A 57023-nucleotide genomic window follows, 5' to 3' on the forward strand; every position below is an offset into this window, starting at 1 on the left:
CATCTACTGGCACTTCGCCAATCGCGCGGATCTCGTGCTGGAACTCTACAATTCGCTTCCCATGCCGCAGGAAGAGCTGATTGCCCGCGAACTGGAAGCCGAGAATGCCGATGTCTTCGGCGTTCTTGAACGTGTCGGCCGGGAGTGGCTCGAACTGCTCGCGACCGATGAGCACCGCCAGCGCATCCTCTCGATCCTGCTGCGCTGCGACAATACCGGCGAATTCGCCGTCATCTCCGAACGCCAGAACGATCTTGACGACGAGCACATGCAGGCGCTGGAAGCGGCTTTCTTGAAGGCGCAAGTGCAGGGCAAGCTTGGCAGCGCCTGGACGCCGCGCTCGGCGGCATCCATGCTGCGCTGGGTCATTAAAGGGCTTTGCTCGGAATGGCTGCTGTTCGGCCGGCGGTTCGACGTCGCCAGCGAGGGCAAGGATGCCCTTCACCGCCTGTTCGCCACCTATGGCGCGCCCGCGACGTCAGCCTGATCCCTTGCGGAAAGCCTCCAGCCGCGCGATCCACGCCTCGCCGAGCTTCCATCGCCTCAGCACCGAAACCGGATCTTCCGCATCGAGCCGCGAACAGATGCGGTAGATCTCCAGCACCTCCGGCGCCATGTCGCCGCGCTGGCAGAAATACATCGCCGCTGCATAGCGCGCGCGCCCGGACCATTCGGCACCGGGTGGCGTGGTGATGATCTCCCAGTTGCGGCGCGTTTCCTCGTCCATGTTACGTCAGGCCGGGCGGGGTCGCCGTGCGGCGCGCGAGCTTGACGAAAGGCCGTGGCACGATCTTCGCGCGCTTCATCATCTTCTGGTACTTCAGCTCTCGCATCGCATAGATCTCGACCCAGAGGTCATCGGTGAATTTCGAACCGTAGGGCCGTTCGAGGCTGGCGATGGCGATGTTGCGCTTGGCCGTCGGCGACCAGATCGCGGCTGTGACGAGGCCCGCCTCGTGCTTTTTTCGATGATAGACGATGGCATGCTCGGCGGGAATATTTCCTTCGATTTCAAGGCCGACGAGGATGTGCTTGAGAGTTTGATTCCGCCTCGCATCGAGGATCGCCCGGCGCCCGTTGAAGTTCGGTTTGTCCGGATCGACCAGCCAGTCGAGACCGATTTCGTCGGGCATGCGCACGCGTTGGGCGCGAAGCGAGCCTTCGGCGGTCACGAAATCTGCATTGGCGACGATGAAGCCGGCTTCGATGCGCGTCTGGTTGAGGGCGCCATAGCCGATGGCGCGGATGGCGTGCTCCTGCCCGGCGGCCCACACGCGATCCCACAGCGAGAGCGCCTTGGCCCGAGGAACGAAGAGTTCGTAACCGAGGTCACCGGTGAAGCCGGTTCGGGAAATCGTCACCTCGCCATTCTCATGCGGGAAGGCGGCGATATCGAAGGGTTTCAGCCTCTCCGCGCCCGCAAAGCCGGCGTCGCGCAGTACGGCGTAACTGGTCGGACCCTGCAAAGCGAGACCGGCGATTTCCTCCGTTTCCTCGCGGATATCGACGGTGAAGCCGAACGCGCTGTCGAGCAGCCAGGGGAGGTGGCGCTCCTGGCAACACAGGCGGAATTCCTGTTCGCCAAGGCGGAAGAGCGTGCCATCGTCCAGGACATGGCCATGGTCGTCGCACCAGGCGGTGTACTGCACGCGGTTGACGCCCAGCTTGCGCACGTCGCGCAGCGTCAGGCGGTTGAGGTAGCGTTCGGCATCCGGGCCGATGATGCGGTATTTCACCATCGGCGAAATATCGAAAAGGGCGGCGGTGGAGCGGATGGCGAAATATTCGAGTTCGCCGTCGAACAGCGAATGCGGCGCCTTGTAGCCGGCCCAGTTGTACCAGTCGTTGACCTCGCTCAGCGCCATCAGCCGGTCGTGGAACGGTGTTTCCAGACGAGGGGCGAGGATGTGGTCGCGGGCGACGCGGCGCAGTTCGGCGGCGGATTTCGTCATGGCGTTCATGCTTTCGCTCCCGAAAGGATGTGGCGGGCCGCGTTCCAGCCCGGCAGGCCGGAGATACCGCCGCCCGGATGCGCGCCGGCGCTGGCGAGATACAGGCCCTCGATCGGCGTCGTGTAGCCGGAGGCAGCACTTGTTGGCCGGTTGATCAGCAACTGGTCGGCCTGCAATTCGCCATGATGCCAATGGCCACCGGGCAGGTTGTACTCCGCCTCGATATCGACGGGCGTCATCAGGTTGGCTGCGACGACGGATTTGCCGATGCCGCGGGCATGACGCTCCAGGGTCTCCAGGATGATCTTGAGGAACTCCGGCTTACCGGTTTCCCACCCTGCCTTGAGGCGATAGGGGGCATACTGAACCAGGGCCGAGAGTGTACAGCCTCCGCCCGGAGCGAGCGACGTGTCGATGAGGCTCGGCAGCGTCACTTCCATCACCGGATCGGGAGAGAATTCGCCGTATTTCGCGGGGTTGAAGGCGCGTTCGACCTGTTCCATCGACTGAACCAGCACGATGCGCCCGTTGCGGGCATCCACCGGCAGGCCCTCGAAGTCCGGAATGCGGTCCAGCGCAAGGTCGAGCTTGGCCACATTGCCGTAACTGCGCACGTTCTTGACCGAGCGCACGAAGCCGGTGCCGCTTTCGGCAGGGTCGACGAGATTGAGGAAGGTCGTCTGCGGATGGATCGCCGAGACGACGATGGGCGCGGCGATCTCCGTGCCGTCACGGGTGACGACGCCGCTCGTCCTGCCGCGAGCGGCCAGGATGCGGCCGACCGGCGTGCCGCAGCGGATGGTGACTCCGGCCTTTTCCGCGGCGCGCACGAAGGCGGGTGCGACGCTTGCCATGCCGCCTGATGGCACGAACTGGCCGCCGATCTTTCCGGCGACGTCACCTGTCAGGCGATAGTAGAGGCCGAGCAGCGAGGTCGGTGAGCGGGGCCCGAGATGGATGCCAAGCGTTGCATCGAAGGCGAGCAGCCCTTTCAACCGGTCGTCGCTCAGATATTCGTCCGAAACGTCGGCGACGTTCATCAGCAGCATGCGCAGGAAGTCACGGCCCTCGCTGCGTCCGTTGCGGATCAGCCCGAAGCCGGCGGCGGCGAAGGTGGAGAGGTCGCCAAGCGAGATCGCGCCGATCTGCGGCGGCGGGCGGCGCAGGAACCGCTTCAGGATACCGGCCTGGAAAATGAGTTTTTTGCGCAAGGCTGTAAACGCCGCATCCTCCTCGGCGGAGACACCGGCGATGCTCTCGCCGTAGGCGCCATGCAGCGTTATGGCCTTGCCGGAGCCATCGAGCACGGTCGTGGGCAGCAGCGTCCCGTCGCCGGTCAGCTCGAGGCCGATATCACGCGCCACGTCCGCATCGAGCCGGTTGACGAGATGCGCAAGACCGGCGGAGCGGAAGCCCGGGGCAAATTCATGCCCGCGTGTCGCGCCGCCCGGCGCATTCGCCGCTTCCAGCACCAGCACCCTGCGGCCGCCCTTGGCGAGGCGGGTGGCGGCGGCGAGCCCGTTGTGGCCGGCGCCGATAACGATCGCATCAAATGACGTCATGGGCTTTGCTCATCTGTTCGGGGGTGCGCTTCAGGTCTCGCAGGATTTCGGCGGCGGCGTTGCGGCCGGGTGCACCCATCACGCCCCCGCCCGGATGGGTAGAGGAGCCGCACATGTAGAGCCCATGGATGGGGCTGCGGTACTGGGCGTAACCCGGTACCGGCCGGTTGAAGAGAAGCTGGTCGAAGGTGAGTTCGCCTTGAAAAATGTTGCCCTCGGTGAGACCCACCTCGTTTTCGATTTCGCGCGGGGTGCGCACTTCCATGTGCACGATGCGGTCGCGGAAGCCGGGCGAATAGTCGGCGATCTGGCTGATGACGGTTTCGGCGAAGGCGTCGCGGTTGGCATCCGTCCAGTCGTGGCCCTCCACTTTCGGCGGGCAGTACTGCACGAAGCAGCTCATGAAATGTTTGCCGGGCGAGGCCATGGTGGGGTCGAGCGTCGTCGGGATCACCATGTCGAGGAACGGATCGGCGGACCAGCGTCCGTCCTTCCAGTCGTCATAGGCGCGCTCCATGCGCTCGATGGAATCGGTGAAGTGCATGTCGCCGCGCATGCAGGAAGAGCCTTCCGGCAGCGCCGGGAATTCCGGCAGGCTGTCGAGCGCGATGTTCACCTTGCCCGATGAACCGCGCATCTTGAAGTGCTTGACCCGGTGGACGAACTCGCCGGGCAGGGCGTCCTCGTCGACGAGCTTCAGGAAGGTGCGCTTCACATCGGCATTGGAGACAACGAGGTTGGCGTGGATTTCGTCGCCATTCGCCAGCACGACGCCGGTGGTTCGTCCGCCGCGGGTGAGGATTTTCGAGACTTCGGCATCGGTACGGATTGTGCCGCCAACAGATTCGAAGGAACGGGCGAGCGCCTGCGTCACCGCGCCCATGCCGCCGCGGGCATAGCCCCAGGCGCCGACGGAGCCGTCCACTTCACCCATGTAGTGATGGAGAAGGACGTAGGCCGTGCCGGGCGACATCGGGCCAAGTGCCGTGCCGATGATACCCGAGAGCGCCAGGTAGGCCTTGATGGCATCCGTCTCGAAATACTCATCGAGATAATCGGAAATCGACATGGTCCAGAAGCGCAAGGTCTCGGCCATTTCGTGCGGGCTGAACTCGCCGAATTTCTTGGCGAGGTAGAGGAATTCCGAGATGTCGCGCGGGCGGAAGCCGAACGGGTCCGGCGCGGTGCGCATCAGGAGCGGCTGGATGAAGCGGCACTGGCGCGTCACGTCGCGGGCATAGCGTTCGTAAGCCTCGGCGTCGCGCTTTGAGTAGCGGGCGAATTCGCGGCGGTGGCTGTCGTGGTCGCGGTAGGAGGCGAGGTAGTCGCCATCGCGGGTGAAGACCGCGCCGCCCTCATAGGCGATGACCTGGAGGCCGTGTTTCGGCAGTTCGAGATCGCGCATGATCTCGGGCCGGAACAGCGAGCAGACATAGGAACAGTTGGAATAGAGAAAGCCGGGCGTGAGCTCCCGGCTGGTCGCGGCACCGCCGACCCAGCCGTTCTTTTCCACCACCACGACCTTGAGGCCGGCGCGCTGCAAATAACACGCCGTGACCAGCCCGTTGTGGCCGCCACCGACGATCAGGGCATCGTACTTTTGCATTTTGGATGTCTCCCTTGTTTCTAAAAGCTGCATCAAAAGCAAAATGTTGTCCAGTTATTCTGAATGATCATTCAGCAAGTATCTTGCAATCGCCTGATTATGCGCTAGAATTTCGACCTATCAGAAAGCGCGCCGGTTCTGTGGCCGCTGGAGCAGGGATTGCCATGGTGGCAACGAACGAGGACGGCGCGGCGTCAGAGCCGGAATATGACGAGGCGGCGATCCGCTTCCTCGGCGTATTGTGGGGCGAGGGCTATCTTTCACCCGGCGGGCCGGCAGAGGTCGATCGCGTGCTGGCGGGTGTCGATCTCAAGGGGCGCCGCGTTCTCGATTTCGGCTGCGGCGCCGGCGGCATAACCCTGCACATCGCCAGGTCTCAAGGGCCAGCGGAGATCGTCGGTTATGATGTCGAGCAGCCTGTTGTCGAACGGGCGAGGACGGCGGCGGTAACGCAGGGGCTTTCCTCCATCGCGCGCTTCGTTTCCAGCCCGCCGGGTAGTCTGCCGTTCGGCGACGATGAATTCGATATCGTGTTCTCCAAGGATGCGATGATCCATGTGCCGGACAAGCAGGCACTCTTTGCCGAACTCTTCCGCGTCCTGAAACCCGGCGGCGTCTTCGCTGCATCCGACTGGCTGATCGGTCATGACGGTGAGCCGAGCCCCGACATGAAGGACTATATCGCCGCCGAGGGCCTGAGCTTCGGCATGGCCTCGTCGCGCCATTATCTGAGGGCCATGGCCGTCGCGGGGTTCGTCGATTGCACCGCCGAGAGCCGCAATATCTGGTATCGCGAGGTGGCGCGCGGTGAGTTGGCACGCCTGAAAGGCCCGCTTTATGACGAGGCTGTCGCGGCCGTCGGCGAGGCCTATGTGGAGAAGAATATCCGCACCTGGACAGCCATGCAGAAGGTTCTTGACAGCGGGGAGCATTGTCCCACTCATCTGCGCGCAAGCAAGCCGGCCGCGGGAGAACGCCTGTGACCGTGCTCATGAAAAATCCCAAAGGCAAGGTGACGGTGAAGATGCGGGCAAGCGGGGCTGAACAGGGCTCGGGCGACGGCGAGAAGCGGGGCCGCAAGGCCTCCAAGGAAACGAGACGGCAGCAGCTCATCGAGGCGACGATCGATTCGCTTGCCAAGCGCGGTTACTCCGATACCACGCTGGCCGATGTGGCGGATGGCGCCGGCCTTTCCCGCGGCATCGTCAATTTCCATTTCGAGAGCAAGGAAAACCTGCTCGTCGCCACGCTGCAGTTCATGTCGGAAGAGTATGGCGACCACTGGAATGCCGCGCTGGAAAAAGCCGGCCCAAGCGTGGCGAGCCGCATCTGGGCCGTCGTGCATGCCGATTTCGACCGCAAGATCTGCACCAAGCGCAAACTTGCCGCCTGGTGCGCCTTCTGGGGCGAGGCGAAGTCGCGGCCGACCTACCAGGCGCTCTGTGGTGCACGCGACGTCAAATACCAGGAAACCGTGATCGCGCTCTGCACTGAGCTGAAGGCGGAGGGGGATTATGCCTATGAGCCGGAGCCTATGGCGCTGTCGCTCTGCGTCATGCTGGAAGGCCTGTGGCTGCGCCTGACGATGGGCGACGGCACCACGCGGGAGAAGGCGCTGGAGGCGGCGATCGCCTTTGTCGTGATCGCCTTCCCGAAACATCTCACGATCCAAGGACCAAAACCACACTACAGCGCCGCGCGTCAGGAATGACGCGCGGCGCTGTAGCACTTTGATTATGCAGTAGGGAGCCCGAAAACGGGGAAGGAGCACGGCATGAAGACAACAAACACGGCCAAGCGTTACAGCACGGCGGCACTAGCGGCCTTCCTCGCCCTCGGAACCGCGCTTCCCGCCTTCGCCGCCGATACGCTCACCGTCTTCGACTGGTCCGGCTATGAGGACCCGGCTTTCCATCCCAAATATACCGAAAAGCATGGTGGCTCGCCGGATTTCTCGTTCTTTGGCGATGAGGAAGAAGCGTTCCAGAAACTACGGTCGGGCTTCAAGGCCGATATCGCGCATCCCTGCGCGCAGAGCATCGTGAAATGGCGCGAGGCAGGGTTGCTGGAGCCGCTGGATACGTCGAAGCTGACGTCCTGGAACGACATGCTGCCGAATTTCAAGACGATGAAGAACCTGATGACGTCGGAAGACGGCACGGCGTGGTTCATTCCCTTCGAGTGGGGCAACACGGTGCTCACCTACCGCACGGATACGGTGAAGCCGGAAGAAATCGCCTCGTTGAAAGCCTTCGCTGATCCGAAGTTCAAGGACCGCGTGTCGATCGGCGACAATGTCGACGACGCCTATGCTCTGGCGGGCCTTGCCATCGGCCTCAAGGACCTGACGGCGATGACGGACGCGCAATTCCAGGAGGCCTCCGCCTTCCTGCGCGAGGTGCACAAGAACGTGCGGCTCTACTGGACGGACAACACGGATCTCAGCCAGGCTATGGCCAGCGGCGAAGTTGATCTCGCCTGGGCCTGGAACGAGACGGCGACCACTCTGCAGGCGGACAGCCAGCCGGTCGCCATCAAGAAGGACACGAAGGAAGGGCTTTCCACCTGGGTTTGCGGCTATTCGCGGCTCAAGGGCGGTGAAGGCAGCCCTGATCTCGCCTATGACTACCTGAACGCGGTCACCGACGCCGCCGTCGCCGCCTACATGGTCGAAAGCTGGGGCTATGGCCATTCCAATGCCAAGGGCATGGCCGCGGTGGATCCGAAGATCCTTGCAGACAAGGGCTATGCGGATGTCGATGCCTTCGTCGCCAACACGCTGTTCCAGGCACCGATTCCGACGGAACTGCGGCAGAAGATGATCGCCGAATTCGAGAAGATCAAATCGGGTTATTGAGGGGATCGCCCTTCATCCGCCTACTGGCACCTTCTCCCCCAAGCGGGGGAAGGTGTTTGTCGCGATGCGGGGGTGGTTTACACCCGCGAAACCGGCGGGTCCTCTGCCAGAAGCACGAAGGCATCGGGATCGTAGGCGAGGCGGATTTCTGTGCCGACAGGCAGGTCGTCCGCGCCAAAATTGTTCGTCTCGACCATGGAGAGCGGCTGTTCCAGCCCGTCGATGCCGACCGTCAGGTGGGTGACCTCGCCGAAATAGGCACGGTTCTCGATGCGGCCGGTGAGTTCGTGCGGCGCGCGGTCGTCGTCCCATAGCAGGCGCAGGCGCTCCGGGCGGATGCCGACGGTGACGTGGCCATCGGCGGCAGCAAAGCCCTGTGGCTTGACCAGATTGACGGCACCGAAGCGCGCGGCATCGACGGAGACGGCATTGGCCTGTTCGCCGAGCACTTTCGCCGTCAAAAAGTTCATGCCGCCGAGGAAATCGGCGACTTTTCGCGTGCGCGGGCGCTGGTAGATTTCCTTGGGGCTGGCGATCTGGGCGATGCGGCCGCCGAACATCACGGCGATGCGGTCGGAAAGCGCGAGCGCTTCGTACTGATCGTGCGTGACAAGGATGAAGGTGATGCCGACCGCCTTTTGCAGCGTGCGCAGTTCCACCTGCATTTCCTCGCGCAGCTTCTTGTCGAGGGCGGAGAGGGGTTCGTCGAGCAGCAGCACCTTCGGGCGCATGACGAGGGCGCGGGCGAGGGCCACGCGTTGGCGCTGGCCGCCGGAGAGTTCGTGCGCCTTGCGTTGGCCGAGGCCCGAAAGGCGCACCATATCGAGCGCATCGCCGACGCGCTTCTTCTCGTCCTCCGGGGAAAGTTTTAGCCGTTTCAGGCCGTAGGCGACGTTTTCCGAGACGTCGAGATGCGGGAAGATAGCGTAGCTCTGGAACACCATGTTGGTCGGCCGCCTGTTCGGCGGCAGCGCCAGCGAGGGCACACCGTCGATATAGATCTCGCCGGCCGTCGGCGTCTCGAAGCCGGCGATGGAGCGCAGAAGCGTGGTCTTGCCGCAACCGGAGGGGCCGAGCAGCGAGAAGAATTCGCCCTCGGCGATCGACAGCGACACGTCGTCGAGCGCCTTGTAGATGCCGTAGAACTTCGACACGTTTTCGATCTGGATCATCGCGCGGTCGGGCATGGACGGCTCCTAGGGCAGTATGAGCGCCATCTGCGTGCGCCGTTCAGTACGGCGGCGCAGGATTTCGGCGAGGGTGAGCATGAGGATTGAAGCGACGAGCATGATCGTGCCGAGGGCAAACACGCCCGGCAGTTTTGCGGCGAAACGCAACTGGCCCCAGATGTAGACAGGCAGCGTCGGCTCGGTGCCGGAGAGGAAGAAGGCGAGGATGAACTCGTCGAGCGAGATGGTGAAGGTGACGAGCAGGCTGGAGACGATGGCAGGTGCCACCACCGGCAGCGTGACGCGCCGGAAGGTGCCGATGGCGGTTTCGCCGAGATCGTAGGAGGCTTCCTCCAGGCTGCGGTCGAAGCCGTCGAAACCGGAGACCAGCACCGACATGGCATAGGGCACGCAGAACACCGTCTGACCAAGGATGACGGTGAAGAGCGACAGTTCGACGCCCATTGCCAGCACGATCATCAAGAGCGAGACGGCAACGATGATCTCCGGAAGGAAGAGTGGCGCCATGATGAGGCCCGTCGCCGCGCGCTGGCCGCGAAAACGGTAGCGCGTGATGGCACGGGCGGCGCAGATGCCGAGGATCGTTGATAGCAGCGAGACCGAGATGCCGACGACGAGGCTGTTCCAGGCCGCCTCCATCATCACCGAATTGCCGGCGAGCGAGGCGTACCACTTCGTGGTGAAGCCGGCGAGCGGGAAGGTGGTGGTGGCCGCATTGTTGAAGGAGAAGACCGGCAGCAGCAGGATCGGCAGATAGAGGAACAGGAAATAGACCGCGACATAGACCGGCAGCCAGGGAATGAAGCGCAGGCGCTGCGTGAGGAGGCTCATTTGATCCTCCTGACCGTGACTTTCAGTGCGAGGACGACGGCCGCGGCCGCGAGCGACACAAGCACCATGGTCGTGACGGACAGAGCAGCTCCCAGCGGCCAGTTTGCGCCCTTGCCGAACTGTGCCTGGATGGCAGTGGCGATCATCACCCCGTCCTTGCCGCCGACGAGGCGCGGCGTCACGTAGTCCCCGACCGTCGGGATCATCACGATCAGGAAGGCCGAGATGACGCCCGGCAGCGACAGCGGCAGGGTGATGCGGAAGAACGCGCGGATGCGACTATCGCCGAGGTCGCGTGCCGCTTCGATCAACGTGCGGTCGACCTTCTGGAGCGACACATAGATCGGCAGGATGGCGAAGGCCGCCCAGCTGTGCACCAGCGTGATGATGACGGCGTTGGAATTGTAGAGGAGCGAGGTGACCGGCTTGTCGATGAGACCCATCGAGATGAGACCGGTGTTCATGACGCCGCCGTAACCGAGAATGACCTTCCACGACATGACGCGCAGCAGGTAACTGGTCCAACAGGGCACGGTAACGAGGAAGAGCCAGAGGTTCTTGTGCACGCCGCCATGGAAGGAAATGAACCAGGCGACCGGATACGAGAAGACGACGGTAACGACGCTGACCGTCAATGAGATCCACAGCGAGCGGACGAAGAGGTCGCGGTAGATCGGCTCGGTGAGGGCCTGACGGTAGTTTTCCAGTGTAAAGGTGCGGTCGATGTCGAGGTAGTTCTGCGTCCAGAAACTGTAGGCGATGACGATGAGGACCGGGAGAAAAAGCAGCGCCAGCGCGTAGAGGAAGGTCGGCGATACCATGGCGAGGCCGCGGGCCTCTTCGCTCCGCATCCAGGCCCGGTGCCTGGGGGAGGGCGTTTCAGCAACCGAGCCGAACGCCGCCGCCGTCATCGGGCAGAGCTCCGGTCGTGGCAACATTCATAGAGCGTGAGGCTTCCCATTCCCATATGTGCGCCTTTTCGGCTTGAGGAGTGCCGCTGTCCGGCCCTCTCGTGTTCCCTGACAGCAACATGTGCCCAAATCCCCGTTGAAATCAAGCCCCACTTCTGCAATATTGATTGAACGAACATTCAATATGATCTGGAAATATAAAATCTTTCATATTGTTGCTCGTAGATTCTCTTTGTTTAATAATCGATGGAGCGGGACATGGCGGCAATTCCGAAGACGGCGAACGAAGGCATGCGTCCCGACGAACCGGCTGGCGATGAGATCACCCGGCTTGCCGAGCGCCATCTGGTGCAGCCCTGGCCGGTTTCCGGCTCCATCGGTGCCGAAGCGCGTGGGCGCATCCTGTCGGGCGAGGGCATCTATGTGACCGATGCCTCCGGCCGGAAGCTGATCGATGGCCCTGCCGGCATGTGGTGCGTCAATGCCGGTCATCGCAACAAGGAGCTGGCCGATGTCATGGCGTCGCAGGCCATGGAGCTTTCTTACAATTCGCCCTGGTACACGACGAATACGCCCTCTGCCGTGCTATCGGCGCGATTGGCGGCGCATGCGCCGGATGGTGTCGACCATGTGTTCTACACGACCGGCGGTTCTTCGGCGGTCGAGACGGCGCTGCGCTTCATGCAGTTCGCCAATAATGTGAAGGGCCGGCCGGAGAAGAAACTGACCGTCTCCCGGCAGGGCGGCTATCACGGCTCGACTTTTCTTTCGGCCTCGCTCAACGGCCGGCCGCGCGACCATGACTGGATGGACAGCGCGTCCGACCTCGTCGTGAAGCTTTCCTGCCCGAACCCTTTCCGCCGGCCTGAAGGCATGAGCGTCGAGGCCTTCTGCGACTTCCTCGTCGAGGAATTCCGGCAGGTCATAGAAGAGAGAGGCGCGGACACGATCGGCGCCTTCATCGCCGAGCCGGTCATGGCTTCCGGCGGTGTCATCGTGCCGCCGCCCGGTTACCTGAAGCGCATGCACGCGCTCTGCCGCGCAAATGACATCCTGTTCATTGCCGACGAGGTGGTGACCGCCTTCGGACGGCTCGGCCATGTCTTTGCCTCGAAGGATGTCTTCGACATCGAGCCGGACATGATCACCTTCGCCAAGGGTGTCACGTCGGGCTATTTCCCGCTCGGCGGCGTGATGATTGCCGGACGGCTTTTCGAGGAACTGCGCCGGTCGAACCATTCCGAAGCCATGTTCGCGCATGGGCTCACCTATTCCAGCCATCCGGTCGGCTGCGCCGTGGCGCTGAAGAACCTCGATATCCTGGAAGGTGGGCTTTTGGAGCATACGCTGGCGGTGTCGGACCACTTCCAGAAAAGCCTGAAGGCGCTGGAGGACCTGCCGCTGGTTGGCGAGGTGCGGGGTCTCGGGCTGATGGCCTGCGTCGAATGTGTCGCCGACCGTGCCAGCAACAATCCGCTGACGCTCGACCTCGAAGTCGGCAAGCGCATCGACAAACATTGCCAGGAACTCGGCCTTCTGGTGCGCCCGCTCATTAACATGTGCGTGATGTCGCCGCCGCTCACCATCTCGCTTTCGCAGATCGACGACATGACGGCGATCCTGCGCAAGGGCATCGAGCTCACCATGGACGATCTTGTCCGCGAGGGGCTCTGGAAGGGCTAAGCCCTTCTGTAGAAAGTACGTTTGGAGCGACCATTCCCCGGTCCAAACGGTTGAGGCCCGCGAAAGCGGGCCTCTTTTTTGCGCGCCGTTTCCACAGGGAGACCGGCCGACCCGCCAGCGCGGGCGCCGCAGCAAAGGCTTGCACTCATGCGGCGCATGATGGCATTAGGGCTCCTTCTTCGGAGAATGGCACATGAGCAACGACACAAAAGCAACGCGGCCGTGGGCGCGACTGGTCCTTATCGCATCGCTTTTTGCGTGGGCGCCGCTTGCCGCCGCCACACCGTCCCAGGCCACGCCCGTTCTCGTCGTCGATGCCGACAGCCACCAGGTGCTCTACGAGGAGGATGCCGGCGCGCCGTGGTATCCCGCCTCCACGACCAAGCTGATGACGGCGCTCGTCGTGTTCGAAGCGCTGAAAGCCGGTGAAGTGACCATGTCGACGCCGGTGGTGATGACCCGCAATGCCACAAAGCAGGCATTTCTCGAGTCCGGCCTGACCTTCGGGCGGACGATGACGCTCGAAGACGCGCTCTATGCCGTGATTACCGCATCGGCCAACGACGTCGCCGTAGCCCTTGCCGAAGCCGTGGCATCCGACGAAGCATCCTTCGTTGTGCGGATGAACAAGACGGCGGTGCGTCTCGGCCTCACCGGCACCCACTATTCCAATCCGAACGGCCTGTTCGACAAGACGAACTATACGACCGCGCGGGATCTCGCGATCCTGGGCATGGAGGTCGATCGGGTGTTTCCCGGATACAGGCGCTTTTTCCAGGCCTCTTCCGTCACGATCGATGGCAAGGAAATCAAGTCCAACAATCTGCTCCTGACCCGCTTCAGCGGCACGATCGGCATGAAGACGGGCTTCATCTGCGCCTCCGGACGAAACATCGTCGGGCTCGCGACACGCAACGGACGGCGCATGATGGTGGTCATCCTGGGCGCGACGACGGAACGCGAGCGCAACGAGCGCTCTGCGCAGTACCTGACGCAGGCATTCGATGGCCGCCTGCCCACAGGCGCAGGGCTTGTCGAGGGCCTGCAGAACCAAACCGGTGTGGCGCCGGAAGACATGCGTATCCGTCTGTGCACAGACAAGAGTGCGGCCTATGAGGCGAGCCGCGATGCCCTTTACCCGATGGGTCTGCCGGGGCAGGAAAGCTATTTGAAGGACCGGGTAACCGAGCAGGTCCACACCATCGCCACTTGGCCCAGCGAGCATCTTGAGGATGTGCCCCTGCCGAAGTCCCGTCCTTCGTAAAACCTAGTCCCGGCTTTTCAGTCCGGCATTGGTTTCCGCCATCGCCTTTTCCTCCGGCGCGTACTTCAAGGTCATCACCGGCAGCACCTTGCGCAGGTGGTCATGATGCGTGCGCACGCCATATTCGAGGTCGGAGAGGTAGAAGCCGGCAAAGGCGTTGGATGTCATGGCTTCGTTCGACCAGACGGTGAGCTGTACGTCCTCGGCCTGCGTGTCGCGATCGATGCGGAAGGCGAGGTAGCGGGCGAGGCGATGCGCGCGATCCTCCTCGCGGTGGCGGTAGATGCCGCCGCGCAGCATCGTCTTGCCGACGGCCACCGGAAATTCCTGATAGAATTGCACGGTTTCCGGCGTGACGGCGATGACGCAGTTCGGGAAGAGGCCGAAATAGATCCAGGCCTTGCGCAACTGTTCCGGCAGGTGCGGGTTCTCCTGCGAGATCTTCACATAGTTGCGCACGCTCCAGCGGCGGCCGGCATGGGGATTGTAGGTCGCGAAAGAGCGGCAAAGACCATTGATGAAAGGCTCGTCATAGTAGGTGGAGCCGTAGAGGTCCTGCAAAGCCGGATGGGCCATGGCGACGTGGTAGCCCTCGTTGTCGACGTCGCGCACCGACTTCCAGTTGACTGGCGTTTCTTGCGTCCAGATTTCGCCAGACGGCACCATCTCTTCAGAGCGGTAGTGGGAAAGCTCCTGCTCGAAGGGTTTCATCAACTCGGCGACGGAGGGCTGTGGGCCGGGCGCGAAGCGGACGAAGACAAAACCCTGCCAGATCTCGCATTCGAGCGATTTCAGCGCGAACTCGTTTTTGTCGAGCGGCGGGAAGCTTTTGGGGCGCGCGGCGCCGCGCAGCGTGCCGTCGAGATTGTAGACCCAGCCGTGGAAGGGACAGACCAGCGCGTTGCGGCAGGTTCCCTTGTCGTCGGCGACGAGGCGGGAGCCGCGGTGGCGGCAGATGTTGTGGAAGGCGCGGACCTCGCCGTCCTGCCCGCGCAGGATGAGCGCGCGTTCGCCGATGACATCCATGGTGAGGTAATTGCCGGGCTCCGGAATGTCGGAGATGTGGCAGGCGATCTGCCAGTGTTCGCGAAAGACATGCTGCTTTTCGAGGTCCAGCAGGGCAGGGCTATGATAACACCAGCCCGGAAGCCCGCTTCTGTCCCAGTCGTTCGGAACGCTGATATCGCGGATCATCTCGTTCATGGTGCTCCCCTTATTTTGCTGAACGTTCATTCAATATAAGCACGATTTCCGTGCAAAAGGAATAGCTTGAGAAAACGCGCTGCCTCAAGAAGAGGAAAACCCCGGTCGCAGGGCGGCCGGGGCAGGGCGGATATCCGGTGAAAAAGCGCGGCAGCGCCGAGGCTTAACGGCAGATTTTCACACGCTTGACGATGAGGTTGCCCCATCTGTCATAGCGCTTGATTTTCTTCCAGAAGCAGTGGCGGTGGTGGCCGTAGTAGTGGGTGACATAGCCGCGGTGATGACCGCCCCAGCCGTGGTCGCCGCCGAAGCCGAAGTAGAACCCACCCGCCTGCGACGGGGCTGCGAAGGATACCGCTGCGATGGTTGCGACAACGGCGGACATGAGGAATTTGCGCATTTCAGTCTCCTCTCTTCCAGTGAATGGATGAACCATTTCATCCGTAGGATCACTGTCGCATGAGGGACTGGATGGCGCTGTTTCGGGTGGAACAGGCCTTATCGGTCGAGTTCAGGGTAATAGCGCTCCATGGTGCTGGGTCGCAGTTTCTCGCCGATCATGCAATCGGCGTCCGTTCCGGCGGTGCGGATGATGCGGGCGGGCGGTTCGACGCCGGAGACTTCCAGGATCAGCTTGCGGCGGATGGCGATGGCGAAGTCCTCGGGCTCCTGCACCGGGAGCACGAAGGCACCGGGGCCGCCGATGACGCAGTTGGAATAATAGTCGTCGAGCGAACCGTAGGCGGCCGAGGGCCGGATCATGATGGCAAGGCCGTTGATGATGATGCCGAGCGCTGTCGCGGCATCCCGCGCCGGTATCACCGGTGGGCCGAAATTGTTGGGGCCGTCGCCGGAAACATCGATGACGCGGCGCATGCCGGAATAGCTGTTGGCATCGAACAGATTTGCGCCATAGGCGATGGCCCCCGAGATCGACGTGCCGCGGCGTGTGGCGATCGGGCGCGCCTCCAGCAGTGCGGCGAAGGCATTGGCATCTTCGGGGTCGGATATGATCTGCCAGGGTAGGCGCGAACTGTCTTGAATCGTGCCCGCCCATTCGAAATAGCTGATGGCGATGCGGCCGGTCAGGCCCTCGCGCACGGCATTGACAAAATCGGGGTGCCGCAATGCCTCGACATAGCCGGCGCGCTGCACCTGCGCTTCTTCCAAATCCATGGACCCGGAGACGTCAACCGCCAGCACCAGTTCGACATCCACCTCCTCCCCGGAGGCAGCGGCGATCTCGGCACCCGCCGTCAGGCTCATCAGCAAGGCAAGCGTCGTCAGCATGACCATCACCCATCCGTGCATATCCCATTCATTAGATGGTGCACGATGGGCGGTTGGAAAGGGTGCATGCTCTTCAAAAATCGGTGATGGCCGGCGAATAGTGCGTGGGTCGCATCCGTTGCCTCAGGACCCGCGACTGCGGGTGCCGAACAGGGCTTGCCGCTTCGAGCAGAGAACGGATCACATGGGTTTCAAGGATATTTTCGCCAGGTTTCGCAGCAGGATATCAGGCGCAGGCGCGGCACCGGCAACACCACTCTCCCCGGAAGAGCAATTGGTCCGCGACTACGACCTCTACCTCGTCGATCTGCATGACGAAATGCCGTCCCTGATCCCACAGCGTGATGCCATGCGCACGGCTTGGCTCAAGGGTGATTTCGAAGCCTACCACCAGGCTTTCGAGGCCGCGCGGGCAAGCGGCGTCATCGCGGACAACGGCAAGCCGCTCTATTCGCTCGTCAAGGACTGGTTCCTCGAGCCTTTCATGGCGCTGCCGGATGATGAGGCGGCTGCGCCGGAGCATGAAGACATGCTGAAACCGTTCCGGGATTTCTTCCATCGCAGCCCCTCGGCCTTTTCCGCCGCCACCTATGCCGATGCCCTGCGCGTCACCGCCTTCGTGCGGCGCGGCACCGGCTGGGGGCGCGATGTGCGGGCCGACCAGTGGCAGGGCTATGAGGAATTGCTGAAGGAGGCCGACGACGTTCTCGATGGCCATGCCGATCCCGAGAATTTCAGCTGGCGGATCAGCGACTATCGACGCTCGGCCAACGAGGGCGATTTCGAAACATTCAAGGCGCGCTTCGAGCGGGCCTGGCTGCTCGACCGCTACAACATAGACCTTTGCCGCTCGCATGCCCGCATGATCATGCCGCGCTGGCTCGGCCGCGACGCACAGGATCTGGAAGACTTTGCGCGGCGTGCCGCGGAGCGGACGAAGGACCGTTTCGGCCTCGGCTTCTACGCGCTGATCCAGCAGGCGAACACCGATGTCGGCGACCATGAACTTGCCGATACGCTGTGTGATCCCGATCTGGTGAAACGGGGTTTCGAGGACTTGCTCGCCCGCTTTCCCGCGCCGAGCGTGATGAACCTCTATGCCGACACGCTGGAATGGATGGGCGACACGGAGGCGCTCGCCGACCTGCTCGAAACCCGGTTCAGGGTGATGGTGCCGCAGATATGGTATGGCGAAACGCGCAGCGACCAGATGTCCTATCTCTTCGCCACGCTGCTCGAAGCGGCGGAGGTTCTGGAAGGGCGAAAGCCCGGCTAGCTACGGATGGAGCGTCCGTGCGCGTCCTTTACAGCGTCGTCAATTGCCGGATCGCCATGTGCTTGTAGGCTTCGACCAGCGCATCACCCTCCGGCCGCGCGACCGAGACGGCAAGGCGCATCGTCGCTTCGCCGAGATGCATGACGAGGAGGGCCGTTGCGTCGATCTTCTGCGGATCGCCGGCCGGCTGCAGTGCCTTCAACCGTTCGGCAAGCAGCGCGCCGTTGCGACGGCTTTCCTCCACCTCCATGACGCGCAGCGCACCGTCCGCCTGCACGGCGGACCAGATGTCGCGGATGACGGGTTCGCCAAGGAAGATCGCGTAATAGGTGTCGATCAGCGCGCCGAAGGCGGTGGCGAGATCGTCCATGCTGGTCACGGTGGCGAGACCTTCGGCGATGCAGGCGCGGCTGTCCTCGTTGCAGCGCTCGGCCAGCGCTCGCACCACGGCGCTCTTGTCCGGAAAATACTGGTAGAGCGAGCCGATCGAGATGCCCGTGCGCTGGGCAAGCTCGCTCATGCGCAGCGCGTCGCTGCCCGTTTCGGCAATCATCCCCGTCGCATTGGCAAGGATGGCGTCCACCCGTTCGCGGCTGCGCTTCTGGCTCGGCGCGCGGCGCATCTGCGTGTCGTTCATCGCTTTCTCCACGGCCCATTCAAATCACGCTTGACAAATACGAGGATTCCTCACATTTTGCAAACATGAGTATTACTCATATTTTGGAGGATGAACGGATGACACGCATTCTGGTTCTGGGCGGTGAGGGCAAGACGGGGCGGCCAATTGCCGAGCGGCTGCGCGAAAAGGGGCATGAGGTGCGGATGGGGTCGCGCTCGGCGGCGATCCCGTTCGATTGGCGCGACGCCTCCGGCTGGCCGGCGGTATTGGAGGGCGTCGAGGCAGTCTACATCGCCTATCAGCCGGACCTCGCCGTACCGGGCTCGGACGACGACATTCGCCGGTTCTCTCGCCTGGCCGCGGAAGCGGGCGTCACGCGCCTCGTTCTGCTTTCGGGCCGCGGTGAGGATGCCGCGGAAGTGAGCGAGGAGGCGATGAAGGAGGCTGGTATCGCCTGGACGGTGCTGCGCGGCAGCTGGTTCTTCCAGAATTTCAGCGAAGGCCTGTTTGCCGAGCCGATCCTTGCCGGCGAACTGGTCCTGCCCTCGGCAACGGTACGCGAACCCTTCGTCGATACGCGCGACATCGCCGACGTCGCGGTGGCGGCGCTGACGGAGGAGGGGCATGCCGGCAAGACCTATGAATTGACCGGTCCGCGGCTGATGACCTTCCGCGAGGCGACGGCGGAATTTTCCGCGGCCGGCGGGCGCGCGGTGACCTATACGCCGGTCACGATCGACGCTTATGCTGCCATGCTGCGCGACGCTCAGATGCCGGAGGATGTCATCTGGCTCGTCACCTATCTGTTCGGCTCGGTGCTCGACGGCCGTAACGAGGCGCTTACCCATGACATCGAGCGCGTGCTCGGCCGACCGCCGCGCGATTTTGCGGATTTCGCCCGTGACGTGGCTGAAACCGGTTTCTGGAGGACCTGATCATGGCAAGCGCCTTTCCCATCCTGACCTTCCTCGCCATCCTTGCGACGGCGCTGAATGCCGGCCTGTTCTTCATCTTCTCCGTCTGCATCATGGCCGCCTTCGCGCGCCTGACGCCAGCGGAAGGGGCTGCGGCGATGAACGCCATCAATGTCGTCATCCAGAACCCCTGGTTCTTCTCGGCCTTCTTCGGCGGCGCGCTGCTGTCGCTGGTGCTGGCTGTTCTCGGTTTCATGCAGGGCGGGGCCGGCGGGCTGATGGCGGCGGCGGGTGGCATCATCTTCCTCGTTGCGGTCATTGGCGTCACGATCGTCTTCAACGTGCCGCTTAACAATGCGTTGGCCGCGGCCCCCGCCGGCAGCTCAGAACAGGCGGCCCTCTGGCAGCGCTATCTCGATGTCTGGACGATGTGGAACCATGTGCGCACGCTTGGTTCGCTCGCCGCGGTCGGGCTTTTCGCGCTGGCCTTCCGCCAAGGGCTCTGAGGCGGGCTGGCGCTCTTCCATCGGGCCTGCTAGCTCTTCTGTCAAACGAATGCCGGAGCCGACCTTGCAGGACATTACCGCCCTTTCTGCCCTTGCCCTTTCCGCCGCCATTGCCGAACGCCGGGTCGACTGCCGCGGCGTGATGGCGGCCTACCTTTCCCGCATCGAGGTGATCAATCCGCGCATCAACGCCATCGTCAGCCTCCGCTCTGCCGAAGACCTTTTGGCTGAGGCGGAGGCGGCCGACCGGGCGCTGGCGGCGGGGGAGCATCGCGGCTGGCTGCACGGCCTGCCGTTTGCTGTGAAGGATCTCTCCGAGGCCAAGGGTATCCTCTGCTCCTTCGGCTCGGCGAACTATGCGGATTTCGTGCCCGACTATGACGACATCCATGTCGAGCGCATCCGCGCGGCCGGCGCCATCATCATCGGCAAGACCAATGCGCCGGAAATGGGCCTCGGCTCGCACAGCTACAATCCGGTCTTCGGCGTTACCCGCAATCCCTACGATACGGGCAGGAGCGCCGGCGGCTCCTCCGGTGGGGCGGCGGCGGCGTTGGCGGCACGGCTGGTGCCGGTCGCCGATGGCAGCGACATGATGGGGTCGCTGCGCAATCCTGCCGGCTTCAACAATGTCGTCGGTTTCCGTCCGTCCTTCGGCCGCGTGCCATCGCTGGGCAACGAGCTTTTCCTCGGCCAGCTCGCGGTGAACGGCCCGATGGGGCGCAGCGTTGCCGATGTCGCAGCACTGTTCGCCACGCAGGCGGGGCACGATCCGCGCGATCCGCTGTCGCTGACCGACGAAAGCCTTTCGCTGGATGCGCATCGCGACCTTTCCGGCGCCCGTATCGGCTGGCTCGGCGATTTCGGCGGTTATCTGCCCTTTGAGCCCGGCGTGCTGGAGCTGTGCCGCGCCTCGCTCGACGTCTTCCGCCGGCTTGGCTGCACTGTCGAGGAGGTCGCGCCCGGCTTCGACATGGCGCGGCTGTGGCAGACCTGGCGCACGCTCCGCCACTTCCTCGTCGCCAACGGGCAGGCGGCGGATTATGCCGATCCGGCGCGGCGCGCACGCATGAAGCGGGAGATGATCTGGGAGGTCGAGGACGGTCAGCAGCTGTCCGCCAACGACGTCTATGCCGCCTCGCTGGCGCGCAGCGACTGGCATCGCCATGTCGCCGGCCTCTTCGAGACTTACGATTTCCTCATTCTGCCGTCGGCGCAGGTCTTCCCCTTCGACGCGGAGCTGGACTGGCCGAAGGCCATCGACGGGCGGGCGATGGATACCTATCACCGCTGGATGGAAGTGGTGATCGGGCCGACGCTGGCGGGGCTTCCCGTCGCGGCCATGCCCGCCGGTTTCGGCGCGAATGGACTGCCGGCGGGCATCCAGATCATCGGCCGGGCGCGCGCTGACCGTGACGTGCTTGCAGCGGCGGCAAGCTACGAAAAGGCGACCGACTGGCTTGGCCAGCATCCCCAATTCTAGGGAGGCAGGGCGGTTCGACACGTCATTGCCGCATTCTCGTGACAGGCAGCCTTGCCGGATGATGAGGACCTTCCGGCGGATTCCTTCAAAAACACGAGGCGCCGTTTAGGAATTGCTTACCATATTTCGTCATTCTTTGCTCGTTCGGCAGAGGTCCGGCGCAGGTCGCGCCGCTCGCCGCCAGCGTAACGGCTTTCGGAGCGTCATCTCCGCGGCCGCGTCGAGTAACGAGTTTCGGGTAACGAGTATCATGGCGTCTGTGTACGAGTCCGCGCGTTCCGCGTCCAAATCCCGTCGGGTCCGTTCCGGGGGTATTCTTCTCAGCGCATTGCTTGCCTGCGGCGTCATCGCCGGGTCCGCCTGGGCCGTCGTCTCGACGCTCAGTGCGATGCAGGATGCGGCGTCCTCGCTTTCGGAAGGCAAGAAGGCGATTGCCGCGTCCCTTCACGGCAAGCCTGTGGTGACCGACAGGAACCGTGTCGAGCGCACGGTGAAGATCGCAAAGTTCTCCCGGCTCTCGCAGCCTTCGGAAAGTGAACGCCGCCAAAGGCAATTGACGGCCGAAGCGGTACAGGTCGCGCACCAGCGCCGGATTTCCATCCAGCTGGCCTCCGCCGTCAAGCGGGAGAAGGCCAAGGCGGCTCTCATCGAGGCGGCCATTGCGCGTGCCGAGCGCTCCGTCGAGCAGGAAAAGGCGATCACCGGTCAGCCGACCATGGTGACGGCGCTGCTTCCCGACGAATCCGCCCGCAAGGACATCCAGCCCTTCGGCCTCGTCATGCAGAAGCCGGAGATCGACGAGGAAAGCATCCTCAGCGAAATTCCCCTGCCGGAAGCCAAGCCGGCGCTTGAGACCGTTACCATCGAGCGCAAGCCGGTGGAAGAAAAACCGGTCGCCCGCACCAAGCGCGAAAAGCAGGACGACAAGGAAGACGTCGCCATCGCGAAGCCAGAGCGCTCGCTGTTCAATGATTTCTTCAAGAGCAAGGGCAGCGGGGGAACCGGCTGGCCGGGCAAGGGTACGAGGGTGGCGATCTATGACGTCTCCAACGCGACCGTCTACATGCCCGACGGCACGAAGCTGCGTGCCCATTCCGGCATCGGCAAGATGCGCGACAACCCGGACTATGAGCACATCAAGATGACAGGCCCGACGCCGGCCGGCATCTACCGCCTGAAGATGCGCGAGCGGCGCTTCCACGGCGTCGAGGCGATCCGCATGACGTCGATCGACGGCCGTGACCCGAAGAACCGCACGGGCCTGCTGACGCACACCAACCTGCTGCGCGGCCAGAAAGGCTCGCACGGCTGCGTCGCCTTCCAGAACTACGAGCCGTTCCTCAATGCTTTCAAGCGTGGCCACATCAACATGATGGTCGTGGTACCGGAGCTGCCGTCGTCGCGCACGCGGCTCGCGGCGCTCTACCGCAAGGCCGGCGCCTGAGATTTACGGATATTTGTGATGACACCGGCGCCGTGTGCGCCGGTTTTTTCATGCGCGCTCTTTCCAGCGCGCATTCATATGATTTTTTTCTGAATGTTACGCCGAACACCAGTTTGGTTTAGCAATTGCTAAGAATTTTCAGCCAATTCTAATAGGACTGCCGGATTGGCCGGTTCTTTGACTGTTTCGTGCTGGGGATGACACGTGACCGCTTTCGATTTTGGAATGGATGCCCGCGCCGTGCTTGCTGCGATGAAACGTTCGCAAGCGATCATCGAGTTCGACCTGACGGGCAAAATCTTGCATGCCAACGAGAATTTCCTGCAAGCCGTCGGCTACCAACTGTCGGAGATCGTCGGTCAGCATCACCGCATCTTCGTTGAACCGTCTGAAGCCAAATCGACGGACTACGCATCCTTCTGGGCCAGTCTCGCCGAGGGCCATTTCGACCAGCGCCAGTACAAGCGCATCGCCAAGGGCGGCCGCGAGATCTGGATCGAGGCATCCTACAATCCGGTCTTCCGCGGCAAGAAACCCTACAAGGTGGTGAAGTTCGCAACCGATATCACCGCGGCGAAGCAGAAAGCGCTGGAGGACGAGGGCAAACTCACGGCACTCGGTCGCGCGCAGGCGGTCATCGAATTTTCGCCGAAGGGCGATATCCTGACGGCGAACCAGAACTTCCTGTCGGCGCTTGGCTATGACCTGTCCGAAATCGTCGGCCGCCATCATTCGCTGTTTTGCGCGGCGGACTATGCAGCGAGCGCGGAGTACAAGCGTTTCTGGCAAAGGCTGGCCGAAGGTCACTTTGTTTCCGACCAGTTCACCCGCATCGCAAAGGGTGGCGGCAAGATCCACATCCAGGCCTCCTACAACCCGATCTTCGATGCCGACGGCAAGGTGTTCAAGGTGGTGAAGTTCGCCACCGACATGACGCAGCGCGTGCAGGCGATCGAGGAGATCGGCGCGGGTCTTGGGCGGCTTGCCGAATGCAATATCCGCATGACGATCGACAGCCAGTTCGTGCCCGAATTCGAGCCGCTGCGCCGCGACTTCAACAACGCGATCAGCGCGTTCCAGGAAACCCTGTCGCAGGTACTTGACCAGACGCATATGCAAAACCGCAGTGGCCAGGACATGCGCAAGGCTGCGGAGGATCTTTCCGAGCGCACCCGCCGGCAGGCTGTCGCCCTCGAAGAGACGGCTGCAGCATTGACGCAGGCGACCGTCGCCGTGCGCTCTTCGACCGATCGCACACGGGAAACCCGCAAGCTCGTGCAGGATGCCCGTGCCTCCGCCAACACCTCTGCCAATGTCGTGAACGACACGGTGAGCGCCATGCAGCGGATCGAGTCCGCCTCGAGCGAGATCAGCCAGATCATCGGCGTCATCGACGAGATCGCCTTCCAGACCAATCTCTTGGCGCTCAATGCCGGCGTCGAGGCGGCGCGTGCCGGCGAGGCCGGTCGCGGCTTTGCGGTCGTGGCCCAGGAAGTGCGCGAGCTTGCGCAGCGCTCGGCCAAGGCCGCCCGCGAGATCAAGACACTGATCACCAATTCCAGCGCCGAGGTTCAGGATGGCGTGCGTCTTGTCGGCGAGACGGGCCGGGCGCTGCGTGAAATCGGAAACTTTGTCGAAGAGATCGACCACAATGTCGATGCCATCGCGACGTCTGCCGCCGAGCAGGCGAGCGGGCTGGAGGAAATCAGCGCTGCCGTGAGCGACGTGGACCGGATCACCCAGGAAAACGCTGCCATGGTGGAGCACACGACGTCCACCAGCCAGTCGCTTGCCGAAGGCGCGATAACGCTGAGCGAGTTGGTGAACCGCTTCCAGCTCAATCGCCGTGCCCTTCGCCGTGACGGAAGCGAAATCTGGACACCGCAAGAACGTGCCGCCCGTCTCGGAGGCATGCGCAAGGCCTCCTGATACCCCGATGACGGGGCCGTTTGGCGGTCCCGTCAGACCTTTTCGACGAAGCCGTCCAGCACGCGCTTCTGGCCGGCGCGGTCGAAATCGATCGTCAGCTTGTTGCCTTCGATCGCCGCCACATTGCCATTGCCGAACTTGGTGTGAAAAACGCGGTCGCCGACGGAAAATTTCGACGGTTCGGTCGTGGTCGACTTTGCCACCAGTTCACCGTCGATGGTGCGCGAGCGCGGCCCGGATTCGCCGTAGCCGATGCGCTCCACGGCATGTCCGGAGCGGGAACCCCAGTTATCGCGGGTCGCATCCGTGCGGTTCGTCTGCGCACGGCGCCAGCCGGGTGTCGAATAGCTGTTCTGGAACGGCTCCTGCTTGTCGAAGCGCGACTGGCCATAACCACCGCGGCCGTAACCGCCATAGGATTGCTCGACCTCGGCCACTTCGACATGCGCTTCCGGCAGTTCGTCCAGGAAGCGCGACGGCAGCGTTGATTGCCAGAGGCCGTGGATGCGGCGGTTCGAGACGAACCAGATGTGGCAGCGCCGTTTGGCGCGCGTAATGCCGACATAGGCGAGGCGGCGTTCCTCCTCCAGACCGTTGCGGCCGCCCTCGTCGAGTGCGCGCTGGTGCGGGAACAGGCCTTCCTCCCAGCCGGGCAGGAAGACGGTCTCGAATTCGAGGCCCTTGGCCGAGTGCAGCGTCATGATCGAGACGGCGTCGAGTTCGGCGTTCTGCTCGGCATCCATGACGAGCGATACGTGGTCCAGGAAGCCGCGCAGCGACTCGAAGGCCTCCATCGAGCGGATGAGTTCTTTCAGGTTTTCAAGGCGTCCCGGGGCTTCGGCAGACTTGTCTGCCTGCCACATGGCGGTATAGCCGCTCTCGTCGAGAACCTTCTCGGCAAGATCGGTATGCGGCGTGGTTTCCAGAAGCGACTGCCAGCGGCGGAAATCGGTGACGACGTCGAAAAGCGCCTTGCGCGCCTTGGGCTTCAGCTCGTCCGTCTCGATGATATCCGCGGCGGCGGCCAGCATGGGGATGTCGCGGGCGCGGGCATAGTCGTGCAGGTTGCGGATCGTCGTATCGCCGAGGCCGCGCTTCGGTGTGTTGACGATGCGCTCGAAGGCGAGGTCGTCGGCCGGCTGGCTGACGAGGCGGAGATAGGCCATGGCATCGCGGATCTCGAGCCGCTCATAGAAGCGCGGGCCGCCGATGACACGGTAGTTCAGGCCGAGTGTGACGAACCGGTCTTCGAATTCGCGCATCTGGAAGGAGGCGCGCACGAGGATCGCCATGTCGTTGAGCTTGTGTTGCTTGCGCTGGAGCTGCTCGATTTCCTCGCCGACGGCACGGGCTTCCTCTTCGGAGTCCCATGCCGCATGCACCACGACCTTGTCGTCGTCCGGATCTTGGCGATCGGTGAAGAGCGTCTTGCCGAGGCGATCCTCGTTGTGCGCGATCAAATGGCCGGCGGTGCCAAGAATGTGGGCGGTCGAGCGGTAGTTGCGCTCCAGCTTGACGACCTTGGCGCCGGGAAAATCCTTCTCGAAGCGCAGGATGTTGTCCACTTCCGCACCACGCCAGCCATAGATCGACTGGTCGTCGTCACCGACGCAGCAGACGTTCTGCGGCGTGCCCTTGGGGCGCTGCGCCAGCAGGCGCAGCCACATGTACTGGGCGGTGTTGGTATCCTGGTATTCGTCGACGAGGATGTAGCGGAATTTCTGGTGATACTCGGCCAGCACGTCCGGATTGGCGCGGAACATGCGGATCGGGTGCAGCAGCAGGTCGCCGAAGTCGCAGGCGTTCAGTGTCTTCAGGCGGTTCTGGTAGGCGATGTAGAGTTCGCGGCCCTTGCCGTTGGCGAAGGCACGGGCGTCACCCTCCGGGATCTGTGCCGGGTCGAGGCCCTTGTTCTTCCAGCCGTCGATCATGCCGGCGAACTGTTTGGCCGGCCAACGCTTGTCGTCGATGCCCTCGGCCTGGAGAATCTGCTTGATCAGGCGCACCACGTCATCGGTGTCGAGGATCGAAAAATCCGAGCGCAGGCCGACGAGTTCGGCATGACGGCGCAGCAGCTTGACCCCGATGGAGTGGAACGTGCCAAGCCAGGGCATGCCCTCGACGGCACCGCCGACGAGAAGCCCGATGCGCTCCTTCATCTCGCGCGCCGCCTTGTTGGTGAAGGTCACGGCAAGCAGCTGGCTGGGGAAGGCGCGGCCGGTGGCGAGGATATGGGCGATGCGCGTCGTCAGCACGCGCGTCTTGCCCGTGCCGGCGCCGGCGAGCACCAGAAGGGGTCCGTCGACCGTCTCCACCGCCTCGCGCTGCTCGGGATTGAGGCCGGAAAGATAGTCCGGCGCCCGGCCGGAATCCCGGGCCGCCATGGCGCGCGCAGCAATGCCGCCGCCGGCCGGCTTCGCCGGCGCTACGGGTTTTTTGGCGAGCTGCGGGTCTTCATCGAAGAAGGGAATGTCGTCGTAACCGCTGATCATGCGGCTCAATGTAGTGATTCGGGTCCGAAAGACCAGTTTTCTGTTCTGCTTTTATTCCATACGGGGAAACGGAAACCGAAAGATTGTGGAAAGTCGCGTTTGTTCAGGCCTTTGTGCGGTCGGCATCGAAGGCGCTGTCCACGGGCAGTTGAAGGGCCGTGGCAAGCTGGTTCGTCTTGCCGGCGAGCGAGACGATGGCGAGCAGTTCGGCATGTTGCGCATCCGTCATGCCCTTCGCCTTGGCGGCGGCGGTGTGGGAGTGAACGCAGTAGCTGCAACCGTTCGTCACCGAAACGGCGATATAGAGCATTTCCTTGACCAGCGGGTCGAGCGTCGACGGTGTCGCCATCACGGCCTTCACCTCGGTCCAGGTGCGCTCCAGCAGTGCGGGATCGAAGGCGAGGTAGCGCCACATATTGTTGACGAAATCCGACTTGCGGGTGGTGCGGATATCGTCGAACACCGCCTTGACGCGCGGATCGGCTTCGACGTCTTCGGCGGGCTTGACGGTGCTCATGGTTTTCTCCTGAAGGAAGGGCCGGCGGAAAGACCGCCGGCCGATGTCGTTTAGACCAGCGCGATGACGCGGGACGGGCCACCCGTGCCGCCCCGCACCTTCGGCGCACCGACGATGAGCGTTGCGCCCTTGGCCGGAAGCTGGTCCAGATTGGCGGCAGCTTCAAGCCCCCAATGGCCGGAGGCTAGCCAGGCATAGTGCGTGGCGAAGTCCGGCGAGATGCCGTAGTCGAGCGACAACGTATCGACGGCGATGCCGACGGCGCTCGAATTTTCCGCCAGATACTGCACGGCTTCGACATGGAAGCCGGGGAAGTGCATCTTGCCCTCGGCATCGGCATTGCGGAATTTTTCGGTACCGAGATGTTTGTCCCAGCCGGAGAGGAGCGCCACGCAGGCCTTTTCCGGCAGGTCGCCATTGGTGGCAATCCACGCCTTGATGTCATCCGGCGTCAATTGCGCATCCGGGTTGGCATCGGCCTTCGCGCGGATGTCGATGACGGCAAGCGGTACGACGAGGTCGGAGACCGGTATTTCGGCGACCGACTTGCCGTCTTCGGAAAAGTGCAGCGGCGCATCGAGATGCGTGCCGGTATGCTCGTTCACACGCAGTTCGAACAGATTGAACTTGTGTTCCTTATAATTGAACTTCTGCTCGCGCCAGAACTGCTGCTGTCCGAAAAAGGTCGGAAACTCCTCGTAGAGTTCGTGGGTTAGATCTGTGGCCTTCGTCGGTGCCTGAGCCAAAGCCGGGCTAAGTACGCCGGAACTGGCGGCGGCAACGGTTGCCGCTCCCGCTGCGGCGGCGCGAAAAAAGTTTCTTCTCGAAAGCATGCGGTTCTTGACGGATTCGATGACGCAGGCGTCACACATGGATTTTCCCCCTGTTGGTCAATGCGTTGATGAAAGAATACTGAAATAGGCTTGGCCACGCGGGCCGTGGAAAAGGTATCACAAGCGCAAGGATGGTCCAGTCATGACCATGCTCGCCAAAGGAGCGGGGAGGGAAGATTTCTCCACGTTTTCTTACAATTTGGTAACAGAGCGGCCCGCCAATCTTACATTTCGGTAATGATCGGGTTCTTTCATTGCCGGTTCATTTCCAAAGCAGGATACTTGCTCTATGCCGCACCTCGACAGGTGTCGGTTCGCTTTCATCGGAGAGAGATTGCATGCGGGTTTGGAAACAGCTCCTCATAAGCCTTGGCGTCATTTCGGCCGGGGTTTTGCTCTGGGGCCGCTTCGTGCCTGGGGCAAACGACATGCTCAAGGCCGCGGGCCTGCCGGGCACGCTCGTTGCCGTGATCGCGCCTGCGAGCGAGGGGCAGGCGGAAGGTGGACAGCAGGGCGGCCGGCGCGGCGGCTTCGGCGGCGGGCCGGTGCTCGTTGCCACGAAACCCGTCGCCATGGCCGTGGTCAACGACCGGCTCAATGCGATTGGCGATGGCGAAGCGATCCGCACCGTCACTGTAACGCCCTATGCGACCGGCAACCTGACGGAAGTCCTGGTCAAATCCGGTGAACGGGTAGAGCAGGGGCAGGTCATCGCCCGTCTCGACAGTGATGAACAACGCATCGCCGCCGACCAGGCGCGTGTGGCGCGAGAGAGCGCGGAGCAGAAGCTGAAGCGTATCCAGAACCTCAAGTCCTCCATGAGCACGGCGGAATTGCAGGATGCCGAAACCGCAGTGAAGGCGGCTGAACTGGTGCTGCAGAATGCCGAACTGACGCTGCGCCGGCGTGATATCATTGCGCCCTATGGCGGTGTGGTCGGCATTATCTCGGTCAATTCCGGCGATTATGTCACGACGTCGAGCCCGATTGCCGTCATTGACGACCGTTCGGAAATCCTCGTCGATTTCTGGGTGCCGGAGCGTTTTGCAACGAGCGTGCGTGTTGGCGGCGATATCACCGCGACGGCCGTGGCGCGGCCGGGCGAAACCTTCTCGGGCGAGGTACAGGCGATCGACAACCGCATCGACCAGGAAAGCCGCACCCTTCGCGTGCGCGCCCGCATCGACAATCCCGAGGATGTGTTGCGCGCCGGCATGTCCTTTCAGGTCAACATGCTCTTCGCCGGCGACCTCTATCCGAGCGTCGATCCGCTTTCGGTGCAGTGGAGTTCGGACGGTTCCTATATCTGGCGGGTAAACGGCGAGAAGGTCGAGCGCGTGCCGGTCCATATCGTCCAGCGCAACCCCGACAAGGTTTTGGTGAAGGCAGCACTTGCCGAGGGTGACCAGGTCGTCACCGAAGGCGTGCAGACGTTGCGTCCCGGCGGCGCGGTGCGCACCGCCGAGCAGGACCGGCAGGCGACGCCCGCCGTTGCGGAGGGCTCGTAATGTCGGGGGACGCGAACGGGCTCGGTACGTCCGGCAAGGCGGGGTTCACCGCGCTCTTCATCCGCCGGCCGATTTTCGCCCTCGTGCTCAACACTTTGATCGTCGTCGCCGGCCTCGCCGCCTTCAACGGCGTGGAAATCCGCGAACTGCCCTCCGTCGATCAGCCGGTGATCAGTGTGTCCACCGAGTTCGAGGGCGCCTCGCCGGAGACGGTCGACCGCGAATTGACGGACGTTGTCGAGGGTGCCGTCTCGCGTGTGCAGGGCATCAAGGACATTTCCTCGCAGTCCTCCTTCGGCCGCAGCCGCGTTACCCTGCAATTTTCCGACACGACGGACGTCAACCAGGCGGCGAATGACGTGCGCGACGCGCTCGGCCGCGTGTCGAACCAGTTGCCTGACGGCGCCGATGAACCACGCGTCGTCAAGGCGGACGCCGACAGCCAGCCGATCATGCGCCTGGCGCTGACCTCCGACACCCAGTCGCTGGAAGACCTGACGCTGCTTGCCGAAAACGAGATTACCGACAGGCTTGCCTCCGTCGAGGGCGTCGCGGACGTCGCCGTTTACGGCGATCAGGAGAAGATTTTTCGCGTAGACGTCGACCAGTCGAAGCTGGCGGCGCGCGGCATTACGGTGGCGGACCTGCGCAATGCGCTGGCGACCGCATCCTTCGACGTGCCCGCTGGGTCGCTGAAGAGCCAGAGCCAGGACATCACGGTGCGCGCGACCGCGGACCTCACCACGCCGGCCGACTTCGAAAACCTGATGGTCAAGAACCGGGTGCGCCTCGGCGATATCGCCATGGTGACATTGGGACCGGACGAGGGCTCCACCGCGCTGCGTTCGAACGGGCGGCAGGGCATCGGGCTCGGCATCATCCGCCAGGCGCAGTCGAACACGCTCGATATTTCAACCGGCGTGAAGCAGATGGTGGCGCAGTTCGGCACCATCCTGCCGGAAGGCACCGAAATAAAGATTACCAGCGACGACGCCGTCTTCATCGAGGGCGCAATCCACGAGGTGGAGATCGCGCTGGTCGTTGCGGTGCTGATCGTGACGCTCGTCATCTACCTCTTCCTGCTCGACTGGCGGGCGACGCTGATCCCGACGATCAGCATGCCGATCGCGCTGATCGGTACGATCGCGGCGATCTACATGGCCGGCTTCTCCGTCAACATCCTGACGCTGCTCGCCATTGTCCTGGCGACCGGCCTTGTGGTGGACGACGCCATCGTGGTGCTGGAAAACATCGTGCGCCGGCGGGCGGAGGGGTTGCAGCCGCGCGCGGCGGCGATCCTCGGCACGCTGGAAGTGTTCTTCGCCGTGATTGCGACGACGGCGACGCTTGCCGCCGTCTTCATCCCGCTCTCCTTCCTGCCGGGCCAGGCTGGGCGGCTTTTTCGCGAATTCGGCTTCGTGCTGGCCTTTGCCATTCTGCTTTCTTCCTTCGTGGCGCTGACATTGTGCCCGATGCTCGCCTCCCGCATGCTGACCAAGGACATGACGCACGCGCATACGGGCGTGCTTGCCCGCATCGGCGGCGCGGCCTCGCGCTTCTATCGCTCGACATTGAGCGCCTGCCTCGGTGCGCCCTTCATCGTCTTCATCGTAGCGCTACTCTTCACTGTGGCCGGGGCGACCTCCTTCTTCACCATCAAGTCCGAGCTGACGCCGAGCGAGGACCGCTCCATGGTGATGCTGCGCGTGAATGCGCCGCAGGGCGTGTCGCTCGAATACGCGCAGGACCAGATGAAGCTGATCGAGAACAAGCTTCGTCCGCTCTATGACAGCGGGGAGATCGTCAACATCTTCTCGATCTCCGGGCAGGGCGGGTCTTCGAACAGCGGCTTCATGGTGCTGACGCTGGCACCCTGGAGCGAGCGCGAGCGCGCGCAGCAGCAGATCGTGCAGGATATCAACCAGGCGGTCGCGACCGTGCCTTCGGTGCGCACCTTCGCCATGCAGCCGAACAGTCTCGGCATCCGCGGCGCCGGCAACGGCCTCCAGGTTGCTCTCGTCGGCAACAACTATACCAAGCTCGGCAATGCCGCGGCCGAACTCGTGCGCAAGATCGAAGACAGCGGCCGCTTCCAGAACGTGCGCCTGAACTATGAGGCCAACCAGGCGCAGCTATCGGTGACGATCGACCGCGAACGCGCCGCCGACCTCGGCATCGACATTACCGGCCTTTCGACCGCCTTGCAGGCGATGCTGGAAGGCACGAGCGTCGTCGACATCTATGTCGAGGGGCAGGCCTATCCCGTAAAACTCTCCTCGACGACCCAGCCGATCAACGATCCGATGGACCTAGAAAACATCTTCCTGAAGACTGGCGACGGCAAGATCGTGCCGATGTCGTCCATCGCCTCGCTTGAAGAGAAGGCCGTTGCGCCGCAGCTTTCGCGCGAGCAGCAGTTGCGTGCCGTCTCGCTCTCGGCCGGCCTCAAGGATGGCCTTGCACTCGGCGATGCGCTGGCAATGGTGCAGGAGATGGCCGAGCCTTTGCTGCCGGAAGGCTCGCGCCTGATGCCGATGGCGGAAGCAGCGACCCTGCAGGAGAATTCGAGCGGCCTTGCCGTCACCTTCGGCTTCGCCCTCATCATCATCTTCCTCGTGCTGGCCGCGCAGTTCGAGAGCTTCGTCAGCGCCATCATCATCATGGTGACGGTGCCGCTCGGGCTTGCCTGCGCCGTCTTCGCAATGATCCTGACGGGTACGACGCTCAATATCTACAGCCAGATCGGGCTCGTCCTGCTTGTCGGCATCATGGCAAAGAACGGCATTCTGATCGTCGAGTTTGCCAACCAGCTGCGCGATCGCGGACAGGATATCCGCAGCGCCATCGAAAACGCCTCGAACATCCGCCTGCGCCCGGTCATGATGACGATGATCGCGACCGTCGTCGGTGCGGTGCCGCTGGTGCTGGCAAGCGGCGCGGGTGCGGAGGCGCGTGTCTCACTCGGCTGGGTGCTCGTCGGCGGCCTCGGCCTTGCGACGGTCGTCACGCTTTACCTGACACCCGTCGCCTATCTGGTGATTGCCCGCTTTACCAGCCCGCATGCCGACGAGGAAAGGCGCCTTGCCGCCGAATTGCAGCACGCCGAGAGCCTTGCCAAGGGCGAAGGCAGCGCCCTGCCGCAGCCGGCGGAGTGACGGCCGGGCCGTTGCCGCCGGAAATGCGGGTGATCGGATATTGCTGCTGGACAGCCGGGCGTCAATTTGCTGAGTAACCCCCACAGGCAGTGAGGGTAAGACGATGGCATTGGCGGATATCAGGAGTGGCGCGCGCAACGAAAAGGGTATCGTTGAAATTCTGCCGCGTCTTGCCGAGCGTTTTGGCCCGCGTTTCCAGACGGGCGAGGCGATCCGCACCCAGCATGCGCACACCACGACCTATATCCCCGCCCAGCTTCCCGATGGTGTCGTTTTCGTCGAGACTGCCGAGGAGGTGAAGGCGATCGTCGGCCTCTGCGCAGAGCTGAAGGTGCCGGTCATTCCCTTCGGCACCGGTTCCTCGCTGGAGGGGCAGGTGAATGCGCCGCTCGGTGGCATCTCCATCGATTTCAGCAATATGAAGCGCGTGCTGGAGGTGAATGCCGAGGATCTCGATTGCACGGTCGAGCCGGGCATTACTCGCGAGGAGCTGAACACCTATCTGCGCGATACCGGCCTGTTCTTCCCGATCGATCCGGGCGCCAATGCGTCGATCGGCGGCATGACCTCGACGCGCGCCTCCGGCACAAATGCCGTTCGTTACGGCACGATGAAGGACAACGTGCTGGCCGTGACCGCCGTGACGGCCACCGGTGAGGAAATCCGCACCGCCCGTCGTGCGCGAAAATCGTCGGCGGGGTATGACCTGACACGCCTCTTCGTCGGTGCCGAGGGCACACTCGGCGTCTTGACCTCCGTCACGCTGCGGCTCCAGGGCATTCCATCTGTCATTGCCGGCGGCATTTGCGGCTTTCCGACTTTGAAGGACGCCTGCGATGCCGTGATCATGACGATCCAGCTCGGCATCCCCGTCGCGCGGATCGAACTGGTCAACACGCTGCAGATTAAGGCCTGCAACGCCTATTCGGGCCTCACCCTGCCGGAGCAGCCGACGCTGTTCGTGGAATTCCACGGCAATGCAGAGAGCGTTCGCCTGCAATCGGAAGAATTTGGCGAGATTGCCGCGGAATGCGGCGGCGGCGAATTTCAGTGGACTTCGGATGCCGAGGAGCGCGCGAAGCTGTGGAAGGCGCGGCACAATGTCTATTGGGCGGCGAAGGCGCTTCGGCCGGGTTATTCCGTCATCGCGACGGACGTCTGCGTGCCGATCTCCAGGCTCGCCGACTGCGTGGCGCAAACCGAGGCCGATATCGAGGAGCATGGCCTGCTGGCGCCGATCGTCGGGCATGCCGGCGACGGCAATTTCCATGTCAGCCTCGTCTTCGATGACAAGGATCCTGCCCATGTGGCCCAGGTCGAGGCCTTTGTCGGCCGGCTGAATGCCCGTGCGCTTGCCATGGACGGCACCTGCACCGGTGAACATGGTATAGGGCAGGGCAAACAATCCTTCCTGCCGGGCGAGCTTGGCGGCTCGGTTCTGCTCATGCAGCAGATCAAGCAGGCGCTCGATCCGGACAACATTCTGAACCCGGGCAAGATTTTTTCGACCCTCTAGCGGACGTTCGCGTTATCCTGACGGAACGAAACAGAATTCAAGGCAGGCTGCGTGCTTTCTAGGATCATGCTCTTCGTTGGCGGCTTGGTGGTCGTGGCGCTCTTTGCGGCGCTGCTTGCACCGCTTTTCGTCGACTGGACCAGCTTTCGGCAGGATTTCGAGCGCGAGGCGAGCCGCATCATGGGACGCCCCGTCACCGTGCACGGCAGCGTCGATGCGCGGCTGATCCCGTTTCCCTCGGTGACACTCAACGACGTGCGCGTCGGTGCACCGGACGATGGCAAGCCGTTGGTCGAAATCGCGCGCTTTTCCATGGATGCGGAACTGGCGCCGTTCCTGTCCGGCGAGGCACTGATCTTCGACATGCGCATCGAAGGCCCCAAGGCGCGTATCAAACTCTTCCAGGACGGCACGCTCGACTGGGCGCGCGGCCGGAAATCCGATATTCCGGCCCGCACCGTCATCCTCGAAAATGTCGAGATCAGCGGCGGCGAGATCGAGTTCGTTGACGAACAGACCGGCCGCACGCGCCATGTCACCGGGCTTGATGCGCAGATTTCGGCCAAGTCGCTGGGTGGCCCCTGGCGCATCGATGGCCGTGCGGCGCTCGATGGCGAGAGCGGCGCCTTCCAGCTTTCGAGCGGGCAACTGGAGAACGGTGCCCTCTCGATGCGCGCCCGCGTGGTGCCCGACCGGCTTTCCTTCACCGCCGATCTCGATGGAGCGCTGAAGGTCGTCGACTTCCGCCCACTCTACGACGGCGCCTTCACCCTGTCGGAAAAGCCGCGGCCGAAGGGTGATGGGTCGCCTGAACCGATCCGCGTTGCCGGCAAATTCGAGCTCTCCAACGAACGCATCCGCATCCCCGAATACCGGCTGGAAGCCGGGCCGCGTGACGATCCCTATATCGTCACGGGCGAGGCGACCCTTGATACCGGCCGCGCGCCGGAATTCCTGCTGATCGCCGATGGCCAGCAGATCGATGTCAGCCGCATCGGCAACAGCGGAGAGGCGGGCAAGACCGGCCGCAATCCGCAGGTCACCATCCGCCAGCGGCTTCAGGCGCTGCTCGCCCTTGCTGCCGATATCCCGATCCCGCAGGTCCCCGGGCGCGCGAGCCTCTTCCTGCCCGCGGTGGTGGTCGGCGATACGACGGTGCGGGAGGTTCGCCTCGACGTGAAGCCGGACGGCGACGGTTGGCAAATCGAGCGGGCGAATGCGCTTCTGCCCGGGCGCACAGCGCTCGAAGCAAAGGGCCGGCTGACGCTGCGGGAAAATCGTGGCTTCGTCGGCGATCTCCTGATTGCCTCGAGCCAGCCGTCGGGGCTCGCGACCTGGCTCGCCGGCTCCGTCGATCCGGAAATCCGCAAGTTGAAGACAGCCGGCTTCTCCGCGCAAGTGAACCTGACGGACGAGTTGCAGCGCTTCGAAAATCTCGAGATCGCGATTGGTGAAGCGTCTCTACTGGGTCGGCTGGAGCGGGAATCCCGCGCGGACGCGGCGCCGACCCTGTCGCTCCAGCTGCACGGCAACGAAGTCGAACTGGAATCCCTTCAGGCCCTGGTCGGCCTCGTCGCGGGCGATGCGTCGCTTTCGACGGTGCTGGAACATTCGATCGCGCTCGACATCAGGGCAGATCGTTTCAACGCCTTTGGCGAGACCGCCTCGGGCGTCAATGCCGCCCTTTCCGTCAAGGATGGCCTGCTGACGCTGAACCGGCTCAAGGTCGCCTCGCTGGAGGGAGCGGAACTGTCGGCAAGCGGCACGCTCGGGGGCACGCTTCTTGCGCCAAGTGCCGGGCTCGACATGACGGTGAAGGTGGCTGCGATGCGTCCCCTCGCGGACCTTCTGGCGCGGCATCTGCCGGCCCATCCCGTGCTCAGCCGCTTCGCCGCCAATGCCGGCTATTACGACAATGCTGATCTCGCCGTCCGGGCCGCAGTCTCCGGTGAAGACGAAGGCCCGGCGACCATCACGGTGAATGGTCCCGTCAATGAGGGCCGCGTCGAACTGAAACTGTCGGCCGCGACACTTGCCGATCTCCTGCGCGGCAGAAATTTCGAGCTGGATGGCAGCATCTTCAATCCGCAGTCCGTCGTGCTGGCCGGGCAGATCGGGCTCGATCCGCTGCCGTTCGATGCCGATCCGGATGCCAGCGTGACGTTCCGGGCCACGCAGCCGGAAGAGGGGCCGGCCGATGTCTCGGCCGCCTTCAATGCCGGCAACACATCGATTTCCGCGAAGGGCAAGGCCGCCCTGTCGGCGGAAAGCTTCCTGAGCGGTTCGCTCGCTCTTTCCGCCAAGAGCGACGATATCGAACCCTATCTGATGATGAACGCGATCGCCGTGCCGCAGGTGGGTGCCGGCTTGCCGCTGACCTTGCAGGCGACCGTGGCGACGAGCGTTGAGGCCATCGCGATCACCGATATTGTCGGCGAGGCCGACCGCAATGCCTTTTCCGGCGCGCTGACACTCGATCGAACGGCGGCGATGCTGAAAGGCGCGGGCGCGCTGCGCTTCGATACGATCGACTTCGCCTTCCTCGCCGAGGCGGTGGCAGGACCGGTGACGGATATGGTGGAAGGCGGGTTGAATGCCGCACCACTTGTACAGCCATTCCAGGATACTACCGACATATCCATTGCCCTGGGTGCTGGATCCTTCTGGCCGGGTCTTTATGGCGCAGTGGACGGTTTTGCGGGCAATCTCGTCTGGAAGGGCGGCGAACTGACGCTGACCGACATGGCCGGCGATTGGCTGGGCGGAAAATTGTCCGGCCGAATCAAGGTCGCCAATGCGGAGGAGAACGGGCTGTTCGAGGCGCGGGCCAAGCTTTCCGGTGCCGATCTTTCGAAAATCGTCTGGGCTAGCCCGCAGGGCACGGTTGCGACGGGCAAGGCGGATGTGACGCTTGCCATCGATGCTTCCGGCAAGAGCGTGCGTGCCATGGTCGAAGGTGCCAGCGGTTCGGGCGAGGTGCAGGTCTCCGACCTTGTTGTGAACGGGCTGGATACCGGCGCTTTGCCCGCGCTCCTTGCGGCAGCGGACCGCATCGACGGCGATATCACGGCGGAGCGCGTGGCGGATTTCGCGTCCGATGCCATTTTGAAGGGCAAGGCGGCTTTGGGAACAGTGCGCATTCCCTTTGCGCTCGCGGGCGGCAAGCTGCGTGTTCAGAGCGTCACCGCAGAGGATAGCCGCGCGGCGCTTGTCGGCGATGCGGATATCGATCTTGCCAATGATACGATGAGCGGAAAGCTGTCAGTCACCTACAAGGCCGGCGATGAAGCTCTTGCCGGCGCGGACCCCGAGGTCGCGCTCTCCTATCGTGGCCTTATCGAGGCGCCGGGTGTCGAACTCGACGTTCAGCCGCTTGCCAACTACCTGTCGCTTCGCCGTTTCGAGACGGAGCGCCGGCGTGTGGAGACGCTTCAGGCCAATGTGCTCGAGAAGCAGCGGTTGCGGCGCGAAGCTGCCCTTTACCGCTCGCGGACGGAGGCTCGGGCGGCACTTGCCGAGGCCATGCGTCTTCAGACGGAAGAGGAAGAGCGCCGCCGCGTCGAAGCGCGTAAACGCGCTGACGAGGAGCGCACGACTCGCGCGGCCGCGGAAGAGGCCGAACGGGTCCGCCGCAAGGCAGCAGATGACGCACGTCTTCTCCTGGAGGCACAGGAGCAAGCACGCCGCCTTGCCGAACAGCGTGCAGCCGAAGAGGCCAAAAGAGCGGAGGAAGAAGCGACACGCCGCCGACTGCCAGTATCGCCAGAGGACGGTGTCGAGCGTGGCGGCGAACTGCCGCCGCTTGACAGCGGTCAGAACCTGAATTTCGACTCGCTACCGGGCGTCAACTAGCAGGGGTATCGCCAACCTTCCGTTTCAGCCAGTCCAGCACATGGAGGCGGAGCGCCGAGGAAAGGTTACCCTCGACGCCGCGTGCGTCGTCGATTTCGCGAATGAGTGCTGCGACCGGGACGCCGAGTTCCTCGGCGATGGCCTTCAGCTCGTCGTGGAAGGCGGGTTCGAGCGAAAAGCTCGTGCGATGGCCGTGCAGCGTGGTGGAGTATTTGCGGATCATGCCCATCTTTATGCGTTGAGTCAGAGGATTGGCAGATCGAATCGCATTTTTCCGGCAAGGCTTTGAAAGCTCAGCCTTTATCCTCGTCGGGCCGCTCCAGGCGGCCCTGATCGAGGGTCTTTTGCGCTTTTTCGTTCAGCGAGCGTGTCAGCGTCTTCTCCGCCTTGGTGCGACCGAAGGCGACACGGTTCTGCTCGGCCTGCGTCTCTTTTTCGGAGCGCGCCTTCTGCTTGCGGAACTGTCGGAGATTGACGACGTCGCCGCTCATCGCGGGGCTCAGTTCTTCTTGCGGAAGGAATCGAGCGAGACGACCGAGCCACCCTTGTTGTTGTCGTCGCCATCGGTCGGGGGCGTCGGCTCTTCGGTGGTGTTGTCCTCGGTCTTTTCCGCGGCGGCAGGGTAGGCCGTGATCTCGGCGGAATGCTCTTCCTCTTCCTCTACGGCCGGAACGTCGAATTCCAGCTCGAAGCTGACCGACGGATCATAGAAGCCGCGGATGGCATTGAACGGAATGACGAGCTTTTCCGGCGTGTCGGAGAAGGACAGGCCGATCTCGAACAGGCTTTCTGTGACCTTCAGGTCCCAGAACTGGTGCTGGACGACGATGGTCATCTGCTCGGCATATTTTGCCTTGAGGTGCTGCGAGATGCGCACGCCGGGGGCATTGGTCAGGAAGGTAATGAAAAAATGATGCTCGCCGGGGAGATGCCCCGTGACCGCGACTTCGGACAAAACCTTGCGAATGACGCTCCGCAGCGCGTCCTGGGCGAGAATATCGTATCGAATGTGGTCTTGCGCCATCCGTTCCTGTCTTTCTTCCTGCCTTTGTATTCAGGCATTGCATTAGGGCATTTCTGCGAATCGCAAAATGCTCCATCCGTTGTTTCGACGCAATTGCGGCGGCAAAATCGCTATGCACTTTTGCCGGAATTGCTCCAGTCTCACGCCTTGCGACACGAGTCATCTGGCACAGCTATAGACCATTTCAAGAGATTGGAGAAGGTGAAGGCTTCTGTTGCCAGGTGCCTCCGAACCCCGCCTAAGAGTGCGACCCCTTAGGACTTGATTTGAAGTGTCACACCGCGATTAAGCAGCGAGACGAGCTTCCGCATAGTTGTCGTTTGCAACTACAAGTTTAGCCCGATAACGGTGGTACAATGCCGAGCAAAAAGTCGATCTTTACGCCCTTGTCGATCCTATTTCGCCCCCATCAAAAGCCGGTCCGTCAAACTGACCGGTTTTTGGTGGAGGCGCCGGGTACCGCCCCCGGGTCCAATGGGTTTATTACACCGCTCGTTTATTGCCGTAGCTGCCGAGGCAGCAACCTACATATAGGCATTCCCGGCGCCCAAGAAAAGGACTTTGTGACAGGAATTCGCAATTCGGTTCAGGCGGTTTCGGCAAGGGGTGGCGGCGTATCGGTCGTCCATTGCCTCTGGAATTCGGCAAGAGGCACGGGGCGGCCGAAATAGAACCCCTGGAAGGCGGTGCAGCCGAAGGATTTCAGCAGCAGGAGCTGTTCCTTCGTCTCGATACCCTCCGCGACCACGGAGAGCTCCAGCATGTTGGCTATATCGAAGATGCTTTTCAGGAGAAGGCGGTTGCGCTTGTTGCCCGGCGCGTCATGAACGAAGGACCGGTCGATCTTGATCTCGTGGATCGGCAGCTGGCGCAGGTGGCTGAGCGAGGAGTAGCCCGTGCCGAAATCATCGAGCGAGATGGTGATGCCGGCGGCGCGCAGCGCCCGCATCTTCTCGACGATCGCATCGACGTCCGTCGCCATCATGCTTTCGGTGAGTTCGAGCTTGAGCAGGGTCGGATCGATCTCGAGCGTGCGGATGCGGTTCAGCACCGCATCGACGAAATTTGCCTCCATGAACTGGTCGACGCTGACATTGACCGCGAGTTTCAGGCCGCTCGTGGCCTCTTCCTGCTGCCAGGCCACGAGCGTCTTGCAGGCTTGCGTCAGCACCCAGTCGCCGATGCGTGGCATCAGCCCGGCCTGTTCGGCAATGGGGATGAATTCGGCGGGCGAGACGTAGCCGCCACCCGGCCGCTTCCAGCGCAACAGCACCTCCGCACCCGTCGGCCCGCCGGTCTCGTCGACCTGCGGCTGGTAGAACAGCTCGAATTCGCGGTTGGTCAGCGCCGCCTTTATCTCCCGCACCTGGTCAAGGTCTCGGGCAAACTCCCGCTGCATCGCGTAAATACCGCCACACAGCATGGCGACGGCGATGATCGTGTTCACCCACGAGCCGTAGAGCCGGAAGTGATCGGCGATCGGCTGGGCGAAGGGCAGGGCGGCATTCGTGCTGGCGAAGACCACGAAGGCCGCGAGGCACAGCCCGACGATGACGAGTTGCAAGGCAGAGCTCTCGCGCCGGTAGTTGATGTAGCCGAGCAGTGCCAGAACGAGCAGGAAGAGGTGCGACACGCGCGGTGCCCCCTCACTCGGGACATCGAACAGCAGGCAGAAGACGACGGTTATGACGAAAAAGGAAATCTGCGAGAACAGGAGCGCTGCGGAAAACTGATGGCGGCGCGCCAGGATGAAGCTGACGAATGCGACCGTCACCACAGCGCAATCCATCACCACCAGCGACCAGGCCTGCATGACGGCGAAAACAATTGCCCAGCCCGCTGTCAGCATGCCCACGGCAAGCGTGGCCATGCTATAGGCAAGCCGGAACCTTTGCGAGTAGTCTTCAGCCTGCTTCACATGCGATAACCGTTCGTTGCAGTTTGGCGCGTTGGCCAGTCTCGTCGGTAAATCACTACCGGAAATTCCTTCAAAAAGTGCAAAAAAGCCATCCCCAAGAAACCGTAGCGGGAGGTCTGTGGCGCGTTGCGGAACGGGTCGCTTGCGTGGCGAACGTTCATTCGCCCTTGACTTGCCATCTCCACGGGAAAAACATGCGCCTGCGGCGGGTCCGGCATGATGGCGGAAGCCGAGTGATCGCAGAGGAGACAGCATGACCGACTATCTCGCAGATGTCCGTAAGTATGACAGCGGTGCCGATGAGGCCATCGTCAAGAAGATCGTGAGCCATCTCGGCATCGCGCTGCGCAACCGCGACTCCTCGCTCGTCTCCTGCTCCGATCCCGCTGAGTTGAACCGCGTGAAGGAAAAGTGGTGCGCCAAGAAATTCGGCATCACGGGCGATGCTGCCGACAACGCGGTGGAAGCCGTGTGCAAGGCCATGGCTGACGATCGCACGAAATCGCGCGTTACCTTCTATTATCTCACTGCCAAGGAACTCGGAAAGCTTGGCGCGCTCGCCTGAGGAAAACCGGGACAACCCGATTTCACGCTTTGGCCGCCGCCGCTCTCGCCCTTATATATTACGCTGGACAACGAATCGGCGGCGACCATGCAGCAATATCTCGATCTTCTCGCCCATGTGATGGAAAACGGCTCCGACCGGGGTGACCGCACCGGCACCGGCACGCGCGGCGTCTTCGGCCACCAGATGCGCTTCGACCTTTCCGAAGGTTTTCCGGTGCTGACCACCAAGAAGCTGCACTTGCGCTCGATCATCCATGAATTGCTGTGGTTCCTGAAAGGCGACACCAACATCGCCTATCTGCGCGAAAACGGTGTCAGCATCTGGGATGAGTGGGCCGATGCGGAGGGCGAGCTCGGCCCGGTCTACGGCTACCAGTGGCGCTCCTGGCCGACGCATGACGGACGACACCTCGACCAGATCGTTGCCGTCCTCGACAGCATCAAGCGCAATCCGAACTCCCGCCGTCATATCGTGTCGGCCTGGAACCCGGCGCTCGTCGACGAAATGGCGTTGCCGCCGTGCCATTGCCTGTTCCAGTTCTACGTGGCGAATGGCAAGCTTTCCTGCCAACTCTACCAGCGCTCTGCCGATATTTTCCTCGGCGTGCCCTTCAACATCGCCTCCTATGCGCTGCTGACCATGATGGTGGCGCAGGTGAGCGGGCTTCAGCCCGGCGATTTCGTGCACACGCTGGGCGACGCGCATATCTACGCCAACCATTTCGAGCAGGTGCGCACGCAGTTGACGCGCCGGCCGAAGCCTTTGCCCTTCATGAAGCTCAACCCGGAGGTGAAGGATCTTTTCTCCTTCAAATTCGAGGACTTCACCCTGATCGGCTATGAAGCCGATTCAACCATCAAGGCGCCCATCGCCGTCTGATTTCCCAGGAAAGCCGAACCATGAGCGCAGCCAAGATCGTCCTCGTCGTGGCCGTGGCGAAAAACGGCGTCATCGGTCGCGACGGCGACCTGCCGTGGCGTCTGCCGTCGGACCTCAAGCGTTTCAAGCAGTTGACACTTGGCAGGCCGGTTTTGATGGGCCGCAAAACATGGGATTCGATCGGCAGGCCACTGCCGGGACGGCCGAACATCGTCATTACACGGGACGCCACGTTCTCCGCGCCGGGCGCCGAAGTCGTGCCGTCCTTGGATGATGGACTCATAGCCGCGCGGCGCGAGGCTGCGAAGCTTGGTGTCGACGAAGTCTGCGTGATCGGTGGCGGGCAGATCTACGCCCAGGTTTTCGAACGGGCGGATGTGCTCCATGTCACCCATGTCGAGGCCGCCGTGGAGGGTGATACCCGTTTCCCGGAGATCGATCCGGCCGTTTTCGAGAAGGTCATCGAGGAGCCGATTCCCCAGGGTGAAAAGGACAGTCACGGCATGCGCTTCGTCACCTGGCGTCGGAAAACGGCCGCGTAAACCATAAATCGTGCCGATCACGAACTATTTTGCTTGCACAGGCCCGCAAGGCCTCGCGGATTTGTTGAAAGGTGCCCGAGGGATACCTATAACGGGTTCACCTCGCGTAGCGCGGCGAAACAATCCGCGAGACGCGGCACATGGATTTGAAAGAAAGAGGTATTGATGCCCTGGAGCAATCAAAATGGCGGCGGCGGCCCTTGGGGCGGCGGCGGCGGTGGCGGAAACAATCAAGGACCATGGGGGCAGGGACCGAACCGCCCTCGTGGTGGCGGCGGTGGTAGCGGCAACGGTGGCCCGCCCGACCTTGAGGAAATCATCCGGCGCGGTCAGAACCAGCTGAAGAACGTCATGCCCGGTGGCATCAACGGTGGCGTCGTGGTCATCGCGCTGCTGCTCGTCGGCGTCTTCTGGCTGATGAACTCGATCTACACCGTCCAGCCGGACGAGCGCGGCGTCGAACTTCGTTTCGGCAAGCCGAAGCAGGAAGTCTCCATGCCCGGCCTGCATTTCCACATGTGGCCGCTGGAAACCGTCGAACTCGTCAAGATCACCGAGCAGCAGCAGAATATCGGCAGCCGCGCGGCGGCGTCCGGTTCTACCGACAATTCCAGCCTGATGCTGACCGGCGACCAGAACATCGTCAACGTGCAGTTCTCGGTGCTCTACACGGTCACCGACCCGCAATCCTACCTCTTCAATCTTGAATATCCGGCCGAAACGCTGCAGCAGGTCTCCGAAAGCGCCATGCGCGAAGTCGTGGGCCGTCGTCCGGCGCAGGACATCTTCCGCGACAACCGTCAGGCGATCGCCGAAAGCGTGAAGGCGACGATCCAGGCGACCATGGACGCTTACGGCGCCGGCATCTCGATCAATACTGTCGCCATCGAAGACGCGGCCCCGCCGCGTGAAGTGGCCGATGCGTTCGATGAAGTGCAGCGTGCCGAACAGGACGAAGACCGCTTCCTCGAAGAAGCCAACCAGTATGCCAACCAGAAGCTCGGTGGCGCTCGCGGTCAGGCTGCGCAGGTCCGCGAAGAGGCGGCCGCCTATAAGGACCGTGTCGTCAAGGAAGCAGAAGGTGAAGCGGCTCGCTTCCTGTCGATCTACGAACAGTACAAGGTCGCTCCCGACGTTACCCGCAAGCGCCTCTTCCTCGAAACGATGGAAGACGTGATGAAGAACTCGAAGAAGGTCATCATCGACGAGAAGCAGGGCGGACAGGGTGTCGTTCCCTTCCTGCCGCTCAATGAGCTCGGCCGTGCAACGACCCAGCAGCAGCAGCAGAGCACGGGAGGCACTCAGTAATGGGCAACCGTATACCAGCCATTCTGATCGCCGTCGGCGTTCTCCTTTTCATCGTCTATTCCTCGATATTCGTGGTCAACGAGCGCGAGCAGGCAATCGTCATCCGCTTCGGCCAGATCCAGGACGTCAAGACCGAGCCGGGCCTGTACTTCAAGCTGCCCTTCGGCTTCATGGATGCCGACAGCGTGCAGTACATCCAGGATCAGGCCCTGCGCTTTGACCTCGACAATATCCGCGTCCAGGTCTCGGGCGGCAAGTTCTACGAGGTCGACGCATTCGTGGTCTACAAGATCACCGATGCCCGTCGCTTCCGCGAAACCGTTTCGGGCGATCGGGCGTCAGCCGAAGCGCGTCTGAGCACGCGTCTCGACGCTGCTCTTCGTCGCGTCTACGGTCTTCGTGGCTTCGAATCCGCTCTGTCTGAAGAGCGCGCTTCGATGATGCGCGAAGTTCGCGGCGAGTTGGCGAACGACGCTTCGAACCTCGGCCTGACGATCTCCGACGTTCGTATCCGGCGCACGGACCTGACGCAGGAAGTCTCGCAACAGACCTTCGAGCGCATGAAGGCCGAACGCCTTGCCGAAGCTGAACTCATCCGCGCCCGCGGTAATGAAGCTGGCCAGCGCCGCCGCGCCATCGCCGACCGCCAGGTCGTCGAGTTCGTGGCTGCCGCGCAGCGTGATTCGGAAATCCTGCGAGGCGAAGGTGAAGGCGAGCGCAACCGCGTGTTCGGCGAAGCCTTCTCGCAGGATCCGGCCTTCTTCGACTTCTACCGGTCGATGAGCGCCTACCGGAACTCGATGACCTCGTCCGACACCACGCTGGTGCTGTCGCCGCAGTCGGAGTTCTTCCGCTACTTCGAGGATGCGGCAGGCACGAAGCCCGCAACCTCGGGCGAAGCAACCGGAACGACGAACGGCACGGTAACGACGCCATCGACGGCAAACTGAGGCCGTGGCCGATTTCCTCACGGGAATCGCGTTCTTCATGATCATCGAGGGGCTGGTGTACGCACTGGCCCCTTCGGTTTTGAAGCGCATGGCGGAAATGCTGCCGAAGATTCCGGAAAGTCAGCTGCGCGTCTCGGGGCTGATTGCGGTCGCCCTCGGCGTGCTGATGGTGTGGTTCATTCGTAGCGCGTGAAAGCCGGCCTTGCGACCGGCGGCGAAGACGGGCAAGACTTCCGATCAAATCATCGTGGCGGACTGATTTTTGCCGTATCCAGGGCAAACACTCGTCACGAACTCCAGACGAAAGAGGATGCCGAACATGGCTTTGAAGACGAGGTCCAGCGCAGCCCATGCGGCACTCGCGCTCGCGGTTAGTTTTTCGCTGACTGCCGGGGGACCGTTTGCCGCGCCAGCGGTCGCGCAGGTGCAGCCGGCGGGTCCTGCTTCCGTGGCCGATCTCGCCGAGGGCCTGCTCGATGCCGTGGTGAACATCTCCACCTCCCAAAACGTCAAGAGCGATGACAAGGCACCCGTTCCGCAGGTGCCGGAAGGCTCGCCCTTCCAGGATTTCTTCGACGAATTCTTCAAGGGTGATGGCGGCGAGGGTTCGAACCAGGGGCAGACGGTCAATTCGCTCGGCTCGGGCTTCGTCATCGATCCGTCGGGCTTCATCGCCACGAACAACCACGTCATCGAGGGCGCGGACGATATCGAGGTGAATTTCGCCAACGGCTCGAAGCTGAAGGCGAAGCTCGTCGGCACCGACCCGAAGACCGACCTGGCCCTCCTCAAGGTGGAACCGAAGGCGCCGCTGAAGGCCGTACCGTTCGGCGATTCCCGCACCATGCGCATCGGCGACTGGGTGATGGCGATCGGCAACCCGTTCGGCCTCGGCGGTTCGGTGACGGTCGGCATCATTTCCGCGCGCGGCCGCAACATCAATGCCGGCCCCTACGACAATTTCATCCAGACAGACGCCGCCATCAACCGCGGCAATTCCGGCGGCCCGCTGTTCAACATGAAGGGCGAGGTCATCGGCATCAACACGGCGATCATCTCGCCATCCGGCGGCTCGATCGGCATCGGCTTTTCCGTCCCGACGGAGCTGGCGCAGAACATCTTCACGCAGCTGCGCGAATTCGGCGAGACGCGTCGCGGCTGGCTTGGCGTGCGCATCCAGCCGGTGACGGACGATATTTCCGAAAGCCTTGGCATGACGGAAGCCAAGGGCGCGCTTGTCGCTGGCATCATCAAGGGCGGCCCGGTGGATAACGGGTCGATCGAGACCGGCGACGTTATCATTCGCTTCGACGGCAAGGATGTCGATGAAATGCGCGACCTGCCGCGTGTCGTGGCCGAAAGCCCGGTCGGCAAGGCCGTGGATGTCGTGCTGCTGCGCGATGGCAAGGAGATGACGGTCAAGGTTACGCTCGGCCGGCTCGAGGACGGCGAGGAGCAGGCGAACGCCGAGGACGCGGCGACGCCGGACGAGGGAACGAAGGAAGAGGGCACGGCGCCTGATACCGGCGCGCAGGCCGAGCCGGAGAAGGCCGATCTCGTTCTCGGCATGGGGATCGGCGACCTCGACGAGGACGCGCGCAAGACCTTCTCGATCGACGAAAGCGTCAAGGGTGTGGTCATCACCGAGGTCACGCCGGATTCGGCGGCGGCCGAGCGCGGCATCGTACCGGGTGACGTGATCGTCGAAATCGGCCAGGAAGCCGTCACAACGGCAGACGAGGTCAAGACCCGCATCACCAAGCTGAAGTCGGAGGACCGCCGCAACGTCCTCATGATGATCGCCAACCGCACCGGCGCGCTGCGCTACATCACCGTGCGCATCGACTGACGGAAAGGCGAGTGCTGTCAGGGGCTTGCCGATAGCTGTCGAGAGATTGAGTCAGGCTGCTGGAGCGTTGCTTCAGCGGCCTTTTGCTTGCCTCTCTGATCAGGCGGTGATCACGAAATCGGACTTGCGATAGCCTTGCAGGTAGAGCAGTGCCGTGAGGTCGCCGTGGTCGATGCGGATTTTTGCTTCTGCTGCAACCGCAGGCTTGGCGTGCAGCGCGACGCCGGTGCCGGAGATGTGCAGCATGCCGAGGTCGTTTGCGCCGTCGCCGACGGCCATGGAGTCTTCCGGCGAGATCCCGAGCCGCTCGGAAATTTCGATGAGGGCGTCGACCTTGGCCTGCTTGCCGAGGATCGGTTCGGCCACTTCACCGGTCAGCTTGCCGTTGGCAGTGAGCAGCAGGTTGGCGCGGTTCTCGTCGAAGCCGAGGGTGGCGGCGATGCGGCTGGTAAAGACAGTGAAGCCCCCCGAGACGAGGGCCGTGTAGTAGCCTTTTGCCTTCATGGTCGCGATCAGTTCGCGCCCGCCGGGCGTCAGCGTGATGCGCTTTTCGATCACCTCGTCGATGACGGAGACCGGCAGGCCCTTCAGCAGCGCGACGCGTTCGCGCAGGGCGGGCTCGAAGGCGATCTCGCCGTTCATGGCGCGGGCGGTAATGGTTGCGACCTTGTCCTTGAGGCCGACTTCCGCCGCAAGTTCGTCGATGCATTCCTGGCCGATCATCGTCGAATCCATGTCGGCGATGAGGAGCTTCTTGCGCCGGGTCTCGGCTGCCTGAACAGCGACGTCGATCGGCTGGCCGCCGATTGCGGCGAGGATCGTGTCGCGGGCCGCGTGGATATCGCTGCCATCCCGCAGGGCAATGTCACAGGCGATGCCGTCGGCGAGCCAGTAGAGGCCAGCGGCCTTGACCTGTTCGGCAGCCCTTTCGGCAATGGCGGGCGTCAGAACAGGATTTGACGGATTGGCGACAAGCGTGGCAACGAAAGCCATGATGAGAAACCTTGATCGAATGCAGGACGCGATCCTGATAACCGGCCCGACGGCGAGCGGCAAGTCCGCGCTTGCCGTGCGACTGGCGGCCGAGCACGATGGCGTGGTGGTCAATGCCGACAGCATGCAGGTTTACGACACGCTGAATGTTCTCACCGCCCGCCCGCAGCCTGCGGATATGGACGGCATCGAGCACCTGCTCTATGGCCATGTGCCGGCGGGGGCGGCCTATTCCACCGGTGACTGGCTGCGCGAGGCGAGCGGCATCGTGGCGCAATTGCGCGCGCGCGGCAAACTGCCCGTCTTCGTCGGCGGCACGGGCCTGTATTTTCGCGCGCTGACGGGCGGGCTATCGGACATGCCGACCATTCCCGACGTGGTTCGGGAGCGGGTTCGCGCCAGGCTTGCTGCCGAGGGCGCCGATGCCCTGCATCGGGAACTTGCCGAGCGTGACCCCCAAATCGCCAATCGCCTGAAGCCAGGCGACGGCCAACGCATCGTCCGTGCGCTTGAAGTGCTGGAGGCAGTGGGGCAGTCGATTGCCGCGTTCCAGACGGCGACCGGGCCAACCGTGATCGATCCCGACCGGGCGCAAAAAATCGTGGTGCTGCCCGACCGCGCGGTGCTCGCTGGCCGCATCAACCGACGTTTCGCCGCGATGCTGAAATCCGGTGCGGTGGAGGAGGTGAAGGCGCTGCTGGCCCTCGATCTCTCCCCCGCCATGCCGGTGATGAAGGCGATCGGCGTGCCGCAGATTGCGGCGATGCTTGCGGGCGAGATGAGCGAGGCGGCGGTCATCGAGCGTAGTGCCGCCGCGACCCGCCAATATGCCAAGCGCCAGATGACCTGGTTCCGCAACCAGCTTGACGAGAGCTGGACGCGGATCGATCCCCTGGCCTCTAGCGCCGGATGAGGCTGCTGAGCGGTTTCTTGAGAAGCTGGTCGCGAATGGACCCTTCGCGTCGTGGCTCCTGCTGTTCACCGAAGGCCGGGGCAGGGCGTGCCGGCTGGCGATAGGGGTCTGCGGCGGGCCGTTGCGGTTCAGATGTCAGTTCGCGGCGGATAGTCTCAAAACGCTCCTGTGGCGACTGGTCGTAGGCGCCTTGCGCGCCGGGCAGCATGTCCGGCCGGTAGGGTTCCGGCGCAGAGGGCTGCGGTGCCGGGCCTGTCGCTGCGGCTGCGGCCGCCGCTGCCTGGAGTGTGTCGATGTAGTCTTCCTCGTCCTCGTAGGGGGCATCCTCATAGCCGGTCGGCAGCGAGCCGCTCTGACCTTGGGCGCTGATATAGGCGTTCTGGAAGCCGGAAATATCCGGTCCGGAAATCGCGCGCATGCGGGAGACGATGGAGCGCAGGTCGACGTTTTGCGGTGTCTCCTCGCTGATCTTCACCCCGATGCCGTTGGCCTTTGGAACACGGCTCGCCTCGACGCGCGAGAAGCGCATGCGCATCGGCACGGCAACGGCCTCGCCGAATGCGATGGCCTCGCCATTGCCGATCGACGAGATGAAGCTTGTGGTGGAGGACGAGGAGTTCGGGATCGCCGAGCGGATGATTTCCTGGTCGTGGTCATTGGCAAGACGCATCGCGAAGATTGTCGAGCACTGGGAGAGGATTGTCGGGTCGAGTTCGCCGGGGCGCTGGGTGATGATGCCGAGCGAAACCCCGTATTTGCGGCCTTCCTTGGCGATGCGTGCGATCGCCTGGCGTGTCGGTGTGAATCCGAGTTTCGGGTCGGCTGGCACGTAACGGTGCGCTTCTTCGCATACGACCAGCATGTGGACCGCGCCATTGCTCCAGAGCCCGATTTCGAAGGCCATGCGACAAAGCACGGAGGCGACCGAATTGACGACTTCCGAAGGAATACCGGCGAGTTGGAAGGTCGTCACCGGCTTGCCATCGCCCGGAATGCGGAAGATGCGCGCGATCGTGTCGAGGATCGTGTCGGTGATGGTGTTCGAGGAGAACATGAAATGATAGCGCGGGTCGTTGATCGCCGACATGATCTTGACCTTGATCGAGCGCAGGTGCGGCTTTTCCGCCCGACCTTCGAGGCGCCCGATGCGTTCGTCGATCAGGGCGAGCAGGTCGGCGACGCGAAACGGCACCGGCGTATCGGCCGTCACCGAACTCTTTTCGCTGCTGCGGCGCATCAGGCCGTTGTCGCTTGTGCCGCGGAAGGCGCGTTTGGCCTCCGGGATCAGGTCGCGCAGAATATCCATTTCCTCCGGAATCGGCGGGCGGCCGCGGAAGATGACCTCGGCCAGCTCTTCGAGGCGGAATAGCCAGAAGGGCAGGTCGAGCGTGTCCGTGTCGATGATGACCGAGAGGTCGCCGAAGGCGGAGGCGAATTCGTTGTGCGGGTCGAGGATCAGGACGCGCAGGCGCGGATCGGACTGGATGGCCTTGTGCAGGAGCAGGGTGACCGACGTCGATTTGCCGACGCCCGTGGTGCCGACGATGGCGAAGTGCTTCTCCAGCATGGAGGGCACGTGGATCGTCGCGTCGATGCTTTCATCCTGGGTCAGCTTGCCGATGGCCCAGACATCGCTCTTGCCGGTGTCGTAGACCCTGGCGAGGTCCGAGGCACGGATACGGTGCGCAATGGCGCCGAGATGGGGGTAGTCGGTAATGCCTGCGGAGAATTCTTCGCGTCCGTCCGCGCTGACATGAACCTCGCCCAGAAGTTCGACTTCGATGCGGAAGACCGTGTCGTGATTTTCCACCCAGCTCTGCTGGTCGGTGGCCATGGAATAGACGAGGGCGACGATGCGGTTGCGGCCGACGGAAATCGAGATGAGCCGGCCGACGGACCACAGTTCCGTCATTGCAGTCTGTCCGCCTTCGGCGACGGCGCTGATGGTAGCGTGCGAACCGTTGCAGGCGACGACGCGCCCCATCAGACGGTTGCCCGGAGCAACGTCGTCCCGACGATCCTGTTCGCCTGCTACGATGGAATTTTGAAAATCACTGTTCAGCAACCACGCCACTCCTCGCCATCAAAGGAGAATTCTAGCCGCCGCCGCTTAATAAGACGTTTCGGGTTGGCGCGCTTCTGGATCTCGTTTCGCCGTATGCGCCGCATTTCGTGCCGTTTCGACACGGCCGGAAAAGCGTTGACGTGCGTATGCTTTGTGGCTAACACTTCGCCCCATGAAAAATCTGACGGCAAACATTCTTGTGGTGGGAACGCGCATGGGCAGGGTGGTGTAACCACCCGGCGAAAGCACCCATGCGCGGTAAGCAGGCTCCTCCAAGGGGCCTTTTTTTATGCCCAGAAATTCGATAATTACACCGGAAATACTAAAGAGACGGACGGGAATATCCGATGAGTGGAACAGAAAACCAGATGACGGGCGCCGAAATTGTCTTGCAGGCACTGCGGGACAACGGCGTAAAGCATATCTTCGGCTATCCGGGCGGTGCCGTCCTGCCGATCTATGACGAGATCTTCCAGCAGGACGACATCGAGCACATCCTCGTGCGTCACGAGCAGGGCGCCGGCCACATGGCCGAAGGGTATGCCCGCTCCACCGGCAAGGTCGGCGTCATGCTGGTCACCTCCGGCCCGGGCGCGACCAATGCGGTCACGCCCTTGCAGGACGCCCTGATGGATTCCATCCCGCTCGTCTGCCTCACCGGTCAGGTTCCGACCACGCTCATCGGATCGGATGCCTTCCAGGAGTGCGACACGGTTGGTATCACGCGCCCCTGCACCAAGCACAACTGGCTGGTCAAGGACGTCAACGATCTCGCCCGCATCATCCACGAGGCTTTCCGCGTCGCCCAGTCCGGCCGTCCCGGCCCCGTCGTCGTCGATATCCCGAAGGACGTGCAGTTTGCGACCGGCACCTACACGCCGCCGTCTGCCGCCCCCATCCAGAAGAGCTACCAACCGAAGTTGCAGGGCGATGCCCGACAGATCGAGGCGGCCGTCCAACTGATGAAGACGGCACGCCGTCCGGTCATCTATTCCGGCGGCGGCGTCGTGAATTCCGGCCCGGAAGCCTCTCGCCTGCTGCGCGAGCTGGTCGAGATCACCGGTTTCCCTATCACCTCCACGCTGATGGGCCTCGGCGCCTATCCGCACTCCGGCAAGAACTGGCTGGGCATGCTCGGCATGCACGGTTCCTACGAGGCGAACATGGCGATGCACGATTGCGACGTCATGGTCTGCATCGGCGCGCGCTTCGACGACCGTATCACCGGTCGCCTGAATGCATTTTCGCCGAACTCGAAGAAGATCCATATCGATATCGACCCGTCCTCGATCAACAAGAATGTCCGCGTCGATATTCCGATCCTGGGCGATGTCGGCAATGTTCTTGAAGACATGGTTCGTCTGTGGCGGGCCGGCAGCAAGGATTACGACAAGGCGGTCCAGGCCGACTGGTGGACCTCGATCACCAAATGGCGCGCACGCAACTCCTTTGCCTACAAGCAGAGCAATGACGTGATCATGCCGCAATACGCGATCCAGCGGCTCTATGAGCTGACCAAGGACCGTGACACCTACATCACGACGGAAGTCGGCCAGCACCAGATGTGGGCAGCGCAGTTCTATGGCTTCGAACATCCGAACCGCTGGATGACCTCGGGCGGCCTCGGCACGATGGGTTACGGTTTCCCGGCGGCGATCGGCGTGCAGGTTGCACATCGCGACAGCCTCGTCATCGACATTGCCGGCGACGCCTCGATCCAGATGTGCATTCAGGAAATGAGCTGTGCGGTTCAGTATAATCTGCCCGTAAAGATCTTCATTCTGAACAACCAGTATATGGGTATGGTGCGCCAGTGGCAGCAGTTGCTGCATGGCAACCGCCTGTCGAACTCCTACACGGAAGCGATGCCGGACTTCGTCAAGCTCGCAGACGCCTATGGCGGCGTCGGCATTGCCTGCGACAAGCCGGGCGACCTCGATGCTGCCATTCAGGAGATGATCGACGTCAAGCGTCCGGTTATCTTCGATTGCCGCGTCGCGAACCTGGCGAACTGCTTCCCGATGATCCCGTCCGGCAAGGCGCATAACGAAATGCTGCTGCCTGACGAGGCCACGGACGAAGCGGTTGCCAATGCGATCGACGCCAAGGGCCGCCAGCTCGTTTGATGAAGAGGAGAGCAGTTCCAGCAAAAGTGCGTCAGCGGTTTTGCGTTTGGGATTGCGTGAGGAAAGAGAACGACAATGAACGCACACCTACAGCCCACGGGCTCCGCCTATTTCATCGCCAAGGAAACCCAGGTCGCGGAGAGCCACACGCTTTCCATCCTCGTGGACAATGAGCCGGGCGTGCTCGCCCGTGTCATCGGCCTGTTTTCAGGCCGCGGCTACAACATCGAGAGCCTCACGGTCTCCGAGACCGAGCATGAGGCACACCTGTCGCGCATCACCATCGTGACGCGCGGCACGCCGGGCGTGCTCGAGCAGATCAAGTCGCAGCTCGAGCGCATCGTGCCGGTGCACCGGGTCGTCGATCTGACGGTCCGCGCCAAGATCCTGGGCCAGGAGCGGCCGATCGAGCGCGAAGTGGCACTGGTCAAGGTTACCGGCTCGGGCGAAATGCGGGCGGAAACGCTGCGCCTTGCCGATGCCTTTCACGCCAAGGTCGTCGACGCGACGGTCGATCACTTCATCTTCGAGATCACCGGCAAGTCGTCCAAGGTCGACCAGTTCGTGGCCGTCATGAAGCCGCTCGGTCTCTCGGAAGTGTGCCGGACGGGCATCGCCGCGATGAACCGCGGCCCGCAGGGCATGTAAGCCCTTCGAGGGATAAAATAGCCAAGCTTTGGATGGAGCCTTCCGCCGATGTGGAAGGCTCCATTTTCATTTCAGATCATTTCCAGAGGCTGCTTGCGGGTCGGCGGCGGGAAGGCTTCGTCCAGCAGGTTCATATCCTCGGATGTCAGGCGGATTTCCCCAGCGCGGTAATTTTCGCGCACGCGCTCCGGCGAGCCGGATTTCGGGATGGCGATGACGCCCGGCTTCGTGAGCAGGAAGGCGAGTGCAACCTGCGCCGAGCTTGCATGGTGGATGCGGCCGATTTCTTCCAGCGTCGGATGCCCGACGAGGCGCCCTTCGTCGAGCGGCGAATAGGCCATGATCGGGATACCCTGCACCTGGCTCCAGCGCAGCAGGTCGTATTCGATGCCGCGCCGGGCGAGGTTGTAGAGCACCTGGTTGGCGATGGGACGCGCCGGTTCCGCCACGTCGAGCAGGTCCAGCATGTCGCTCCCGTCGAAATTGGAAACGCCCCAGGCGCCGATCTTGCCCTGCGCCTTCAGCGTCTCGAACGCCTCGACGGTTTCTGCCAACGGATGCTGGCCGCGCCAGTGCAGCAGGTAGAGTTCGATATGGTCGGTGCCGAGGCGCTTGAGGCTCGCCTCGCAAGCCGCGATCGTCCCTGTACGGCTGGCATTGTGGGGGAGGACCTTGCTGACAAGAAACACGCCTTCGCGGCGCCCCTTGATCGCTTCGCCTACCACAGTCTCCGCGCCGCCGTCAGCGTACATTTCCGCTGTGTCAACTACTGTCATGCCGAGGTCGAGCCCGGCGCGCAGGCTTGCAGCCTCGTCCGCTGCCGAAGCGCCGCTTTCGCCCATGTGCCAGGTGCCGAGACCCAGCGCCGGTATCTGCCGCCCGCCGGGAAGGGTGACTGCCGGTAGTTCCGCTTTCATACTGCACTCCATTTTCAACCGTCATGCATCACAAGGGGAATTGCATGCATGACAAGAATTGGCTGGTCGTTGCCAAGAGATGGCTTATCAATCGGAAAAAACAATCCGGATAACAAGAGCTACCATGCAGATTGAAATCTTTCTGGCGCTGCTGGTCTTCGCCTTCACCACGTCCATCACGCCCGGCCCGAACAACATGATGCTGTTTGCCTCGGGCGTGAATTTCGGTTTCGTGCGCACGATCCCGCATATGTGCGGCATCGGCGTCGGCTTTCTTGTGCTGTTGCTTGCCGTCGGTTTCGGTCTCGGCGCGCTGCTGGAGGCCGTGCCGCTGGTCTATACGGTGCTGAAGTTCGCAGGCGGTGCCTATCTCCTTTGGATCGCCTGGAAGATCGGCACGTCGCGCACCCTTGGCGAGGGCAAGACGGGTGCGCAGCCGATGAGTTTTTTGGCTGCTGCCGCCTTCCAATGGGTCAACCCGAAGGCCTGGGTCATGGCCGTCTCCGCCATGGCGACCTATACGAATTCGGCGAATTACACGATGAGCGTGCTCATCGTCGGCAGCGCCTTCGCGATCGTCAATTTCCCGAGCGTCTCCACCTGGGCCGGCTTCGGCTCGGCCCTGCGCCAGTGGCTGTCCGATCCGGTGCGGCTGAAATGGTTCAACATCACGATGGCCCTGCTGCTCGTCGCCAGCCTCTGGCCGATGTTGCGCTAGAATCAGTCTGGTTCAGACTGATTCTCGATTGCCGGGTTCCACTTTTCCCTGACAAACCCTAGGCGCGGTCTGCCATGAAGCGGGCAAGCCACGGCCCGAGGACGGTCACGAGGATCAGCCGCGCCGTCTGGAGCGTCATGATGAAGGCGACGTCCACATTGCTCGATGCGGCGATGACGGCGATGGAATCGAGGCCGCCGGGGCTGGTCGCGAGATAGGCGGTCAGCGGATCGATGTCGAGGACGAGGATCAGCAACCCGGCGAGCAGGCCAGAAAAGCCGATCAGCACGATGATCGAGGCGACCGTCGGCAGCAGGGCGCGGCGCGCATGCATGAGGATGGCGCGCGTGAAGCCGAGGCCGATATTCCAGCCGAGCAAGGTGAAGGCGATGACCAGCAGCCATTGCGGCAGCACGATCTCCACCGTGCCGGACGAGTTCAGCACTGCGGCGAGTGCAAAGGGCACGAGGAAAGCGCCGGCCGGCACGCGCAGCTTCTGGCCAAGGAGACCGGCGAGAATGCCGATGCCGAGCATGGCGACGAGGGGCAGCATCGGCACCGGTTCGAACCAGGCATGCGGCGGCACCGCCGCGCCGTCATGGCCGCCGAAATGGGCAACGAGCGTGGCGCAGGTCGCGACGAAGACGACGCGCAGATATTGCATGAAGGCGACGAGACGGGTGTCGGCGCCGTAGGCTTCGGCCATGATCATCATGGTTGAGGCTGCGCCGGCGGAAGAGCCCCAGATCGCCGTTGTGCCCGGCAGGACGCCGGTGCGCGCGATCATCCAGCCGGAGAGCGTGCTGACGCTGATCACCGAGATCACCACGAACAGCATCAGCAGCCAGTTTTCGGCGAAGGTACCGAGAAAATCCTTGGAGATCATGGTGGCGATCATCAGCGCGAGCACGACCTGCACGCCGAAGAAGAAGATGCGCGGCAGGCGGATCGTCCCGCCGCTGAGCGCCACGATGATGCCGGCGATCATCGGTCCCATCAGGAGAGCTGCGGGGAAGCCGGCGACTTCGAGCGGCACTGTCGTGGCAACGGAGAGACAGCCAACAAGGCACCATTGCAGCCAGGCCGGCAATCTGCCGGCGCCGGTTGGCATGTTCTCGTTCGGGCTTGAAGAGGCGGCGGACAAATCAGGGCTCCGGGAGGGTGTGCACTGCATACATTGTCGGGCCATTGGGGAACAGGGCCAAATCAGGG

49 protein-coding genes and 1 other RNA gene are annotated in these 57023 nt (G+C 62.9%); 27 read left to right on the forward strand and 23 right to left on the reverse strand.

Annotated elements, in window-relative coordinates; translation table 11 throughout:
* Window positions 1–487, forward strand: a 487-nt coding sequence (locus ACT6VE_RS02905) for a TetR family transcriptional regulator (RefSeq protein ID WP_444797112.1), incomplete at its 5' end; no start/stop codon positions are given.
* On the opposite strand, the gene ACT6VE_RS02910 is transcribed toward ACT6VE_RS02905, so the two are convergent.
* From ACT6VE_RS02910 to ACT6VE_RS02925, 4 genes are read right to left on the reverse strand one after another with little or no spacing between them, the layout of a single operon-like run.
* Window positions 479–727, reverse strand: a complete 249-nt coding sequence (locus tag ACT6VE_RS02910) for a hypothetical protein (protein WP_444797113.1) — start codon at window positions 725–727, stop codon at window positions 479–481. The genes ACT6VE_RS02905 and ACT6VE_RS02910 overlap by 9 nt on opposite strands.
* 1 nt (window position 728) lies before the next feature.
* Window positions 729–1952, reverse strand: a complete 1224-nt coding sequence (locus ACT6VE_RS02915; protein ID WP_444797441.1) for an aminomethyltransferase family protein — start codon at window positions 1950–1952, stop codon at window positions 729–731.
* A gap of 5 nt (window positions 1953–1957) precedes the next feature.
* Entirely contained in the window at window positions 1958–3514 is a 1557-nt protein-coding gene (locus ACT6VE_RS02920; protein ID WP_444797114.1) for a phytoene desaturase family protein, read from the reverse strand.
* The gene (locus ACT6VE_RS02925) at window positions 3501–5120 is read right to left on the reverse strand and encodes a phytoene desaturase family protein (protein ID WP_444797115.1); all 1620 of its coding nucleotides are present in this window, start codon (window positions 5118–5120) and stop codon (window positions 3501–3503) included. The genes ACT6VE_RS02920 and ACT6VE_RS02925 overlap by 14 nt, the downstream gene beginning before the upstream one ends.
* Window positions 5121–5284: 164 nt before the next feature.
* Here ACT6VE_RS02925 and ACT6VE_RS02930 point away from each other — a divergent pair, with 164 nt between their 5' ends.
* The 3 genes from ACT6VE_RS02930 to ACT6VE_RS02940 all read left to right on the forward strand — a co-directional run bounded on the left by ACT6VE_RS02930 (window position 5285) and on the right by ACT6VE_RS02940 (window position 7977).
* Complete coding sequence (locus ACT6VE_RS02930) at window positions 5285–6103, forward strand: class I SAM-dependent methyltransferase (RefSeq protein WP_444797116.1); 819 nt, start codon at window positions 5285–5287, stop codon at window positions 6101–6103.
* 41 nt (window positions 6104–6144) lie between these two features.
* Window positions 6145–6831, forward strand: coding sequence for a TetR family transcriptional regulator C-terminal domain-containing protein (locus ACT6VE_RS02935; RefSeq protein WP_444797442.1), 687 nt, complete (start codon window positions 6145–6147; stop codon window positions 6829–6831).
* Between the two features lie 63 nt (window positions 6832–6894).
* Window positions 6895–7977, forward strand: a complete 1083-nt coding sequence (locus tag ACT6VE_RS02940; RefSeq protein ID WP_444797117.1) for an extracellular solute-binding protein — start codon at window positions 6895–6897, stop codon at window positions 7975–7977.
* Between the two features lie 77 nt (window positions 7978–8054).
* Here ACT6VE_RS02940 and ACT6VE_RS02945 read toward each other — a convergent pair whose 3' ends face one another.
* Genes ACT6VE_RS02945 through ACT6VE_RS02955 form a run of 3 tightly spaced genes read right to left on the reverse strand, consistent with a single transcriptional unit; the run spans window position 8055 to window position 10909 of the window.
* Window positions 8055–9149: an ABC transporter ATP-binding protein gene (locus tag ACT6VE_RS02945; RefSeq protein WP_444797443.1), complete on the reverse strand. Its 1095-nt coding sequence runs from the start codon at window positions 9147–9149 to the stop codon at window positions 8055–8057.
* A 24-nt stretch (window positions 9150–9173) separates the two neighbouring features.
* Entirely contained in the window at window positions 9174–9998 is an 825-nt protein-coding gene (locus tag ACT6VE_RS02950; protein WP_444797118.1) for an ABC transporter permease, read from the reverse strand.
* Window positions 9995–10909 carry an ABC transporter permease gene (locus tag ACT6VE_RS02955; RefSeq protein ID WP_444797119.1) on the reverse strand — a complete coding sequence of 305 codons (915 nt, stop codon included), beginning with the start codon at window positions 10907–10909 and terminating at the stop codon, window positions 9995–9997. Before ACT6VE_RS02955 ends, ACT6VE_RS02950 begins: the two co-directional genes overlap by 4 nt.
* Before the next feature lie 291 nt (window positions 10910–11200).
* Here ACT6VE_RS02955 and ACT6VE_RS02960 point away from each other — a divergent pair, with 291 nt between their 5' ends.
* Together ACT6VE_RS02960 and ACT6VE_RS02965 are read left to right on the forward strand one after the other, a co-directional pair.
* Window positions 11201–12592, forward strand: a complete 1392-nt coding sequence (locus tag ACT6VE_RS02960) for an aminotransferase (RefSeq protein ID WP_444797444.1) — start codon at window positions 11201–11203, stop codon at window positions 12590–12592.
* Window positions 12593–12785: 193 nt separating this feature from the next.
* Window positions 12786–13856 carry a D-alanyl-D-alanine carboxypeptidase family protein gene (locus ACT6VE_RS02965; RefSeq protein WP_444797120.1) on the forward strand — a complete coding sequence of 357 codons (1071 nt, stop codon included), beginning with the start codon at window positions 12786–12788 and terminating at the stop codon, window positions 13854–13856.
* A 3-nt stretch (window positions 13857–13859) separates the two neighbouring features.
* On the opposite strand, the gene ACT6VE_RS02970 is transcribed toward ACT6VE_RS02965, so the two are convergent.
* The 3 genes from ACT6VE_RS02970 to ACT6VE_RS02980 form a co-directional block, all read right to left on the reverse strand.
* On the reverse strand, window positions 13860–15059 hold the full coding sequence (locus ACT6VE_RS02970) for an aromatic ring-hydroxylating oxygenase subunit alpha (protein WP_444797121.1): 1200 nt from the start codon (window positions 15057–15059) through the stop codon (window positions 13860–13862).
* A gap of 163 nt (window positions 15060–15222) precedes the next feature.
* Window positions 15223–15459, reverse strand: coding sequence for a hypothetical protein (locus tag ACT6VE_RS02975; RefSeq protein ID WP_444797122.1), 237 nt, complete (start codon window positions 15457–15459; stop codon window positions 15223–15225).
* A gap of 98 nt (window positions 15460–15557) precedes the next feature.
* Window positions 15558–16349 carry a DUF1194 domain-containing protein gene (locus tag ACT6VE_RS02980; protein WP_444797123.1) on the reverse strand — a complete coding sequence of 264 codons (792 nt, stop codon included), beginning with the start codon at window positions 16347–16349 and terminating at the stop codon, window positions 15558–15560.
* 184 nt (window positions 16350–16533) lie between these two features.
* On the opposite strand from ACT6VE_RS02980, the gene ACT6VE_RS02985 reads away from it, so the two are divergent.
* Complete coding sequence (locus ACT6VE_RS02985; protein WP_444797124.1) at window positions 16534–17625, forward strand: hypothetical protein; 1092 nt, start codon at window positions 16534–16536, stop codon at window positions 17623–17625.
* A gap of 28 nt (window positions 17626–17653) precedes the next feature.
* Here ACT6VE_RS02985 and ACT6VE_RS02990 read toward each other — a convergent pair whose 3' ends face one another.
* On the reverse strand, window positions 17654–18262 hold the full coding sequence (locus ACT6VE_RS02990; protein WP_444797125.1) for a TetR family transcriptional regulator: 609 nt from the start codon (window positions 18260–18262) through the stop codon (window positions 17654–17656).
* A gap of 98 nt (window positions 18263–18360) precedes the next feature.
* On the opposite strand from ACT6VE_RS02990, the gene ACT6VE_RS02995 reads away from it, so the two are divergent.
* The 5 genes from ACT6VE_RS02995 to ACT6VE_RS03015 all read left to right on the forward strand — a co-directional run bounded on the left by ACT6VE_RS02995 (window position 18361) and on the right by ACT6VE_RS03015 (window position 24520).
* Window positions 18361–19179 carry an NmrA family transcriptional regulator gene (locus ACT6VE_RS02995; protein ID WP_444797126.1) on the forward strand — a complete coding sequence of 273 codons (819 nt, stop codon included), beginning with the start codon at window positions 18361–18363 and terminating at the stop codon, window positions 19177–19179.
* Window positions 19180–19181: 2 nt separating this feature from the next.
* Window positions 19182–19664: an anthrone oxygenase family protein gene (locus ACT6VE_RS03000; protein WP_444797127.1), complete on the forward strand. Its 483-nt coding sequence runs from the start codon at window positions 19182–19184 to the stop codon at window positions 19662–19664.
* A 64-nt stretch (window positions 19665–19728) separates the two neighbouring features.
* Window positions 19729–21147 (forward strand): amidase, encoded by a 1419-nt coding sequence (locus ACT6VE_RS03005; RefSeq protein WP_444797128.1) that lies wholly within the window; start codon window positions 19729–19731, stop codon window positions 21145–21147.
* Window positions 21148–21397: 250 nt separating this feature from the next.
* Complete coding sequence (locus tag ACT6VE_RS03010) at window positions 21398–22591, forward strand: tlde1 domain-containing protein (RefSeq protein ID WP_444797129.1); 1194 nt, start codon at window positions 21398–21400, stop codon at window positions 22589–22591.
* A gap of 225 nt (window positions 22592–22816) precedes the next feature.
* The gene (locus tag ACT6VE_RS03015; protein ID WP_444797445.1) at window positions 22817–24520 is read left to right on the forward strand and encodes a methyl-accepting chemotaxis protein; all 1704 of its coding nucleotides are present in this window, start codon (window positions 22817–22819) and stop codon (window positions 24518–24520) included.
* A gap of 32 nt (window positions 24521–24552) precedes the next feature.
* Here ACT6VE_RS03015 and ACT6VE_RS03020 read toward each other — a convergent pair whose 3' ends face one another.
* The 3 genes from ACT6VE_RS03020 to ACT6VE_RS03030 all read right to left on the reverse strand — a co-directional run bounded on the left by ACT6VE_RS03020 (window position 24553) and on the right by ACT6VE_RS03030 (window position 28401).
* Entirely contained in the window at window positions 24553–27012 is a 2460-nt protein-coding gene (locus tag ACT6VE_RS03020; protein WP_444797130.1) for an ATP-dependent helicase, read from the reverse strand.
* A 103-nt stretch (window positions 27013–27115) separates the two neighbouring features.
* Entirely contained in the window at window positions 27116–27529 is a 414-nt protein-coding gene (locus ACT6VE_RS03025) for a carboxymuconolactone decarboxylase family protein (RefSeq protein WP_444797131.1), read from the reverse strand.
* Between the two features lie 50 nt (window positions 27530–27579).
* Window positions 27580–28401: a cyclase family protein gene (locus tag ACT6VE_RS03030; RefSeq protein ID WP_444797132.1), complete on the reverse strand. Its 822-nt coding sequence runs from the start codon at window positions 28399–28401 to the stop codon at window positions 27580–27582.
* A gap of 299 nt (window positions 28402–28700) precedes the next feature.
* On the opposite strand from ACT6VE_RS03030, the gene ACT6VE_RS03035 reads away from it, so the two are divergent.
* The 4 genes from ACT6VE_RS03035 to ACT6VE_RS03050 all read left to right on the forward strand — a co-directional run bounded on the left by ACT6VE_RS03035 (window position 28701) and on the right by ACT6VE_RS03050 (window position 38393).
* Window positions 28701–29870, forward strand: coding sequence for an efflux RND transporter periplasmic adaptor subunit (locus tag ACT6VE_RS03035; RefSeq protein ID WP_444797133.1), 1170 nt, complete (start codon window positions 28701–28703; stop codon window positions 29868–29870).
* Window positions 29870–33025, forward strand: coding sequence for an efflux RND transporter permease subunit (locus ACT6VE_RS03040; protein ID WP_444797134.1), 3156 nt, complete (start codon window positions 29870–29872; stop codon window positions 33023–33025). The genes ACT6VE_RS03035 and ACT6VE_RS03040 overlap by 1 nt, the downstream gene beginning before the upstream one ends.
* Window positions 33026–33128: 103 nt before the next feature.
* Window positions 33129–34541: an FAD-binding oxidoreductase gene (locus ACT6VE_RS03045; RefSeq protein WP_444797135.1), complete on the forward strand. Its 1413-nt coding sequence runs from the start codon at window positions 33129–33131 to the stop codon at window positions 34539–34541.
* A 51-nt stretch (window positions 34542–34592) separates the two neighbouring features.
* Window positions 34593–38393: an AsmA family protein gene (locus ACT6VE_RS03050; RefSeq protein ID WP_444797136.1), complete on the forward strand. Its 3801-nt coding sequence runs from the start codon at window positions 34593–34595 to the stop codon at window positions 38391–38393.
* Here the strand turns inward: ACT6VE_RS03050 and ACT6VE_RS03055 are convergent.
* From ACT6VE_RS03055 to ACT6VE_RS03075, 5 genes are all read right to left on the reverse strand, one after another.
* Window positions 38386–38616, reverse strand: coding sequence for a ribbon-helix-helix domain-containing protein (locus tag ACT6VE_RS03055; protein WP_444797137.1), 231 nt, complete (start codon window positions 38614–38616; stop codon window positions 38386–38388). The two genes, ACT6VE_RS03050 and ACT6VE_RS03055, sit on opposite strands and share 8 nt — an antisense overlap.
* Window positions 38617–38686: 70 nt before the next feature.
* Window positions 38687–38884 carry a DUF4169 family protein gene (locus ACT6VE_RS03060; protein ID WP_444797138.1) on the reverse strand — a complete coding sequence of 66 codons (198 nt, stop codon included), beginning with the start codon at window positions 38882–38884 and terminating at the stop codon, window positions 38687–38689.
* An 8-nt stretch (window positions 38885–38892) separates the two neighbouring features.
* Entirely contained in the window at window positions 38893–39417 is a 525-nt protein-coding gene (locus tag ACT6VE_RS03065; protein WP_444797139.1) for an SspB family protein, read from the reverse strand.
* 200 nt (window positions 39418–39617) lie between these two features.
* Window positions 39618–39977: a transfer-messenger RNA gene (gene ssrA, locus ACT6VE_RS03070) on the reverse strand.
* A 26-nt stretch (window positions 39978–40003) separates the two neighbouring features.
* Window positions 40004–41335 (reverse strand): putative bifunctional diguanylate cyclase/phosphodiesterase, encoded by a 1332-nt coding sequence (locus ACT6VE_RS03075; protein WP_444797140.1) that lies wholly within the window; start codon window positions 41333–41335, stop codon window positions 40004–40006.
* Between the two features lie 253 nt (window positions 41336–41588).
* Here ACT6VE_RS03075 and ACT6VE_RS03080 point away from each other — a divergent pair, with 253 nt between their 5' ends.
* The 7 genes from ACT6VE_RS03080 to ACT6VE_RS03110 all read left to right on the forward strand — a co-directional run bounded on the left by ACT6VE_RS03080 (window position 41589) and on the right by ACT6VE_RS03110 (window position 47431).
* On the forward strand, window positions 41589–41900 hold the full coding sequence (locus ACT6VE_RS03080; protein WP_444797141.1) for a DUF2853 family protein: 312 nt from the start codon (window positions 41589–41591) through the stop codon (window positions 41898–41900).
* A gap of 87 nt (window positions 41901–41987) precedes the next feature.
* Window positions 41988–42782, forward strand: coding sequence for a thymidylate synthase (locus ACT6VE_RS03085; protein WP_444797142.1), 795 nt, complete (start codon window positions 41988–41990; stop codon window positions 42780–42782).
* A gap of 20 nt (window positions 42783–42802) precedes the next feature.
* Window positions 42803–43324, forward strand: a complete 522-nt coding sequence (locus ACT6VE_RS03090; RefSeq protein ID WP_444797143.1) for a dihydrofolate reductase — start codon at window positions 42803–42805, stop codon at window positions 43322–43324.
* 165 nt (window positions 43325–43489) lie between these two features.
* Window positions 43490–44632 carry an FtsH protease activity modulator HflK gene (gene hflK, locus ACT6VE_RS03095; RefSeq protein ID WP_444797144.1) on the forward strand — a complete coding sequence of 381 codons (1143 nt, stop codon included), beginning with the start codon at window positions 43490–43492 and terminating at the stop codon, window positions 44630–44632.
* A complete protein-coding gene (hflC, locus tag ACT6VE_RS03100) occupies window positions 44632–45582 on the forward strand; it encodes a protease modulator HflC (RefSeq protein ID WP_444797145.1) in 951 nt (316 codons plus the stop codon). Before hflK ends, hflC begins: the two co-directional genes overlap by 1 nt.
* Before the next feature lie 4 nt (window positions 45583–45586).
* A complete protein-coding gene (locus ACT6VE_RS03105) occupies window positions 45587–45775 on the forward strand; it encodes a DUF2065 domain-containing protein (protein ID WP_069058391.1) in 189 nt (62 codons plus the stop codon).
* A gap of 126 nt (window positions 45776–45901) precedes the next feature.
* Window positions 45902–47431, forward strand: a complete 1530-nt coding sequence (locus ACT6VE_RS03110; protein WP_444797146.1) for a DegQ family serine endoprotease — start codon at window positions 45902–45904, stop codon at window positions 47429–47431.
* Window positions 47432–47530: 99 nt separating this feature from the next.
* Here the strand turns inward: ACT6VE_RS03110 and serB are convergent, their stop codons facing one another.
* On the reverse strand, window positions 47531–48424 hold the full coding sequence (gene serB, locus ACT6VE_RS03115) for a phosphoserine phosphatase SerB (protein WP_444797147.1): 894 nt from the start codon (window positions 48422–48424) through the stop codon (window positions 47531–47533).
* On the opposite strand from serB, the gene miaA reads away from it, so the two are divergent.
* The gene (miaA, locus tag ACT6VE_RS03120; RefSeq protein WP_444797446.1) at window positions 48423–49337 is read left to right on the forward strand and encodes a tRNA (adenosine(37)-N6)-dimethylallyltransferase MiaA; all 915 of its coding nucleotides are present in this window, start codon (window positions 48423–48425) and stop codon (window positions 49335–49337) included. The two genes, serB and miaA, sit on opposite strands and share 2 nt — an antisense overlap.
* On the opposite strand, the gene ACT6VE_RS03125 is transcribed toward miaA, so the two are convergent.
* Window positions 49324–51402: an ATP-binding protein gene (locus ACT6VE_RS03125; RefSeq protein WP_444797148.1), complete on the reverse strand. Its 2079-nt coding sequence runs from the start codon at window positions 51400–51402 to the stop codon at window positions 49324–49326. The two genes, miaA and ACT6VE_RS03125, sit on opposite strands and share 14 nt — an antisense overlap.
* A 347-nt stretch (window positions 51403–51749) precedes the next feature.
* On the opposite strand from ACT6VE_RS03125, the gene ACT6VE_RS03130 reads away from it, so the two are divergent.
* Window positions 51750–53528, forward strand: coding sequence for an acetolactate synthase 3 large subunit (locus tag ACT6VE_RS03130; protein ID WP_444797149.1), 1779 nt, complete (start codon window positions 51750–51752; stop codon window positions 53526–53528).
* A 75-nt stretch (window positions 53529–53603) separates the two neighbouring features.
* The gene (gene ilvN, locus ACT6VE_RS03135; protein ID WP_069058396.1) at window positions 53604–54176 is read left to right on the forward strand and encodes an acetolactate synthase small subunit; all 573 of its coding nucleotides are present in this window, start codon (window positions 53604–53606) and stop codon (window positions 54174–54176) included.
* Window positions 54177–54247: 71 nt separating this feature from the next.
* Here ilvN and ACT6VE_RS03140 read toward each other — a convergent pair whose 3' ends face one another.
* A complete protein-coding gene (locus tag ACT6VE_RS03140) occupies window positions 54248–55093 on the reverse strand; it encodes an aldo/keto reductase (RefSeq protein WP_444797150.1) in 846 nt (281 codons plus the stop codon).
* A 124-nt stretch (window positions 55094–55217) separates the two neighbouring features.
* On the opposite strand from ACT6VE_RS03140, the gene ACT6VE_RS03145 reads away from it, so the two are divergent.
* Window positions 55218–55811 (forward strand): LysE family translocator, encoded by a 594-nt coding sequence (locus tag ACT6VE_RS03145; protein ID WP_069058398.1) that lies wholly within the window; start codon window positions 55218–55220, stop codon window positions 55809–55811.
* Between the two features lie 58 nt (window positions 55812–55869).
* Here ACT6VE_RS03145 and ACT6VE_RS03150 read toward each other — a convergent pair whose 3' ends face one another.
* Window positions 55870–56922 carry an AbrB family transcriptional regulator gene (locus ACT6VE_RS03150; RefSeq protein WP_444797151.1) on the reverse strand — a complete coding sequence of 351 codons (1053 nt, stop codon included), beginning with the start codon at window positions 56920–56922 and terminating at the stop codon, window positions 55870–55872.
* Window positions 56923–57023: the final 101 nt, after the last annotated feature.

Source organism: Shinella sp. (genome assembly GCF_052438155.1).
Taxonomy (GTDB): Bacteria; Pseudomonadota; Alphaproteobacteria; order Rhizobiales; family Rhizobiaceae; genus Shinella.

Coding starts and splice junctions, on each gene's coding strand:
- ACT6VE_RS02910 (WP_444797113.1), bottom strand. CDS start 727: ATGGACGAGGAAACGCGCCGCAACTGGGAGATCATCACCACGCCACCC.
- ACT6VE_RS02915 (WP_444797441.1), bottom strand. CDS start 1,952: ATGACGAAATCCGCCGCCGAACTGCGCCGCGTCGCCCGCGACCACATC.
- ACT6VE_RS02920 (WP_444797114.1), bottom strand. CDS start 3,514: ATGACGTCATTTGATGCGATCGTTATCGGCGCCGGCCACAACGGGCTC.
- ACT6VE_RS02925 (WP_444797115.1), bottom strand. CDS start 5,120: ATGCAAAAGTACGATGCCCTGATCGTCGGTGGCGGCCACAACGGGCTG.
- ACT6VE_RS02930 (WP_444797116.1), top strand. CDS start 5,285: ATGGTGGCAACGAACGAGGACGGCGCGGCGTCAGAGCCGGAATATGAC.
- ACT6VE_RS02935 (WP_444797442.1), top strand. CDS start 6,145: ATGCGGGCAAGCGGGGCTGAACAGGGCTCGGGCGACGGCGAGAAGCGG.
- ACT6VE_RS02940 (WP_444797117.1), top strand. CDS start 6,895: ATGAAGACAACAAACACGGCCAAGCGTTACAGCACGGCGGCACTAGCG.
- ACT6VE_RS02945 (WP_444797443.1), bottom strand. CDS start 9,149: ATGATCCAGATCGAAAACGTGTCGAAGTTCTACGGCATCTACAAGGCG.
- ACT6VE_RS02950 (WP_444797118.1), bottom strand. CDS start 9,998: ATGAGCCTCCTCACGCAGCGCCTGCGCTTCATTCCCTGGCTGCCGGTC.
- ACT6VE_RS02955 (WP_444797119.1), bottom strand. CDS start 10,909: ATGACGGCGGCGGCGTTCGGCTCGGTTGCTGAAACGCCCTCCCCCAGG.
- ACT6VE_RS02960 (WP_444797444.1), top strand. CDS start 11,201: ATGCGTCCCGACGAACCGGCTGGCGATGAGATCACCCGGCTTGCCGAG.
- ACT6VE_RS02965 (WP_444797120.1), top strand. CDS start 12,786: ATGAGCAACGACACAAAAGCAACGCGGCCGTGGGCGCGACTGGTCCTT.
- ACT6VE_RS02970 (WP_444797121.1), bottom strand. CDS start 15,059: ATGAACGAGATGATCCGCGATATCAGCGTTCCGAACGACTGGGACAGA.
- ACT6VE_RS02975 (WP_444797122.1), bottom strand. CDS start 15,459: ATGCGCAAATTCCTCATGTCCGCCGTTGTCGCAACCATCGCAGCGGTA.
- ACT6VE_RS02980 (WP_444797123.1), bottom strand. CDS start 16,349: ATGCTGACGACGCTTGCCTTGCTGATGAGCCTGACGGCGGGTGCCGAG.
- ACT6VE_RS02985 (WP_444797124.1), top strand. CDS start 16,534: ATGGGTTTCAAGGATATTTTCGCCAGGTTTCGCAGCAGGATATCAGGC.
- ACT6VE_RS02990 (WP_444797125.1), bottom strand. CDS start 18,262: ATGAACGACACGCAGATGCGCCGCGCGCCGAGCCAGAAGCGCAGCCGC.
- ACT6VE_RS02995 (WP_444797126.1), top strand. CDS start 18,361: ATGACACGCATTCTGGTTCTGGGCGGTGAGGGCAAGACGGGGCGGCCA.
- ACT6VE_RS03000 (WP_444797127.1), top strand. CDS start 19,182: ATGGCAAGCGCCTTTCCCATCCTGACCTTCCTCGCCATCCTTGCGACG.
- ACT6VE_RS03010 (WP_444797129.1), top strand. CDS start 21,398: ATGGCGTCTGTGTACGAGTCCGCGCGTTCCGCGTCCAAATCCCGTCGG.
- ACT6VE_RS03015 (WP_444797445.1), top strand. CDS start 22,817: ATGGATGCCCGCGCCGTGCTTGCTGCGATGAAACGTTCGCAAGCGATC.
- ACT6VE_RS03020 (WP_444797130.1), bottom strand. CDS start 27,012: ATGATCAGCGGTTACGACGACATTCCCTTCTTCGATGAAGACCCGCAG.
- ACT6VE_RS03025 (WP_444797131.1), bottom strand. CDS start 27,529: ATGAGCACCGTCAAGCCCGCCGAAGACGTCGAAGCCGATCCGCGCGTC.
- ACT6VE_RS03030 (WP_444797132.1), bottom strand. CDS start 28,401: ATGTGTGACGCCTGCGTCATCGAATCCGTCAAGAACCGCATGCTTTCG.
- ACT6VE_RS03035 (WP_444797133.1), top strand. CDS start 28,701: ATGCGGGTTTGGAAACAGCTCCTCATAAGCCTTGGCGTCATTTCGGCC.
- ACT6VE_RS03040 (WP_444797134.1), top strand. CDS start 29,870: ATGTCGGGGGACGCGAACGGGCTCGGTACGTCCGGCAAGGCGGGGTTC.
- ACT6VE_RS03045 (WP_444797135.1), top strand. CDS start 33,129: ATGGCATTGGCGGATATCAGGAGTGGCGCGCGCAACGAAAAGGGTATC.
- ACT6VE_RS03055 (WP_444797137.1), bottom strand. CDS start 38,616: ATGATCCGCAAATACTCCACCACGCTGCACGGCCATCGCACGAGCTTT.
- ACT6VE_RS03060 (WP_444797138.1), bottom strand. CDS start 38,884: ATGAGCGGCGACGTCGTCAATCTCCGACAGTTCCGCAAGCAGAAGGCG.
- ACT6VE_RS03065 (WP_444797139.1), bottom strand. CDS start 39,417: ATGGCGCAAGACCACATTCGATACGATATTCTCGCCCAGGACGCGCTG.
- ACT6VE_RS03080 (WP_444797141.1), top strand. CDS start 41,589: ATGACCGACTATCTCGCAGATGTCCGTAAGTATGACAGCGGTGCCGAT.
- ACT6VE_RS03085 (WP_444797142.1), top strand. CDS start 41,988: ATGCAGCAATATCTCGATCTTCTCGCCCATGTGATGGAAAACGGCTCC.
- ACT6VE_RS03090 (WP_444797143.1), top strand. CDS start 42,803: ATGAGCGCAGCCAAGATCGTCCTCGTCGTGGCCGTGGCGAAAAACGGC.
- hflK (WP_444797144.1), top strand. CDS start 43,490: ATGCCCTGGAGCAATCAAAATGGCGGCGGCGGCCCTTGGGGCGGCGGC.
- hflC (WP_444797145.1), top strand. CDS start 44,632: ATGGGCAACCGTATACCAGCCATTCTGATCGCCGTCGGCGTTCTCCTT.
- ACT6VE_RS03110 (WP_444797146.1), top strand. CDS start 45,902: ATGGCTTTGAAGACGAGGTCCAGCGCAGCCCATGCGGCACTCGCGCTC.
- miaA (WP_444797446.1), top strand. CDS start 48,423: ATGATGAGAAACCTTGATCGAATGCAGGACGCGATCCTGATAACCGGC.
- serB (WP_444797147.1), bottom strand. CDS start 48,424: ATGGCTTTCGTTGCCACGCTTGTCGCCAATCCGTCAAATCCTGTTCTG.
- ACT6VE_RS03130 (WP_444797149.1), top strand. CDS start 51,750: ATGAGTGGAACAGAAAACCAGATGACGGGCGCCGAAATTGTCTTGCAG.
- ilvN (WP_069058396.1), top strand. CDS start 53,604: ATGAACGCACACCTACAGCCCACGGGCTCCGCCTATTTCATCGCCAAG.
- ACT6VE_RS03140 (WP_444797150.1), bottom strand. CDS start 55,093: ATGAAAGCGGAACTACCGGCAGTCACCCTTCCCGGCGGGCGGCAGATA.
- ACT6VE_RS03145 (WP_069058398.1), top strand. CDS start 55,218: ATGCAGATTGAAATCTTTCTGGCGCTGCTGGTCTTCGCCTTCACCACG.
- ACT6VE_RS03150 (WP_444797151.1), bottom strand. CDS start 56,922: ATGCCAACCGGCGCCGGCAGATTGCCGGCCTGGCTGCAATGGTGCCTT.